Annotated in this window: 49 protein-coding genes (1 of these 49 only partly in view); 18 read left to right on the forward strand and 31 right to left on the reverse strand. The window is 56.0% G+C overall.

Annotation, left to right across the window (positions count from 1 at the left end; genetic code table 11):
- The first annotated feature begins 32 nt into the window (after nt 1-32).
- Complete coding sequence (locus tag AAIE02_RS07110) at nt 33-293, forward strand: hypothetical protein (protein WP_166992454.1); 261 nt, start codon at nt 33-35, stop codon at nt 291-293.
- A gap of 103 nt (nt 294-396) precedes the next feature.
- Here the strand turns inward: AAIE02_RS07110 and AAIE02_RS07115 are convergent, their stop codons facing one another.
- Both AAIE02_RS07115 and AAIE02_RS07120 read right to left on the reverse strand, forming a co-directional pair.
- Complete coding sequence (locus AAIE02_RS07115; protein ID WP_498532248.1) at nt 397-918, reverse strand: phospholipase D family nuclease; 522 nt, start codon at nt 916-918, stop codon at nt 397-399.
- 145 nt (nt 919-1063) lie between these two features.
- Entirely contained in the window at nt 1064-1972 is a 909-nt protein-coding gene (locus AAIE02_RS07120; protein ID WP_498532249.1) for a LysR family transcriptional regulator, read from the reverse strand.
- A 110-nt stretch (nt 1973-2082) separates the two neighbouring features.
- On the opposite strand from AAIE02_RS07120, the gene AAIE02_RS07125 reads away from it, so the two are divergent.
- Nucleotides 2083-3297, forward strand: coding sequence for an MFS transporter (locus tag AAIE02_RS07125; RefSeq protein ID WP_498532250.1), 1215 nt, complete (start codon nt 2083-2085; stop codon nt 3295-3297).
- Between the two features lie 8 nt (nt 3298-3305).
- Here the strand turns inward: AAIE02_RS07125 and AAIE02_RS07130 are convergent, their stop codons facing one another.
- The gene (locus tag AAIE02_RS07130; RefSeq protein ID WP_498532251.1) at nt 3306-3674 is read right to left on the reverse strand and encodes a VOC family protein; all 369 of its coding nucleotides are present in this window, start codon (nt 3672-3674) and stop codon (nt 3306-3308) included.
- A gap of 160 nt (nt 3675-3834) precedes the next feature.
- Between AAIE02_RS07130 and AAIE02_RS07135 the strand changes: the two genes are divergently transcribed.
- The 3 genes from AAIE02_RS07135 to AAIE02_RS07145 all read left to right on the forward strand — a co-directional run bounded on the left by AAIE02_RS07135 (nt 3835) and on the right by AAIE02_RS07145 (nt 6755).
- On the forward strand, nt 3835-4614 hold the full coding sequence (locus tag AAIE02_RS07135) for an alpha/beta fold hydrolase (protein WP_498532252.1): 780 nt from the start codon (nt 3835-3837) through the stop codon (nt 4612-4614).
- 75 nt (nt 4615-4689) lie between these two features.
- A complete protein-coding gene (locus AAIE02_RS07140) occupies nt 4690-5367 on the forward strand; it encodes a heavy metal response regulator transcription factor (RefSeq protein WP_008458900.1) in 678 nt (225 codons plus the stop codon).
- Nucleotides 5364-6755 (forward strand): heavy metal sensor histidine kinase, encoded by a 1392-nt coding sequence (locus AAIE02_RS07145; RefSeq protein ID WP_498532253.1) that lies wholly within the window; start codon nt 5364-5366, stop codon nt 6753-6755. Before AAIE02_RS07140 ends, AAIE02_RS07145 begins: the two co-directional genes overlap by 4 nt.
- A 9-nt stretch (nt 6756-6764) precedes the next feature.
- On the opposite strand, the gene AAIE02_RS07150 is transcribed toward AAIE02_RS07145, so the two are convergent.
- From AAIE02_RS07150 to cscK, 6 genes are all read right to left on the reverse strand, one after another.
- Nucleotides 6765-7373: a GNAT family N-acetyltransferase gene (locus AAIE02_RS07150; RefSeq protein ID WP_336707141.1), complete on the reverse strand. Its 609-nt coding sequence runs from the start codon at nt 7371-7373 to the stop codon at nt 6765-6767.
- A gap of 38 nt (nt 7374-7411) precedes the next feature.
- Complete coding sequence (locus tag AAIE02_RS07155; RefSeq protein ID WP_498532254.1) at nt 7412-8419, reverse strand: LacI family DNA-binding transcriptional regulator; 1008 nt, start codon at nt 8417-8419, stop codon at nt 7412-7414.
- 30 nt (nt 8420-8449) lie between these two features.
- A complete protein-coding gene (locus tag AAIE02_RS07160) occupies nt 8450-9859 on the reverse strand; it encodes a sucrose-6-phosphate hydrolase (protein WP_498532255.1) in 1410 nt (469 codons plus the stop codon).
- A complete protein-coding gene (locus AAIE02_RS07165) occupies nt 9856-11229 on the reverse strand; it encodes a sucrose-specific PTS transporter subunit IIBC (RefSeq protein ID WP_498532256.1) in 1374 nt (457 codons plus the stop codon). The genes AAIE02_RS07160 and AAIE02_RS07165 overlap by 4 nt, the downstream gene beginning before the upstream one ends.
- A 63-nt stretch (nt 11230-11292) precedes the next feature.
- Nucleotides 11293-12810, reverse strand: coding sequence for a carbohydrate porin (locus AAIE02_RS07170; RefSeq protein ID WP_336707148.1), 1518 nt, complete (start codon nt 12808-12810; stop codon nt 11293-11295).
- A 155-nt stretch (nt 12811-12965) separates the two neighbouring features.
- Nucleotides 12966-13889: a fructokinase gene (gene cscK, locus AAIE02_RS07175; protein WP_498532257.1), complete on the reverse strand. Its 924-nt coding sequence runs from the start codon at nt 13887-13889 to the stop codon at nt 12966-12968.
- A gap of 221 nt (nt 13890-14110) precedes the next feature.
- Between cscK and AAIE02_RS07180 the strand changes: the two genes are divergently transcribed.
- A complete protein-coding gene (locus tag AAIE02_RS07180; protein ID WP_166863902.1) occupies nt 14111-15808 on the forward strand; it encodes an NAD-dependent malic enzyme in 1698 nt (565 codons plus the stop codon).
- A gap of 52 nt (nt 15809-15860) precedes the next feature.
- Here the strand turns inward: AAIE02_RS07180 and AAIE02_RS07185 are convergent, their stop codons facing one another.
- Complete coding sequence (locus tag AAIE02_RS07185; RefSeq protein WP_498532258.1) at nt 15861-16748, reverse strand: LysR family transcriptional regulator; 888 nt, start codon at nt 16746-16748, stop codon at nt 15861-15863.
- A 109-nt stretch (nt 16749-16857) separates the two neighbouring features.
- Between AAIE02_RS07185 and AAIE02_RS07190 the strand changes: the two genes are divergently transcribed.
- The gene (locus AAIE02_RS07190; protein WP_498532259.1) at nt 16858-17835 is read left to right on the forward strand and encodes a Rossmann-fold NAD(P)-binding domain-containing protein; all 978 of its coding nucleotides are present in this window, start codon (nt 16858-16860) and stop codon (nt 17833-17835) included.
- Nucleotides 17836-18024: 189 nt separating this feature from the next.
- Complete coding sequence (locus tag AAIE02_RS07195; protein WP_008458880.1) at nt 18025-18477, forward strand: SgcJ/EcaC family oxidoreductase; 453 nt, start codon at nt 18025-18027, stop codon at nt 18475-18477.
- A gap of 97 nt (nt 18478-18574) precedes the next feature.
- Here the strand turns inward: AAIE02_RS07195 and AAIE02_RS07200 are convergent, their stop codons facing one another.
- Nucleotides 18575-19684, reverse strand: coding sequence for an ABC transporter substrate-binding protein (locus AAIE02_RS07200; RefSeq protein WP_498532260.1), 1110 nt, complete (start codon nt 19682-19684; stop codon nt 18575-18577).
- Nucleotides 19685-19930: 246 nt separating this feature from the next.
- Here AAIE02_RS07200 and tyrP point away from each other — a divergent pair, with 246 nt between their 5' ends.
- The 4 genes from tyrP to AAIE02_RS07220 all read left to right on the forward strand — a co-directional run bounded on the left by tyrP (nt 19931) and on the right by AAIE02_RS07220 (nt 25175).
- On the forward strand, nt 19931-21142 hold the full coding sequence (gene tyrP / locus AAIE02_RS07205) for a tyrosine transporter TyrP (protein ID WP_166863892.1): 1212 nt from the start codon (nt 19931-19933) through the stop codon (nt 21140-21142).
- Nucleotides 21143-21333: 191 nt separating this feature from the next.
- The gene (locus AAIE02_RS07210; protein WP_336981201.1) at nt 21334-23475 is read left to right on the forward strand and encodes a TonB-dependent siderophore receptor; all 2142 of its coding nucleotides are present in this window, start codon (nt 21334-21336) and stop codon (nt 23473-23475) included.
- Nucleotide 23476: 1 nt separating this feature from the next.
- Nucleotides 23477-24574 carry an ABC transporter substrate-binding protein gene (locus AAIE02_RS07215; protein WP_336981203.1) on the forward strand — a complete coding sequence of 366 codons (1098 nt, stop codon included), beginning with the start codon at nt 23477-23479 and terminating at the stop codon, nt 24572-24574.
- A 103-nt stretch (nt 24575-24677) separates the two neighbouring features.
- The gene (locus AAIE02_RS07220; RefSeq protein WP_336981206.1) at nt 24678-25175 is read left to right on the forward strand and encodes a P-loop nucleotide/nucleoside kinase family protein; all 498 of its coding nucleotides are present in this window, start codon (nt 24678-24680) and stop codon (nt 25173-25175) included.
- A 27-nt stretch (nt 25176-25202) separates the two neighbouring features.
- On the opposite strand, the gene pptA is transcribed toward AAIE02_RS07220, so the two are convergent.
- The 4 genes from pptA to betI form a co-directional block, all read right to left on the reverse strand.
- The gene (pptA, locus tag AAIE02_RS07225; protein WP_039293536.1) at nt 25203-25433 is read right to left on the reverse strand and encodes a tautomerase PptA; all 231 of its coding nucleotides are present in this window, start codon (nt 25431-25433) and stop codon (nt 25203-25205) included.
- A gap of 102 nt (nt 25434-25535) precedes the next feature.
- Entirely contained in the window at nt 25536-27221 is a 1686-nt protein-coding gene (gene betA / locus AAIE02_RS07230) for a choline dehydrogenase (protein ID WP_498532261.1), read from the reverse strand.
- Between the two features lie 19 nt (nt 27222-27240).
- Nucleotides 27241-28713, reverse strand: coding sequence for a betaine-aldehyde dehydrogenase (betB, locus tag AAIE02_RS07235; RefSeq protein WP_498532262.1), 1473 nt, complete (start codon nt 28711-28713; stop codon nt 27241-27243).
- 17 nt (nt 28714-28730) lie between these two features.
- Entirely contained in the window at nt 28731-29324 is a 594-nt protein-coding gene (gene betI / locus AAIE02_RS07240; RefSeq protein WP_008458862.1) for a transcriptional regulator BetI, read from the reverse strand.
- Between the two features lie 291 nt (nt 29325-29615).
- Here betI and AAIE02_RS07245 point away from each other — a divergent pair, with 291 nt between their 5' ends.
- Nucleotides 29616-31658 (forward strand): choline transporter, encoded by a 2043-nt coding sequence (locus AAIE02_RS07245; RefSeq protein ID WP_008458860.1) that lies wholly within the window; start codon nt 29616-29618, stop codon nt 31656-31658.
- Between the two features lie 3 nt (nt 31659-31661).
- Here AAIE02_RS07245 and AAIE02_RS07250 read toward each other — a convergent pair whose 3' ends face one another.
- Entirely contained in the window at nt 31662-32615 is a 954-nt protein-coding gene (locus tag AAIE02_RS07250) for a GlxA family transcriptional regulator (protein ID WP_498532263.1), read from the reverse strand.
- 113 nt (nt 32616-32728) lie between these two features.
- On the opposite strand from AAIE02_RS07250, the gene AAIE02_RS07255 reads away from it, so the two are divergent.
- On the forward strand, nt 32729-33370 hold the full coding sequence (locus AAIE02_RS07255; RefSeq protein ID WP_166992397.1) for an HD domain-containing protein: 642 nt from the start codon (nt 32729-32731) through the stop codon (nt 33368-33370).
- A 415-nt stretch (nt 33371-33785) separates the two neighbouring features.
- Here AAIE02_RS07255 and AAIE02_RS07260 read toward each other — a convergent pair whose 3' ends face one another.
- Both AAIE02_RS07260 and AAIE02_RS07265 read right to left on the reverse strand, forming a co-directional pair.
- Nucleotides 33786-34598: an arylamine N-acetyltransferase family protein gene (locus tag AAIE02_RS07260; RefSeq protein WP_498532264.1), complete on the reverse strand. Its 813-nt coding sequence runs from the start codon at nt 34596-34598 to the stop codon at nt 33786-33788.
- Between the two features lie 75 nt (nt 34599-34673).
- Nucleotides 34674-35291 (reverse strand): glutathione S-transferase family protein, encoded by a 618-nt coding sequence (locus AAIE02_RS07265; protein ID WP_008458853.1) that lies wholly within the window; start codon nt 35289-35291, stop codon nt 34674-34676.
- Nucleotides 35292-35362: 71 nt separating this feature from the next.
- Here AAIE02_RS07265 and AAIE02_RS07270 point away from each other — a divergent pair, with 71 nt between their 5' ends.
- Together AAIE02_RS07270 and AAIE02_RS07275 are read left to right on the forward strand one after the other, a co-directional pair.
- Nucleotides 35363-36442: a LacI family DNA-binding transcriptional regulator gene (locus AAIE02_RS07270; RefSeq protein WP_498532265.1), complete on the forward strand. Its 1080-nt coding sequence runs from the start codon at nt 35363-35365 to the stop codon at nt 36440-36442.
- 110 nt (nt 36443-36552) lie between these two features.
- Complete coding sequence (locus AAIE02_RS07275; protein WP_498532266.1) at nt 36553-39624, forward strand: beta-galactosidase; 3072 nt, start codon at nt 36553-36555, stop codon at nt 39622-39624.
- Nucleotides 39625-39717: 93 nt separating this feature from the next.
- Here AAIE02_RS07275 and kduD read toward each other — a convergent pair whose 3' ends face one another.
- The 4 genes from kduD to AAIE02_RS07295 form a co-directional block, all read right to left on the reverse strand.
- On the reverse strand, nt 39718-40479 hold the full coding sequence (kduD, locus tag AAIE02_RS07280; protein ID WP_498532267.1) for a 2-dehydro-3-deoxy-D-gluconate 5-dehydrogenase KduD: 762 nt from the start codon (nt 40477-40479) through the stop codon (nt 39718-39720).
- 27 nt (nt 40480-40506) lie between these two features.
- Nucleotides 40507-41343, reverse strand: coding sequence for a 5-dehydro-4-deoxy-D-glucuronate isomerase (kduI, locus tag AAIE02_RS07285; RefSeq protein WP_498532268.1), 837 nt, complete (start codon nt 41341-41343; stop codon nt 40507-40509).
- Between the two features lie 113 nt (nt 41344-41456).
- Nucleotides 41457-42449: a 2-keto-3-deoxygluconate transporter gene (gene kdgT / locus AAIE02_RS07290; RefSeq protein WP_498532269.1), complete on the reverse strand. Its 993-nt coding sequence runs from the start codon at nt 42447-42449 to the stop codon at nt 41457-41459.
- A gap of 112 nt (nt 42450-42561) precedes the next feature.
- A complete protein-coding gene (locus tag AAIE02_RS07295) occupies nt 42562-43359 on the reverse strand; it encodes an IclR family transcriptional regulator (protein ID WP_498532270.1) in 798 nt (265 codons plus the stop codon).
- 307 nt (nt 43360-43666) lie between these two features.
- Here AAIE02_RS07295 and AAIE02_RS07300 point away from each other — a divergent pair, with 307 nt between their 5' ends.
- Nucleotides 43667-44137 (forward strand): NanQ anomerase/TabA/YiaL family protein, encoded by a 471-nt coding sequence (locus AAIE02_RS07300; protein ID WP_498532271.1) that lies wholly within the window; start codon nt 43667-43669, stop codon nt 44135-44137.
- Between the two features lie 45 nt (nt 44138-44182).
- Here AAIE02_RS07300 and AAIE02_RS07305 read toward each other — a convergent pair whose 3' ends face one another.
- The 9 genes from AAIE02_RS07305 to AAIE02_RS07345 all read right to left on the reverse strand — a co-directional run bounded on the left by AAIE02_RS07305 (nt 44183) and on the right by AAIE02_RS07345 (nt 56616).
- Nucleotides 44183-44533: an MmcQ/YjbR family DNA-binding protein gene (locus AAIE02_RS07305; RefSeq protein ID WP_498532272.1), complete on the reverse strand. Its 351-nt coding sequence runs from the start codon at nt 44531-44533 to the stop codon at nt 44183-44185.
- Between the two features lie 84 nt (nt 44534-44617).
- Entirely contained in the window at nt 44618-45520 is a 903-nt protein-coding gene (locus AAIE02_RS07310) for a DMT family transporter (protein WP_166992377.1), read from the reverse strand.
- A 135-nt stretch (nt 45521-45655) separates the two neighbouring features.
- Nucleotides 45656-47026: a macrolide efflux RND transporter outer membrane subunit EtsC gene (gene etsC / locus AAIE02_RS07315; protein ID WP_336981235.1), complete on the reverse strand. Its 1371-nt coding sequence runs from the start codon at nt 47024-47026 to the stop codon at nt 45656-45658.
- 3 nt (nt 47027-47029) lie between these two features.
- Complete coding sequence (locus AAIE02_RS07320; RefSeq protein WP_498532273.1) at nt 47030-48970, reverse strand: MacB family efflux pump subunit; 1941 nt, start codon at nt 48968-48970, stop codon at nt 47030-47032.
- On the reverse strand, nt 48967-50154 hold the full coding sequence (gene etsA / locus AAIE02_RS07325; RefSeq protein ID WP_498532274.1) for a macrolide efflux RND transporter periplasmic adaptor subunit EtsA: 1188 nt from the start codon (nt 50152-50154) through the stop codon (nt 48967-48969). Before etsA ends, AAIE02_RS07320 begins: the two co-directional genes overlap by 4 nt.
- 192 nt (nt 50155-50346) lie before the next feature.
- Complete coding sequence (locus AAIE02_RS07330) at nt 50347-51750, reverse strand: heavy metal sensor histidine kinase (protein ID WP_498532275.1); 1404 nt, start codon at nt 51748-51750, stop codon at nt 50347-50349.
- The gene (locus AAIE02_RS07335; RefSeq protein ID WP_008458831.1) at nt 51747-52433 is read right to left on the reverse strand and encodes a heavy metal response regulator transcription factor; all 687 of its coding nucleotides are present in this window, start codon (nt 52431-52433) and stop codon (nt 51747-51749) included. Before AAIE02_RS07335 ends, AAIE02_RS07330 begins: the two co-directional genes overlap by 4 nt.
- A gap of 2 nt (nt 52434-52435) precedes the next feature.
- The gene (locus tag AAIE02_RS07340; RefSeq protein ID WP_498532276.1) at nt 52436-55492 is read right to left on the reverse strand and encodes an efflux RND transporter permease subunit; all 3057 of its coding nucleotides are present in this window, start codon (nt 55490-55492) and stop codon (nt 52436-52438) included.
- Nucleotides 55489-56616, reverse strand: a complete 1128-nt coding sequence (locus AAIE02_RS07345; protein ID WP_498532277.1) for an efflux RND transporter periplasmic adaptor subunit — start codon at nt 56614-56616, stop codon at nt 55489-55491. The genes AAIE02_RS07340 and AAIE02_RS07345 overlap by 4 nt, the downstream gene beginning before the upstream one ends.
- 210 nt (nt 56617-56826) lie before the next feature.
- Between AAIE02_RS07345 and ansP the strand changes: the two genes are divergently transcribed.
- On the forward strand, nt 56827-57671 hold the 5' portion of the coding sequence (gene ansP / locus AAIE02_RS07350) for an L-asparagine permease (protein WP_008458826.1). The gene runs 604 nt beyond the window's last position; the window shows 845 of its 1449 coding nt (coding positions 1-845); the start codon lies at nt 56827-56829; its stop codon lies off the right edge, out of view.

The following is a 57671-nucleotide window of genomic DNA, read 5'->3' on the forward strand; positions in this document are numbered from 1 at the left end:
GTTAAGCCGCAGGCCATTTCCTGGAGTGTTTTATGCGAACATTGTTATTTCTGCTGAGCGGTTTTTTGCTCGCCAGCGGCTGTTACCTGCTTATCCGCCTGTTTAGCCCGGACTACCCGCCGGCTCAGGCAATTATCGCCCGAGGCTTTGCGGTACTGTGGTGCCTGATTGCGGCGGTAAATATGCTGATCGGCGTAATTAAAGTAGGCTATGGCTGGGGCGAAGAACTGACCATTTTTGTCGTTATTTTCGCCCTGCCGGTGGTGCCGCTTTTGTGGATTGTTGAGCACTAATAGGGGGGCGGCCCATTCCTCGTTAAGCCTATTGCTTAGGCAAAAATTGCCTGGCTGCTTTGAGCGAGATGCTGACGTTAAAGGCTGCTAAAGTGAAGAGTGACTAGCCCTGTGTTTTAAGTTCGAAGGGTTCAGATATTGCCCACCGGGAAGCAAAATGTTCCTGATACTGAGACACGATGTGAAGCATATTTTTAATAACGATGACATTCTCGCTGTTATCGTACTCTGCTGATTTTGCATAATTAAATGAACCTGTTTCTACAGTTGAACCATCAACAATCATCATCTTATCGTGCTGAATATGGTAATGCCCATCAATGCGCAGCTCCACTCCATGGCGAGTAATGTCGCGCATTGCCGCCAGTGATGTACTGCCTCTATTTCGACGTTTATCGATAACGACTTGTACTCTAACGCCTCGCAGTTGGGCTGCATCTAGTGCAGCAGCAATATCGTGGGCCTGAAATGCATATGCAACCATTTCGATAGAGGAGTGCGCTGAATTGATGGTATTTAGCACGAGCTGTTGTGCGCTACCTTCCGGAGAAAATCCCACCTCTATTGAAGGGGCTGCAGAAGCTGAACCAGTAATAATGAGCAGTAAAAAGGCCAATTGTTTCATAGCGGCTGTTCCCAATGAGTCTTCGATAACGTTCAGGAGTCCTCATTACCGGGTCTACTGCTGCAGGAATGAGGACATCGATAATACTCCTGACGTCCGCATTTGGCACGGAGCGGACAGCCTTGCTCGGTTTTGCCTGAGAACGTCAACCCACCAGCCCGCTAACAAAGTCCAGAAATGCCCGGGTTTTCGCCGGCACATGATGCCGGGAGGGGTAATACGCATAGAGCGGGAATCGATGATCTGACCATTCGGGGAACAGCGGCACCAGCCGCCCAGAAGCGATGTATTCCTCACTGCCCAGCTCGAATATTTGCACAACGCCCAGCCCCGCAAGACAGGTACTGAATGCGGTTTCCGCATCATTCACCGTTAACAGGCCGCGCGGCTGGATCATCAGTTTCTTTTTCCCCTGATGAAATTCCCAGCTGAAAGGCTTCCCCGTCAGCGGCTCGCGGAACAATACGCAGCGGTGCGGCTCCTGCTCCAGTTCCTGCGGTGTTTCAGGCCGCCCAAAACGCTGCACGTATTCAGGCGAGGCCATGGCAAATACTCGCGTGTCGAACAGCTTTCTGGCTATCAGCGATGAGGACTGAGGGTGACCAAAGCGCAGCGCCAGATCGAAGCCGTCAGAAATAAGGTCCCCCAGTTCGTCCCGGCTGCGCAGCTCGATTTCAAGCTCAGGGTGCTTATCCATAAACGCGCCGAGGCGTGGCCCTAAAACCTGGCTGGCAAACAGCGGATCAACATTCACCCTCAGTCTGCCGCGAATGCTCTGCCCGTCCCCTGCCGCGCCGCCGGTGACTTCGGCCAGGGCGCCAATCAGCGGCATAACCTGCTCGTAGAACGCCCGCCCCTCATCGGTCAGCCGCACTGAACGCGTGGTGCGGTCAAACACGCGAATACCGAGCCGCTTTTCCAGGCGTGCAATCGCCCGGCTGACACCCGACTGCGACATATCGAGAATTTCGGCGGCAGCGCCAAAGCTTAGCGTATCCACTACCGCCGCCATCACGTCCACACCTTCCAGCAGTTGCGAACTAAATGCTCTCATTATTGATTCTCAGTCATAGGTGATATGCCTTTCATGCTATCGCATTCTGACCTGTACGACGCCACAATTTGCTCGTCATCTCGACCTGTTCACATTTTCAGGATGGTTTTATGCATTCAAGCAGTACAAATATCGCTGCGCCGCAGGGCGCACACGTTTCCCGGGCCCGCAGCATCGCGGCGGTGATGGCGCTGAGCCTGGGCTGTTTCACTTTTGTCAGTACCGAACTGATGCCGGTGGGAGTGTTGCCGGGCATGGCTGCCGGGCTAAACGTTTCCCTCGGCGTGGCAGGTTATCTGGTCACAATCTTTGCCTTCATGGTGGCCCTCACCGCCGCGCCGCTAACCGGGTTACTGGGGCATATTAACCGCAAAACGCTGATGGCTGGGCTGCTGGCGGCCTGCTTTGCCGGCAACCTGATTACCTGGCTGGCGTCTGATTATTTTGTTGTCTTTGTGGGGCGTATTCTGGTGGCCGCGGCTATCGGCGTATTTTGGTCCACGGCGGTGGTGACCGCCGTGCATCTGGTGGCAGCACGTAACGCCGTGCGGGCAACGTCCATTGTTTTTGGGGGCGTTTCGCTGGCAACGGTGCTCGGGGTCCCGGCGGGCACGATGCTGGGCGATTTTTACGGCTGGCGGGCGGTATTTGCCGCTCTGTGCCTCTTGTGCCTGGTGGTTTTCACGCTTATCGCCTGGTCCGTTCCCGCGGTACGAATCGCTAAATCCGCCAGACGCGGCGCTATTTCCGCGGTGTTTAAAAACAGAGCATTGCTGGCTATTCTTGGCATCACCGCGCTGGTGGTGACCGGCAACTTCCTGGCCTATACCTACATTACGCCATTCCTTGAGCAAATGGCCCGCCAGAGCAGCTCGCAAATCAGTATGTTGTTGCTGGTTTACGGTGCGGCAGGCGTTGTCACCAACTTTGCGGTGGGGCCTTTTGCCGCCCGGGCGCCGCGAACCAGTCTGGGCGTGGTGGCCGCGCTGTTTACCGCCAGCCTCGCTTTTCTTAATGCGGCGACCGTCAACCATACCACAATTTTTATCGCTATCGCCCTGTGGGGTGCAGCTTATGGGGCTCTGCCGGTGTTGCTGCAAACCCTGGTGTTCAAAGAGGCATCCACGCTTGAAGGCGGCCCGGATGCGGCAACCTCGGTCAACGTGTCGGTGTTTAACGCGGCAATTGGCTTCGGCTCACTGGTCGGCGGCGTGCTGATAAACCTGACCGGGCCTCGCCCTATTCCCTACGTGGCCGCCGCTTTTGCGCTGGCCGGGCTGTTGGCGGTGATAGTGACCCGTGAAAGCAAATCCCGTGGTGGCTGATGGCCTTTTTACAACACCTGGCCAATCATGATTTTATGGCCTTCTGGCGTCGCGACGAGAAATTCGCGCATCCCGTGTGGACGGCTGGCCGGTGGTTGTAAAATGATGGCACCACGCCGGGTAAACTCGGCGTAGAGTGCATCCACGTCATCAACATGCAGATAGCCGAAATAACTGTGATCCCCAAGGAAAGCTGGGGCCAGCGCCTGCGGGCAATGGCCCAGCATCACCTTCACTGTCCCTCGCACCGCTAATTGCCAGCCGTTCGTGCCAGGCCATTCAAGGGTAAAGCCTAACGTATCGCGGAAATAACCTGCAGTGTCATCAAGGTTGTTTACCGCCAGCACAAAGGCAAAAGGCGTAATATTATTAGTCATTTACAATCTCTTCAGGCTGAAAAATTCAGTGTAGAGCCGTTCATCATGCATCGCAAGAACGCCCTGTTTGTCATTTTTTTGTCATTTGTACGTCAGCACTTTGTTGGCGCCCGGGAACTACATTGGTCCTGACCCCCTTGTTGAATCCTGAGGATAGATCATGAAATTACGCCATCTCTCTGCTCTCGCCACCCTTGTGCTGGCGTCTCTTGGTACCACGGCGGCCTATGCCGACACCGCATCTGCTACACAGGAAGTGAAAAATATCGTGCTGGTGCACGGCCTGTTTGCCGATGGATCGAGCTGGGGCAAAGTTATTCCCCTGCTGCAGGCCAAAGGTCTGCACGTCACGGCGGTACAGAACCCGACGACCTCTTTAGATAACGATGTTGCCGCGGTAAAACGCGCGCTGGCGCAGCAAAACGGCCCGGTGATTCTGGTGGCACACTCCTACGGCGGGATGGTGATTAGCCAGGCGGGCGATGAGCCAGAAGTCAAAGGCCTGGTGTATATCGCCGCCCGCGCCCCGGAAGCGGGTGAAGATTACCCGGCGCTCACCAAAAAATACCCGGCGGCACCGGCTTCCGCTGGCCTTAAATGGAACGACAACGGCTACGGCGCGCTGAGCGAGTCGGCATTTATCCACGATTTCGCCGGCGACCTGCCGGAAAGCGAGGCCAAAGCCTATTACGCGGTGCAGCAGCCAATGGGCAAAGCCATCACCATGGCGAAAACCACGGTTGCCGCCTGGCATGACAAGCCGACCTGGTACGCGGTATCGACCGAAGATCGCACGATCAACCCGGATCTGGAGCGGTTTATGGCGAAGCGCATGCACGCGCAAACCATCGAGCTAAAATCCAGCCACGTTTCGCTGATTTCCCAGCCTGAAGCGGTGGCTAATCTGATCATGAAAGCAGCGCACGTGCCTGGCTACTGAGGTTCACGCCTCTTATAATGACGAGACTGGGGCGGTCTCCACGCCCTTTTCTCTCTTTTCGACGGGATCCGCTGCTTGAAAATCCTCATTATTGAAGACGAAGCGAAAACCGCCGCCTACCTGGTGAGCGGACTGAACGAAGCGGGCTATACCGCAGACTGGGCGGCTAACGGCATTGACGGCCTGCATCTGGCCCGGGAAGAAAATTATGACCTGATTCTGCTGGACGTCATGCTGCCGGAAATGAACGGCTGGACGGTAATGGAGCGTTTACGCGCCCACAGCCAGACGCCGGTGCTGTTTCTGAGCGCGCGCGGCACGCTGGAGGACCGTTTACGCGGGCTTGGCCTGGGGGCCGATGAATACCTCGTCAAGCCTTTCTCCTTTGCCGAACTGTTGGCAAGGATCCGCATTATTTTACGCCGCGGCCAGCCGCAGGCCGAAGCCGAAGAAGTGCTGACGATGGCCGATCTGCTGGTGGATGTCGCCAAGTTTCGCTGCGAGCGCGAAGGCAAGCGCATCACGCTGACCAATAAAGAGTTCAAGCTGCTGGTGTGCTTTCTCCAGCATCCGGGGCAAGTTCTGTCGCGAACGTTTCTGGCTTCCCGCGTGTGGGACATGAATTTCGACAGCGACACTAACGTGGTGGACGTCGCGGTGCGCAGGCTGCGGCAAAAAGTGGACGACCCCTTCCCGGTGCGGCTAATCCATACCGTGCATGGCGTGGGCTACCGCTGCGAGCCAGAGTCATGAAGCGTACTTCGCTAACCTTCCGCCTTGCCGTGTTGCTGGCCGCCTTTTCCTTTGTGGCGTTTACCGTCATGGGCAGCGCGCTCTATTACGCCCTGCGCCAGCAGCTTTCTATCCGTGATGACGCGGCGCTGGTTTCCCGCGTGGACCAGATCAGTACGCTGCTGCGGGATCTGGATGCGCGGCAGTTGATCCGCGAAAAGCCCCATTTGTTTGCCAATATGCTGGGCAATACGGAATCCCTGCTGGTGATCCGCTATGTGGGCGGTGCCACATTGCTGGAAGTTAACCCCATGCAGCGCGCGCTTCCCACCGTGACGCCGGTTGCCGCCAATCAGCGGCTGACGCTTGAGGCCGTACATCACGCCAATAATGCGGACGGCACGCCGATGGTTTACATGGCGGCAATTAGCCCCTCGGCCAATAATTTACCGCCGCTGGAGATTGTGTCGGCGCGGGTGCTGAGCGACAGAACCCATATTCTCGAAGAGTATCGCAACAAGATTATCCTCTTTGCCTCGATGATGGCGGCCATCTCGGTCGTGCTGGCGGTGATCTTTGCCCGACGTGGCATTTCGCCTTTGCGTCGTCTGGCCGATCGCACGGCGACTATTGGCACCCAAACGCTCTCGTCGAGGCTGGATAAGCAGGATGTGCCGATGGAGCTTGATGCGCTGATTGACCAAATCAACGCGATGCTCGAGCGGCTGGAACGCGGGTTCCAGCAGTTAAAACAGGTCAGTGCCGATATGGCCCATGACCTGCGCACGCCGATAACCACCCTGCTCGGCCAGACAGAAGTTGGCCTCGGCGCGGCGAGGGACAACGCCTATTACCAGCGACTGTTGGGCTCAAACTTTGAAGAGCTGCAGCGTATGTCGCGGATGATAGACAACATGCTGTTTCTGGCCCAGGCGGAACAGCCTGACCAGGAGATCCAGCGGCGTGATATTGACATTGTTGAAGAGACTCACCGCCTCGGTGAGTATTTTGAGGATCTGGCCGCCGAGCGTGAGTTGACGATTCAAACGCACGCCAGCGGCACGGTCAATGCGGATGCCCTGTTGCTGCGCCGGGCGCTGGCGAACCTGCTGTCTAACGCGGTGCGCTATGCCGAGCCCGGCAGCGAGATTGAGATTGCTTCCAGGCCTGAAGCGGAAGGTATGTCCATCGTGGTGATGAACCGTGGGGAGACCATTTCTCCGGCGCACCAGGAAAGGCTTTTCGACCGGTTCTACCGGGCCGACCCTTCCCGCAACGACTCGGCGCACTCCAGCGGACTTGGCTTATCCATCGTGCATTCCATCATGCAGTTGCACAAGGGGCGCTGCTGGGTGGAAAGCCAGGCCGGGGTGACCCGCTTTGGTTTATGGTTCCCTGACCGAAACTAGCCAAACGCCTCAGGCTTTTTTGTCTGCGGCCAACAGTCCAAAAAGCGCTGAGTCAGAAATCACGCCGTTGATTTCCCAACGCTGCCGCAGCAGCCCTTCCTGAGCAAAGCCCAGCTTTTGCAGGGCGGCTGCAGAAGCCTGGTTGCCAGGATCAATTTCAGCTTCGATGCGACGCAGATGAAGCACCTTAAAGGCATAGCTAATCAGCGCCTCGGCGGCTTCGTTAACCAGTCCCTTCCCCCAGTGCTCGCGCCCCAGACCAAACCCAATCTCGGCGCGGCGGGAATGAAAGTCAAAGCTGAAAAGCATACATTTTCCCGCCAGCTGGCCCGACTGTTTATCCCGGATGCACAGCGTCAGCGCAGAACGGTCCTGCATCTCTGCCGTTCTGCGGTCGATAAAACGCAGAGCATCGTCAAGGGAGCACCAGGGCGCAGTGTTCCAGTATTTCATCACCTGTGGATCGGAAAAAATGCTGAGCAGTGCCGGGGCATCTTCCGGTGAGGGTGGCGAAAGTATCAGGCGCGGAGTTTCAATCATTACCTTGAACGGCGAGGCGTGTTCAGCCTGCTCTTTATCAGCAAGAAGCGTTCCGGCCGGGTAGCAAAAAGTTTGCATAACGTTATTTCCCTATAGCGATGGTGGCAGGCTGTTTGTTATGAATGCCGACGTAATATTTTGGCCGGAAGATAGCGCTGCATCGGCGTGGGCGACTGCCCGTCAATCAGCTTGCTGATCAGGTCATAGCAATGAAAAGCCAGCTGGCGGTTATCCTGCTGAATGGTGTCGATGCGCACCGACAGCGTGTCATACAGGTAGTGGTCGTCAAAGCTGGCCAGGTGAATGTCGCTCTCCAGCAGGTTGTGCTGGCTCATGTAGCGCAGCACGCCCTCAAGCAGGCCGCAGGCGGCGGTAAACAGCGCTTTGGGCGGACGTCCAAGCTGCGCGCACAGTGCAGCAAAGGACTCATAGCCCGAGCTCGGATGATAGTTGCCGTGAATGATCCACTCCGGGCGCAGCGTGACGCCCGCCTGAGCCAGGCCCTGGGTAAACCCTTCCAGCCGATCCCGCGTGGGGGAAAGCCTCGGCTGGCCGCCTAAAAAGTAGAATTCATCCGCATGCTGGCGGGCAATCGGGGCGATCAGTTCGGCGGTAGGCTGCACGGAGTCGGTGGCAACCAGCGGCAGCGCGGTGTCGTTCATGTGCCGGTCAAACAGCACCACCGGCAGTTGCTCACTCAGTTTGTGGTAATCCACAGCTGTCAGCATGCTGGAGGCGACAATCAGGCCGTCAACCTGGCGCGCAATCATGTTGCTGACCACCATGTTTTCCTGGCCCGGATTTTCGTCGGTGCAGGAGATAAGTAGCTGAACGCCCGCTTCACGGCAGAGCATTTCCAGTTCGTGGGAGAAAACGGCGAACCCGTAGTTGGTGATTTCCGGGACCACAAGCCCAATGGTATGGCTGCGGTCATCCCGCAGCGAGCGAGCGTGAATGCTCGGCTGGTAGTGCTGCTGTTGCGCAATCGTCATGATGCGTTCGCGGGTGGACTGGGCTACCCTCAGCTCTTTGCCCCGGCCATTGAGGACCAGGCTGGCGGTCGCCTTTGAGACGCCCGCCAGTTCGGCAATATCTTTAATCGTGACGCGTTTGGTTTTTTTCACAGCGCAACCGTGGCAATGAGTCGAAAACCCTCATTGTATCATGCAGGAACGCAGCGGCCAGTAGCGCAACGTGACCGCCGACTCGCCGTTGAAAGAGAGCCGCTCCGAAGGATGCGGGAAATAGCGGCTGCTCATCACGCCTTCCCCCTGATTGATGAAGATCTCAACGCTTGAGCTGTCGCAGAGGATCTGCAGCGAGGCAACCGCGCCATGCCAGTAACGGTGAAGCGGCTCGCCCGTCGCCAGGCTCGGACGCTGAAGCGTAATGCCCTGCCCGGTAACGTCCAGCGTCAGGCCGCCGCCAAAGCGGAGACTGAAGCGACCCGTGGCCTCTATCTGGAGTTCCAGGCGCGTTGCATCCAGCGCCGGAGCCAGGCTGGCTGGCCCTTGCCAGCGCTGTTCTTCTTCGCGCAGCAGAGCCAGTTCCGCTATCGGGTTTTGATAAAGCTTGCCGTTGTTAAGCGTAAGCTCCCGCAGGCAGGTCATCTGGTGGATCCAGCCCTGTTCACGGGTTGGCTGCAGCATCTCCTCGCCGTCCGGCACGCCCATCCAGCCGACGAGCAAACGCCGCCCGTCCGGCGCCAGCGCCGTTTGCGGGGCATAGAATTCAAAGCCTGCATCCAGTTCGTTCAAGTCGCCGTGGCTGAATGTCGCCGTGGCGTAATCAAAGTCGCCAACCAGATACGCCGCAGGGTAAACGTTCAGAAAGCGTTCATTTTGACGGGCCAGCCCCTGCGGACAGCAGAGCAGCACATGTTTACCGTCAAGAGGGAAAAGATCGGGGCATTCCCACATATAGCCTGCGTCAGCCAGCCCGTGGACGCCGTTCCCGGCAATTTCGCCTCTGTTTTCCCAGTCGCGCATATTCGGCGAAGAAAACAGCAATACCTTGCCCCGCTTGTGAAGATCCTGCGCGCCCAGCACCATGTACCAGACGCCCTCGTGCTGCCAGACCTTCGGGTCCCGCACATGCCCGGTGTAGCCCGCAGGCAGCGGTAAAACTGGACCCATTTTGTCAAAGCCACCGGCGCTGTTTTCCACCGCAAGGCATTGCCAGGCCGTGCGGCTGCCGTCGTCAAACTTAACGTTGCCGGTGTAGCACAGCGTCAGTCTGCCTTCGAGGTCAACGGCGCTGCCGGAGTAGCAGCCGCTGCGGTCGTATTCTTCATCCGGCATCAGCGCCAGCGGCTCGTGTCGCCACTGCACTAAATCAGCCGAACTCCAGTGGCCCCAGCACTTGTATTTATGGTCCGCCGCCAGCGGGTTCCACTGATAAAACAGGTGCCAGCGCCCGGCAAACCAGGTAAATCCGTTCGGATCGTTCATCAACCCGGTCACCGGGGCGTGATGCCACTGCGGATAGTGTTTATCCTGCAGGGCCCTGGGCTGGCCTGTCATCACGGCCTGCAAAATGGCCGGTAAACGGGAAGCAAGCGTCATGCTTCAGACTCCGCTTTGTATTTCAGTAACAGGGAGAGGATGAACGCCACGCCAAAAGCGATAACCATCCCGATGATGTAGTTCACCAGCGAACTGGCCTGCACAATAGCCATGCCCGGCAGCGCGGTTAAGCCGACCGCCGTCATGTACACATGCACGGAAACCACCCAGGCCCCGCCCGTTGCGCCGCCCACTAGCGCCGCAATAAAGGGTTTAACAAACCTGAGGTTGATCCCGAAAATCGCCGCTTCGGTAATGCCCAGCATGGCAGAAAACGCCGAAGGCAGCGTAATTGCTTTGATTTTCGCATCCCGGGTTTTAAACCATACCGCCAGGCAGGCTCCGCCCTGCGCGACGTTTGCCATTGCCCAGATAGGCAGCAGGAAATTAACGCCGATGGCCGGATTGCCAAGCAGCCCGGCCTCAATAGCGTGGAAGCTGTGGTGAATACCCGTGATCACAATAACGGAATACAGCCCGCCAAAAAGCAGCCCGGCGAGCCAGCCCGCGTGGGCAATAAGCGTGCTGAGCACGAATGAGATGCCGTCCCCCAGCGCGCGCCCGGCCGGGCCGATAATCAGCAGCGCGATAAAGCCGGAAATGATGACCGTCAGGAACGGCGTCAGGATAAGATCCAGCGCATCCGGGAGCACCCGGCGCAGCTGTTTCTCCACCAGACTCATAAACCACACCGCCAGCAGCACAGGGAAAACCGTCCCCTGGTAGCCAATCATCGCTACTTCCAGCCCAAAGAAGTTCATGGTGTGGAACCCGGCCGCCACGCCCCAGGCGTTGGTTAACGCCGGATGGGTTAAAATTCCGCCCAACGTCGCGCCCAGGTAGGGGTTGCCGCCGAACTCACGGGCGGCGGTGAAACCAATCAGGATAGGCAGAATAATAAACGCCGCCGAGCTGCACATATCCAGCATGATATAGAGCGCGTTATCCGGGCTGACCCAGCCGTAGGTTTTCACCATCCCGAGCAGCCCCATCAGCAAACCTGAGGCCACAATGGCAGGAATGATTGGCACAAAGATGTTCGACAGCAGACGGGCAATGCGCTGGAACGGATTCAGCTTTTTAGCCGCAAGATCTGCGGCTTCGGACTTGCTTGACTCTGCAATGCCTGCGGCCTGAATAAAGGCAGCATACACTTTATTCACTACGCCAGTGCCAAAGATGATTTGCATCTGCCCTGCGTTGCGAAAACACCCTTTCACGCCGTCGACTTTGCCAATCGCCTGTTGGTCTGCCAGCGCATCATCCACCAGAACCAACCGCAGCCTCGTTGCGCAGTGGGCCGCGCTGGCGATATTGTCTTTGCCGCCCAGCAGAGGAATCAGCTCTCTGGCAATGTGATTGAAATCCATAGTCACCTCTAAACGCTTTCTTGTTATGTCGTGGCACTCCCGCCGCAGCGGGAGGCCAGTTCGTTAAAACCAGGTTTCCATCTGAACGCCAAAGTTCCATTCCCCACCGGCGTTAAAGCCGCTGCTGCCGAAGGCGTCATTGCTCGCGTATTTGTCCAATTTGCTGCTCCAGTCCATCCAGGTAGCAAACAGGCGCAGTTCCGGGCGGCTGAAGAAGTCGCCGATGCTGCCGGCCTTCAGCGTTGGGGCAAAGGTCAGCTTGTAGAAGCTGCCGTTGACCGCATTACGGTCTTTGTAGCCTTCTGGCCGCAGATCCATGTACTGATAGCTGCCCTCGAACGCCAGAGCAAAGTTCTGGGTGACTTCTTTGATAAGCCGCGCGTTGACCGTGGCCCATTCATAGCTGTCTCCCTTCACGTAGCGATCTTTACTGCTTTGCGCCAGCAGCGCCGGAGCAATATGCCAGCCGCCGCCAATCGGCGTCACGCCAAAGCTGGCAAAGCGCCAGGTATTCGCCTCCGACAGCAGCGCACCGTCCGACCCGATCCCTTTTACTTCGGCGCCAAGACCGTGGCCGTAGAGCAGCGCGGTTTTAGCGCTGCCTTCGCGCAGGCCGTAGAAGCTGTCGTTATGCAGCCCTACCAGAGTATGCACGCCGGTATTGGCGGCTTCTTTTTGAATCAAATCGCCATTGGCATCTTTTCGGTCGTCGTTATCCTTTGCCCGAAGCCCGGTGACCATCAGCTGGAACGGCCCGGCAAAGTGATTCATGGTCAGCATATAGTTCTGGACGGTGTTGCCGGTGTCTTCGAGGTTGCCAAAATTGCGGCCATAGACCGCAAAGTTGCTGCGCAGCCCGTCGTTCCATTTCACGTCATACACGCCGCCGCCGGTGCCGGCGAGAAACACCACGTCGGAGTCCAGCCAGTGAATGTCGAAATTGTCACGATCGAAGCGCTTGCCTGCCCACCAGGTACTGCCTTTCAGCGGGCCCTCAAAGCCGGGGAGATTCCCCAGTTCCGCGAAGGCCTGGCGAATATTCAGGTCGCTGCTGTCCGCCGACCAGTCGTTATAGGTCTTTTGCCCGTCCGCGAGCATAGCTTTAAAGCGGGTGGTGGTGCCATTGTCCAGCGTCTGGCGGTGCTCCAGATTCAGCTCAACGTAGGTATCGGCCTCGTTACCCAGTCGCCCTACTGCCCCCCCGGTTTCCCCGGCGGGCGTTAAGTAAGGGCCGCTTTTACTGCTGGATGCAGAATCATTCATTAACAGGCCGGAACGCGCGTAGCCGTGGAATTCAAAACCAGTTTGCTTATCTGCTTTTGATTCCAGTCGGGCGGTACGGTCGGCCACCGCCTGAGTGGTTGCCTGAGTTTGCTGTTGTTGAGTGGCGAGCAGTTGCGCTTTGCTTTCGGCGGCGCTGGCGCGTTGTTCTGCGGCCTTCGCCCTGCTTTCTGCATCCTGTAAGCGCTGCTCCATCGCGGCAAGGCGTGATTCTATGCTGTTTAAATCCGTGGCGGCCTGCGCGGACGCCGTGCCAATCAGCAAGGCTATCATCACTGCCAGTTTATTTTTCTTATACATGTTCGTCGTATCCCTGAGAGGCTAATGTCATTTGTTTAGCTAAACCGGTTTAGTTGAAAAAGGGTAACCAGGGCGAAATACCGAAGGCAACGAATTTTGCTAAACTGATTTAGTAAATGTGACAGGCACGACAATCAGAATATATTTTTACCGTATTACAGCGATTGCTCGACCTCTTCCCGGTGAGGCAGCGCGGTCATCGCGCCTTTCGCCGTTGTCGCCAGCGCCCCGCAAAGCTGCGCCTGAGCGATAATCCCGGCCAGGGCTTCTTCGCTGTCGGGTAAGCCCTGGGTCGCCAGGCCGCTGAGCAGCCCGGCAACAAAAGCATCGCCTGCCCCGGTGGTATCCACACAGACCACGGGCCGGGCATCAAAGTGGTAGATCTGACCGTGGTAATACACCAGCACGCCTTCCTTGCCCTGAGTGACCAGCAGAAGTCGCAGAGCAAAGCGGCTGACCAGCTTTTTGATGCCCTCATGGAGATGGGTTTTCCCGCTGATAAAAATCAGCTCTTCGACGGAGAGTTTCACCACATCGGCCAGCAGCAGCGCCCTCGTCAGGCAAGCCTGCAGCTCTGCAACGTCATGCCAAAGATCGGGACGGATATTAGGGTCAAAGCTGACCTGGCCCCCGGCTTTTTTTATCTGCTCCATGGCGGAGAACGTCGTGCTCCGGCTGGGTTCCGCGCTTAAGGCTATCGAGCAGACATGCAGCCACTGACCGTGGCTGAAGGACGGAATATCATCGTATTCAAGGAATAAATCCGCACTGGGGCGAACCATAAAGGTGAACGTGCGTTCGCCGTGTTCATCCAGATCTACCACCACCGTGGAGGTTCTCTGGTTGGCATCCAGCCGCATAAATTCGGTGTTTACTCTTTCTTCCTGCAGCGTGCGTCGCATAAAGCGACCAAAGGGATCGTCCCCCACGCGGCCAATAAATCCGCTGCTGCCGCCGAGGCGCGCAATCCCGACGGCAACATTGGCCGGTGCCCCGCCAGGGCATTGCAGTAACCGGCCATTGCCGTCCGGAAGCAGATCGACGACGGCATCGCCCAGAACCCAAACTTGTACGCTCATGGTGTCTCCATTCGTAAGCTAAATATTGCTAAACTGGTTTAGCTATTTAAACACACTCACGGAACGCGCTGAAACAAAATTCCTGCCGATTTGAGGACTTGTGTAACCAAAGTTCTTGGCCTGGCGGTGTCGGATGCAAAATCGCTGTGCCATAATATTGCGCGAAAACTTACCGAATGAGCCTTACTGGCAAGACGTTACGTCGAAAAAAGAGTATGCACATGGACATCAAACCAAAAAAACATCGCTCGCTTTACATCCCTTACGCCGGACCCGTTTTACTTGAATTCCCCCTGTTAAATAAAGGCAGCGCTTTCAGCATCGAAGAGCGCCGCAATTTCAACCTGCTCGGCCTGCTGCCGGAAGTGGTTGAAACCATCGAAGAGCAGGCGGAACGTGCCTGGATTCAGTACCAGGGCTTCAAAACCGAAATCGACAAGCACATCTACCTGCGCAACATCCAGGACACCAACGAAACGCTGTTCTACCGCCTGGTTGAAAATCATCTGGAAGAGATGATGCCGGTGATTTACACCCCCACCGTGGGGGCCGCCTGTGAGCGCTTCTCAGAAATCTACCGCCGCTCTCGCGGGGTGTTCATCAACTACGAAAATCGTCACCACATGGACGATATTCTGCAGAACGTGCCGAACCACAACATCAAAGTGATCGTGGTGACCGACGGCGAACGTATTCTCGGCCTGGGCGACCAGGGCATCGGCGGGATGGGCATTCCTATCGGGAAGCTATCGCTGTACACCGCCTGTGGCGGCATCAGCCCGGCCTACACCCTGCCGGTGGTGCTGGACGTCGGCACCAACAACCAGCAGCTGCTGAACGACCCGCTGTATATGGGCTCTCGCCATCCGCGCATTACCGGCGACGACTACTACGAGTTTGTGGACGAGTTTATCCAGGCCGTGCGCCACCGCTGGCCGGACGTGCTGCTGCAGTTCGAAGACTTCGCGCAGAAAAACGCCATGCCGCTGCTGACCCGTTACCGCGACGAGATCTGCTCGTTTAATGATGATATTCAGGGCACCGCCGCTGTGACCGTCGGGACGCTGATCGCCGCCAGCCGTGCGGCAGGCAGTCAGCTTAACCAGCAGAAAATCGTCTTCCTGGGCGCAGGCTCCGCGGGCTGCGGCATCGCCGAGCAGATCATTGCCCAGATGCAGCGCGAAGGGCTGAGCGAAGAAGCCGCCCGTGGCAACGTGTTCATGGTTGACCGTTTTGGCCTGCTCACCGACAACATGCCTAACCTGCTCTCCTTCCAGACCAAACTGGTGCAGAGCCGCGAAAGCCTGGCGGAGTGGGATCTGGAAAACGAAGCGATTTCCCTGCTGGACGTGGTGCGTAACGCGAAGCCAAACATTCTTATCGGCGTTTCCGGCCAGACCGGCCTGTTCACCGAAGAGATCATTCGCGAAATGCACAAGCACTGCGCTCGCCCAATTGTGATGCCGCTGTCTAACCCGACTTCCCGCGTGGAAGCCACGCCGCAGGACATCATCACCTGGACCGATGGCGCCGCGCTGGTGGCCACCGGCAGTCCGTTTGATCCGGTGACCTGGAAAGATAAAACGTACCCTATCGCCCAGTGCAACAACGCCTATATTTTCCCTGGCATTGGCCTCGGGGTGATTGCCTCCGGCGCGTCGCGCATTACCGACGAAATGCTGATGGCGGCGAGCGAGTCGCTGGCTCAGCATTCTCCGCTGCTGAACAATGGAGAAGGCATGGTGCTGCCAGAGCTGAAGGACATTCAGAAAGTGTCCCGCGCTATCGCCTTTGCCGTGGCAAAGATTGCCCAGCAGCAAGGCGTAGCGGTAGTGACCTCCGCTGAAGCCCTGAAGCAGGCCATCGACGACAACTTCTGGCTGCCGGAATACCGCGACTATCGCCGGACTTCCATCTAACGAAGCCATTGTGGTACATGTTCAAACCCGCCTTTCGGCGGGTTTTTTATTTTCAGTTTCGCGCCTTAAGAAAGTCCAAAAAAGCGCGGAAAGCGGCGGACGGATGCTTGCGATTCGGGAAATAGAGGTGAAAACCCGGCAGCTCCGGCAGCCAGTCATCCAGGACGGAAATCAGTTTCCCGCTCTGAAGGTGTGGTTCGGCCATCTCCCGCAGCACATAGGCCAGGCCCACGCCGTTAAGCGCCATGTCGAGAGCAATATCCAGGTCGTCCACAACCACGGGGCCACTCACAACGACCTCCTCACGGCTTTCAGCTTGTTCAAAATACCAGCCAAAAGCTTTCCCGCTGGGGTAACGGAATTGAATGCATTTGTGTTCAGTTAACCGCTGTGGCTCTGCCGGGATCCCATGCTGAGCAAAATATGCCGGCGTGGCGACAACCGCGTAGCGTACCGGCGGACCGACAGGAATAGCTTTCATATCCTTCTCTATAACCCGGTTCAGCCTCACGCCTGCATCAAGCTGCGCCTTCACGATATCGACCAGCCGGTCATCCATCTGCACTTCAACCTGAATATCAGGATACTGACGGGTAAAGTCGGCAATCAGCGGCGCAAGCTGAAGCCTGCCGCCCTGGCGTACAACATTGAGCCGAATAATGCCCATCGGCGTCTCGCGATAAAGGTTGAGTTCGTCGAGCGTGAGGCTGATGTCATCAAAAGCCGGGGCAACCTTCTCATGCAGTTTTCTTCCCGCCTCGGTGAGCGACACGCTGCGCGTCGTCCGGTTGAACAGCCTGACTTTAAGCCGCTCCTCCAGTTGGCGAATGGAATGGCTTACGGCCGAGGGCGTTAGCCCAACCTCTTCCGCCGCCTGACGAAAACTGCGGTACTTCGCCACGATCACGAAATAGCTGAAATCCACCAGCTTTATGCTCATTAGTGAATATTCCTCACTTCCCCAAGAAAATTCATGATCTTTATTACACATCAGGCGAAAGATAAAGTCTCGCCATCGCACTATTTATCCCTGATAACGAGGTTTTAAGATGAAAAACATTAAATTAGAAAAAGTCTTCATCGCCGGTGGCTACGGCATGATTGGATCAGCTATCGCCCGCCAGATTCGTGAGCATTTTCCTGCGGTTGAACTGGTGATTGCAGGCCGCAATCCGGCCAAAGGCGCGAAGTTAATCGAGCAACTGGGGTTCGCACACCCGGCGTTTATCGATCTCACCGGAACGGAGGTACCTGGGCAGGCCGCCACCGCGCAGCTTATTATTGCCGCCGTGCCGGACCCTAAGAACCTGCTGGCGGAGTTTGCTATCAAAAATAACATCGCCTTCATCAATATTACCCAGGCAACGGGTGACGCCATTTTGCCACTGCTGAATTTAACTCAGCGATATCGGCCGACTCAGCCCGTCGTGCCCCTGGGCTATTACGAAGCGGGCCTGTTTTTACCGTTGGTTAGCCTGCTTGCGGCTGATTTTAGCGTTATTGATAGCGTGCAGCTTTCCGCGCTTCATGACCCGGCGGATCCGTTGGGAGAACTTTCCAGCAGCGAATTAGGCAATGAACCTGCTTCGGCTCTGATTCGGGAGTCAGGAAGCTGGACGCATTCATCCACTCCCCGGGATATCACTCTCCAGAATGGTGAAGTGGTTCAGGGCGTGCCGTTCAGCATACTCGATACCACCGCGGTGGCCGCTATAACCAGCGCGAATTCGGTCAGGCTGGATATCGCGGCGGGTACGTCAATGGGTATGCATCAGCATGGCAAGCCGTCTATTGACCTGTACGTTGATATTGCCGGCACGGATTATGCTGGCGAGCATGTCAGAAAGCGCGTGATTGCCTCTGACCCACACGGTCAGGCGCATATGACCGCTTTTGGCGTACTGACGGTGATTAAGGCGATGCTAGACAGTGAAAAAGGAGGCCTGGTTGCCGCTGAAATGCTGCTGGATATGGCTGCGGCGCTGCAGCAAATGAAAGACGCCGGGATCGCCATTTCCCGCGAATAAGAAAAATATCAATGCAGGGTCCTGCATTATATTCATCACGTTAATGAAGAAAGACTCACCTATAAACGATTCAGGCCGTAGGCATCAATATAAGTAAATATATGTAACTATATACAATGATCATTGTTGCGAACTGGAATTATTGATACTTTCCCGGCAGTTTAACCACACTCAAAAAAGGGAAATGTTATGAGGAAAGTGTCAGCTTTTATCGGTTCATTACTGCTGGTTTCTGGTTCCACATGGGCCGCGCCCGCTAAGGATTGTGTGAAAGTGGACAAAGCCGCGATAGAAGGCTTGTTCGACCGCTGGAATGACTCGCTAAAGACTGGAGATGCTAAAAAAGTCGCTGATACGTATCTTACCGATGCGGTGTTATTGCCTACTGTGTCAAACCAGGTACGTCTGACGGACGCCGAACGTGTGGATTATTTTGAACATTTTCTGGCGAAAAAGCCCGTGGGTAAAATTGACAGCAGAACGGTTAGAATTGGCTGCAATAAAGCGATTGATGTAGGGACCTATACCTTTACCTTTGAGGATAAAACGACGGTTTCTGCACGATACACTTTCACCTACGCCTGGGATGGCAGCGACTGGAAAATCTCTTCACACCACTCTTCCGCGATGCCTGAAGTTTAATTAATAAAGGCGGTGACGTTTGTCACCGCCTTTATTGGCTTGTCTGAATACCAACAGGGCCACTTTAATCGTGCGCGTTTCGTTTCTTGAAAAGCGATTATGGCTTTTTGTAGGCGTAACTCAGCAGAATAGGATCGTCAGGGATCTGCGTGAACTGCGTGATTATCTGGTGGTAGTCCGCCGTAGGGTCAAGATCCTGTAATTTTTGCGGGTACAGGTCTTTGGCCAGGATTTCCATTCCGATAATGTTGTACGGGTGATTATAGAAGTGGTGATACACGCCGTAGATCTTGCCTTCTTTCACCGGCTCGATGTTCTGGAAGGTGTTGCGAGCCAGCAGTTTACTGAAGGTCGCGTTCACTTCCTGCGGCGTGCCGCCGTAGCCAAACGGCAACACGCTCGGGTTCGGGCGTTTAGAGCCGGACATAATATAGACATCAGGCTTCATGGCGATGATCTGCTCCATCGACACAAACCCGGCGCTGCCCGGCAGCAGTTTAGAACCAATGTTCTTCCCGCCTACCGCTTCCACCAGCGCGCCCCAGCCGTTATGCCCGTGGGTAAAGCAGCAGTTCTCGGTGTTACCGGCGATCGGCTCAATAAACACCGTAGGTTTGTTTTTCACCTCGTCAGCAACCTGCTTTATGCGGGCCAGATGCTGCTGGTAATAGTCGGTGTACTCTTTGGCACGTTGTTCCTGATTAAGCACGGTGCCCAGCAGCTTCACGCTGTTGGCGGTGTTCTCCACCGGGTGCAGCTCATAGTCAACAAACACCACCGGAATATTGAGTTTTTTAAGGGACTTAATCACGCCGGTTTGTTCCAGCGCAGGCTTGGCTCGCAGTTGCGCAATCATGATGTCCGGCTGCTGCGCCAGCACGCTCTCAAGGTTGACTTCGCCCTGATCGCTAAAGCCCATATCAATAATTTTGGTGGCTTCGGGCCATTTGCCCTTCAGCACATCCCAGGTTTGGGTGTCCTGTTTTTTCGGCAGGTTATTCCAGGCTACAACGCGTTTGAACGGATCTTCACGGTCAAGCAGCGCAAGCGACAAAATGTCTCGCCCATCCTGCAGGATCACATGCTGAGGTTCTTTTTCGATAGTAATACGCTGGTTATCCATGTCGGTAACCGTGATCGGGTAAGTGGTGGCGCCGCAGCCCGCCGAAGCGAGCAGTAACCCTGTCAGGACCAAATTTGCTTTCATTGATTGATGCTCTCCATGAGAAAGAGATTAGTTATTATTACTATTTATATTAATAAAGCCTTAATTTCCCGCGGTATGGCAAGCACTGATTGGTTTAATTTCATTACGTGACAATGTCACAAAAACTTAAGCAAAATCGTAAATATATCGATACACCTCCCGTAACCCTCATTTGACGCATCTACGCTTTTCCCTTACCCTGCGCGGCATAAATGTATACAGCTCTTCGTAAATTCAGAGGAAAGCGTGAAGAACAGGACTCTTGGCAGTGTTTTTATCGTGGCGGGGACCACCATTGGCGCAGGCATGCTGGCGATGCCGCTGGCGTCTGCTGGCGTAGGGTTTAGCGTCACGCTGCTGATGCTCGTCGGCCTTTGGGGATTAATGTGCTACACCGCACTCCTGCTGGTTGAAGTGTATCAGCACGTTCCGGCGGACACCGGTCTGGGTACCCTCGCCCGGCGCTACCTTGGCCGCCCCGGCCAGTGGTTAACGGGGTTCAGTATGCTGTTCCTGATGTATGCCCTGACGGCGGCCTACATTAGCGGCGCCGGTGAACTGCTGGCGGCAAGCCTTAGCCAGTGGCTGTCCACTTCTATCTCCGCTACCTCCGGCGTGCTGCTCTTTACCGTTGTGGCGGGTGGGATTGTCTGCATCGGTACTCACATGGTCGATATGTTTAACCGCGTGCTGTTCAGCGCCAAAATCATTCTGCTGGTGGTAATGCTCGCCCTGATGATGCCGCATATCCACCACACCAACCTGCTCACGCTGCCGATTGAGAAAGGCCTGGCGCTTTCCGCTATCCCGGTCATCTTTACCTCGTTTGGCTTCCACGGCAGCGTACCGAGCATTGTCAGCTACATGAACGGCAATATTCGCAAGCTGCGCTGGGTGTTTATCGTCGGCAGCGCTATTCCTCTGGTGGCCTATATCTTCTGGCAACTCGCCACCCTCGGCGCCATTGACTCGCCAACCTTTACCGGGCTGATGGCGGAACATTCCGGGCTGAACGGCTTCCTGCAGGTGGTGCGTCAGGTGGTGGCCACCCCTCACGTTGAGCTGGCGATTCATCTGTTCGCCGACTTTGCGCTGGCGACGTCATTCCTCGGGGTTTCGCTGGGTTTATTCGACTACCTGGGCGATCTCTTTGCCCGCAACCGGAAAGCGTCTGGCCGCCTGCAAACCGGGCTGATGACGTTCCTGCCGCCGCTGGTATTTGCCCTGTTCTACCCGCAGGGGTTTGTGATGGCGCTGGGCTATGCGGGCGTTGCGCTGGCGGTGCTTGCCCTGCTGGTACCGTCGATGCTGGTGTGGCAAAGCCGCAAACAGCATGCGGAGGCAACGTGGCGCGTGACGGGCGGTAAGCCGCTGCTGGGGCTGGTCTTTGCCTGCGGGATCGCGGTGATTGTTATTCAGTTCCTGATTACCGTCGGCCTGCTGCCGGAAGTCGGTTAACGCTCTCGATATTCACGCGGGGCATTCGTCCCGCGTTCTTCATTTTTTCTGCTAATTCCCCGCTAAATCATCAGGATTTTGGACATAAAACCAGTAATTATGTAAGCAGAGTTAATATTGTAAATGCTAATTATTGTTATTATCATCTTAATTCCCATTATAAAATCGCTTCAGTTCAGATAAACAACATCATGAATCGCATTCCTTTTGGTTCTACTTTCGTTCGCCAGGCACTTGTTAATTCAAAATTATTAATCATTTCAACCTTCATTGTTGGGGCTCCGGCTTTCGCCGCCGACAAACCGAAGGAAGACACCTTAACCGTGGTCGCTACCGCTAACCCGGACGGCTCACCAACCAGCTATACCCAGGATGACTCCTCCATCGCCTCCCGCAGCAAAACGCCGCGCAGCGAAATCCCGCAGTCCGTTAGCGTGGTCACGCCGCAGGTGATTGACGACTACGCGGTGACCTCGGTCAATGACGCGATGAAGTTCGTCAGCGGCGTCACGCAGAGTAATACTCTCGGCGGCATCGAGGACGGTTTTGTCAAACGCGGGTTCGGCTCGAACAGCGATGGCTCCGTGTTTATTGACGGGGTGCGCAGCAACCAGGGCCTGGCGATGGATTCCAGCATCGACCATGTTGAGGTGCTGAAAGGCTCGGCCTCCCTGCTCTATGGCATCCTGAACCCTGGCGGCGTGATTAACCTCGTCAGCAAGAAACCGCAGTACAGCTGGAACACCCACGTCAGCGGCACCAGCAGCAGCAACGGCGGCGGGTCCGGCATGGTTGACGTCACCGGCCCGCTCGGCAACGGCTTCGCCTTCCGCCTGGTCGCCGAACGCCAGCATGAGGATTACTGGCGGAATTTCGGCACCGACGAACACACGCTGATTGCCCCGTCGCTCAGCTGGTACGGTGACAAAGCCTCTTTCAATATCAGCTACGTAGAATATAAGTTTGATATTCCGTACGACCGCGGCACGGCGTTTATCAACGGCAAACCGCTCAACATTCCTTACGACCGCCGCATTGACGATTACGCCAACCATGCCTGGGGCAAAAACAAACGCCTGACGACCAACTACTCGTACAAGCTGGATGACACCTGGGAAACGAACCTGAACTACGCCTGGATGCAGCGCCGCTACGACAGTAACGAAGTGCGTGCCACGGCGGTCGATTCTAACAGCGGCCTGGTTTCCCGTCGCGCGGATGCTAACCGTGGCTTTAACCACCAGACGGATTACGCGTCCTGGGACATCAGCGGCAGCCCTGAACTGCTGGGCATGACTCACGACATCACGCTGGGCGCGGATTACGAGCAAAACGAAACCTACAAGAAGTATTCGTACCGTGGGAAGGTGACGAAAACCTTCAATATGTATAACCCGGTGTACGGCGTCTCGCCGGTCACCAACGGCAGCACCTATAGCGATTCCAACAGCAACCTGCGCACTAATCTCTACAGCCGCTCCGTGTTTGCGAAAGACAGCATTCATCTGACCGACCAGTGGATTGCCGTATTGGGTGGCCGCCTGCAGCGCTATACCCAGACCTCCAGCGCCGGTTGGGTAAACCCGCAAACCACGCTGGAGGACCGGGGCAATGCCTTCCTGCCGCAGCTGGGCCTGGTGTACAAAATCGTGCCTGACGTGTCGCTGTACGGCAGCTACAGCAAGTCGTTCACCCCTTCCACGCAAACGGACGACAACGGCAACGTAGCGTCCACCGAAAAAGGGACGACATGGGAAGTGGGCGCGAAATGGCAGATGGCACCTCGCCTGACCAGCAGCCTGGCGCTCTACCGCATTGATGAAAAAGACATGTCGGTCTTTATCAACGGCGTGACCCGCAACATCCCGAAAGCGCGTTCTACAGGCGCGGAACTGGAGCTTAACGGCGAAATTGCACAGGACTGGAACCTGACGGCGAACTACAGCTATGACAAAACTGAGATCGTGGAAGATAACGTCAATCCGGTGAACGTCGGCAACCGCCTGGTAAATGCCCCGACGACCATGGGCGGACTTTACCTCAGCCACACCCTGCGTTTCTCCTGGCTGCCGGGTGAATTACGCCTGGGCGGCGGCGGGCGTTACGTCGGCAGCCGCGCGGGTGACCCGGAAAACAGCTTCACCATGCCGGCTTACACCGTGGCTGATGCGTTTGTGGCCTGGGACAGCAAGCTGCTGGGTAAAAATACCGAGCTGAAGCTGAACGTCAAAAACCTGTTCAACCGCGAGTACTATGAATCCAGTGCCGGTAACCTGCGCGTTATCGAAGGTGAACCGCGCACCGCTTATCTCTCCGCCAGCGTGGACTTCTGAGATGAAAAAGTCGCTGTTGCTCGCGGCCCTGCTGGCGCTTAGCGCCGGCAGTCAGGCCAAAACGATAACCGATATTCTGCAGCGTAAAGTTGAGGTGCCGGATAACCCGCAGCGCCTGGTCGTCGGCGAAAGCCGGATGATTTACACCCTCGCTTTGGTGGAGGACGGTAACCCGGCGAAGCGCGTCGTCGGCTGGCCTGCGGATCTGCAGCGTCTGGATCCGCAGACCTGGAACCGCTACACCGAAGCGTTCCCGGCTATCAAAGATATCCCGACTATCGGCAACAATAACTTCTCGCAGATAAGCGTGGAGAAGGTTATCGCCCTGCATCCAGACCTGGTGATTCTGCCGATCTACGCCAAAAAAGAGAGCAATCACGACAGCTTTCTTACCCAGCTGACGCAGGCGCACATTCCGGTGATTTACGTTGATTTCCGCGTCGATCAGCTGAATAACACCGTTCCCAGCCTGCGTATTCTGGGCGAAGCGCTAAACGACCAGCCGAAAACGGAAAAGTTTATCGCCTTCTATCAGCAGCACATGGCGAAAATTGCCCAACGCCTGGCTGAGGCTAAACCCGTGAAGCCGACGGTAATGTTGCAGCTGCATTTAGGGGATAAAAGCGACTGTTGCACCACCGTCGGGCGCGGCAACCTGGCGGATCTGCTGGCCTTTGCCGGTGGGGATAACATTGCCGTGAGCCGCTTCCCCGGCGTGTATGGCAAGATTTCCCCGGAAGCGCTGCTGACGGTGAACCCGGATATTTACATCGCCACCGGCAGCGCCGGGCCGGATCAAACAGACCGGTTGAAATTGGGGTCGGAAGTCACAGCCGTTCAGGCGCAGCAAAGCTTTACGCAGGTGCTTAGCCAGCAGAAAGTGATTTCTAACCTGAACGCTATCCAGAACGACAAAGCCTGGGCGGTCTGGCATAACTTCTACCTCTCGCCGTGGCATTTACTGGACGTTGAGTTCTTTGCCAAAACGTTCCATCCGCAGCTGTTTACGGATATGGACCCGCAGCAAACGCTGGACGAGATGAACCAGCAGTTCCTGGTGGTGAAAGAAACAGGCACTTACTGGACGAAACTGAAGTAATCTGTGTGCGGGTCAGCCGCTCTGGCCCGCCAATTTTACTAGTTGTATCTTTCATCCCTCAGGTAGACAGTAGTGAAAATCTGTTTCTTTCCATGAGGTGTCAATGACAGACTCGTCCCCCGCTCAGCCCACGCTTCATCTTCTCTGCGGCAAAATTGCTGCCGGTAAATCCACCCTGAGCGCAAAGCTGATGGAAACGCCCGATACTATTCTGGTCAGCGAAGACAGCTGGCTCGCGGCGCTTTACGGCGAGCAAATGCAAAGCGTGGCGGATTATGTCGCCTGCTCAGGCAAACTGAAAAAAGCGCTAACGCCGCATCTTGTTTCCCTGCTGAGGAACGGGCTTTCGGTGGTGCTCGATTTCCCGGCGAATACGCTGGCGAACCGCCAGTGGATGAAGTCGATTGCGGATGAAGCCGGGGCAGATAATCGCCTGCACTATCTGGACGTGCCCGATGACGTTTGCCGGGAGAGATTACGCGCCCGCAACAGCAGCGGAACTCATGATTTTGCCGCTACGGACGCGCAGTTTGATTTGATTACCCGCTACTTCGTTGCGCCCGATGAGCGCGAAGGGTTGACGATAATCCGCTACCCATAAGGTGACATTGTCACCTTTTAAAATTGACTAAAGGCTGTAACCCGGTTTTTTCAGCAGCGAATCCATCTCCGGCGCAATCTGCGTATCCCACACTTCGGCTTTCCAGTTCGCCTGATCGATCATTTTCAGCGCCACGGACAGCGACTCGTCCTTCGAGCCGAAGTGCTTTTTCAGCACATCACACATTTCGCTGGCCACGGCCTGTTTTTGCTCTTCGGTCAGCTCACGAGGGAAACATTTGATTTCGATATGCGGCACGGTGATTCTCCTTTTTGTTGTTGAACAGTAGTTTTACTGCTTTACAGGGGGATCGGGCAAGCGGCGAGTAAAAGAAAGGCCAGTTTCACTGGCCTTGAAGGGTTACTGGATTTTTCGCGCCGGCGCTTTTCTGACCGGCGCCTGTTCCGCTTTGTAATAGCTGGCGGTGCTGCGCGGCAGCGGCGCTTTGCCGCGAATCGCATCGGCAATTTTTTCACCGATCATAATGGTGGTGGCGTTCAGGTTGCCGGTAATGATCTGCGGCATGATGGAAGCATCCACCACGCGCAGCCCCTGCAGGCCGTGAACCCGGCCCTGCTCATCCACCACGGCCATGTCGTCGTGCCCCATTTTACAGCTGCCGCACGGGTGAAAAGCGGTTTCCGCATGGTTACGCACAAACTCATCCAGCTGTTCGTCCGTCTGGCAGTCAACGCCGGGGCTGATTTCGCGGCCACGGTATTTATCCAGGGCGGGCTGCTGCATGATCTCACGAGTAATACGAATCGCGTCGCGGAACTCCTGCCAGTCCTGTTCGTGAGACATATAGTTGAACAGAATACTCGGGTGCTCGTGAGGGTCGCGCGATTTCAGCTTCACGCGGCCCCGGCTTGGGGAACGCATAGAGCCGACGTGGCACTGGAAACCGTGCTCTTTCACCGCGTTTGAGCCGTTGTAGTTAATCGCCACCGGCAGGAAGTGATACTGAATATTAGGCCAGCTAAATTCTTCGCGGCTGCGGATAAAGCCCCCCGCTTCAAACTGGTTGCTCGCGCCTACGCCGGTGCCGTTGAACAGCCACTCTGCACCGATTTTTGGCTGGTTGTACCATTGCAGCGCCGGGTAAAGCGACACAGGTTCTTTGCATTCGTATTGCAGGTACATTTCCAGATGATCCTGCAGGTTTTCGCCCACGCCCGGCAGGTCATGAACAACAGGGATCTCAAGGCATGCCAGGAATTCTGCATCGCCCACCCCAGAGCGCTGCAGAATTTGTGGCGAAGCAATCGCGCCAGCGCTCAACAAAACTTCTTTGCGCGCTTTGGCCACGGAATGCACCGGGCTATCGTTCACCAGGTATTCCACGCCTATCGCACGCAAATTATCAAAGATAATGCGGTCAGTGGTTGCATGGGTCACGATGGTCAGGTTTTCCCGGCGCTTTGCTTCATCTAGATAACCACGGGCGGTACTGGCGCGGCGGCCTTTCGGCGTCACGGTACGGTCCATCGGGCCAAAGCCTTCCTGCTGATAGCCGTTCAGATCGTCCGTTCGCGGATAGCCCGCCTCAACGCCCGCTTCGATCATCGCGTGAAACAGCGGGTTGTTGCCCTGCTTCGGCGTCGTAACGGACACCGGGCCTTCGCCGCCGTGATAATCGTTGGGGCCGATATCGCGGGTTTCCGCTTTGCGGTAGTACGGCAGACAGTCCAGATAGCTCCAGTTCTCCAGGCCCGGCATCGATGCCCAGTTGTCGAGATCCATCGCGTTTCCACGAATGTAACACATGCCGTTGATCAGGGATGAGCCGCCGAGCCCTTTGCCTCGCCCGCACTCCATCCGGCGGTTGTTCATATACGGCTCAGGGTCGGTTTCATAGGCCCAGTTGTAGCGCTTGCCCTGCAGCGGGAACGCCAGTGCCGCGGGCATTTGGGTGCGGAAATCAAAGCGGTAGTCCGGGCCGCCTGCCTCAAGCAGCAGGACGGTGGTATCGGGATCTTCCGTTAAACGTGCAGCTAGAACATTACCTGCGGAACCCGCTCCAATAATGATGTAATCAAATTCCATTCATCCTCCTCAGGTGGGGTTAAAAGATTGAGTGATAGGTGCCCATCTCCAGTTGGATTGACTTAACTTGCGTATAGCTTTGCAGCGTCATCAGGCCATTTTCGCGACCAATGCCGGAATGCTTGTAGCCGCCCACCGGCATTTCCGCCGCCGACTCTCCCCAGGTATTAATCCAGCAAATCCCGGCCTCAAGCTGGTGAATTACGCGGTGCGCACGAGTGAGGTCGTTCGTGACTACGCCCGCCGCCAGGCCATAATCCGTGTCGTTAGCGCGGCGAATCACTTCCTCTTCTGATTCGTAGCTAAGGATCGACATTACCGGCCCGAAGATTTCTTCGCGGACGATAGTCATCTCATCCCGGCAGTCGGTGAACACCGTGGGCGCAACCCAGGCACCGTTATCAAACCCATCTCCGCGCAGCTTGTCGCCACCGCACAGCAGCGTCGCGCCTTCTTCACGGCCGGATTCGATGTAGCGCAGGACGTTTTCGCGGTGCGGGAAGCTGACCAGCGGCCCAAAGTTGGTGTGCGGGTCCATTACGTCACCGGCACGAATGCGGCCCACGCGCGCCACAATTTTCTGCTCAAACTCGGCTTTCAGCGCCGCAGGGATGAAAACGCGAGTACCGTTGGTACAGACCTGGCCGGAGCTGTAGAAGTTGGCCATCATCGCGATGTCCGCCGCCAGGTTGAGATCGGCGTCATCAAAGATAACCAGCGGAGATTTACCGCCCAGCTCCATCGTGACCTGTTTTAGCGTGGTACCGGCGGCATTCGCCATCACCTTTTTGCCGCTGGCTACGCCGCCGGTGAAGGAAACTTTGGCAATGCCAGGGTGTTCCGTCAGCAGTTGGCCCGTTTCTGCGCCAACGCCTGGTAGCACGCTAAAGACGCCGTCCGGCAGCCCGGCTTCGGTATAAATTTCTGCCAGCTTAAGTGCGGTAATCGGCGTCACTTCGCTCGGTTTGAAGATCATCGCGTTGCCAGCCGCCAGCGCAGGGGCAGACTTCCAAAGCGCAATCTGAATCGGATAATTCCATGCGCCGATCCCGGCCACAACGCCCAACGGCTCCCGGCGGGTGTAGACGAATGAGGTATCCCGCAGCGGGATCTGCTGGCCTTCCAAGGTAGTTGTCAGCCCGGCATAATATTCCAGCACGTCTGCACCAGTGACGATATCGACGGCGGAGGTTTCGCTGAAGGCTTTGCCAGTGTCTAGCGTTTCCAGCTCGGCCAGCTCATCGTTACGCTCGCGCAGAATGTCGACCGCGCGGCGCAAAATGCGTGCACGCTCAACGGGTGTTTTTGCTGCCCATATTTTCTGCCCTTTCTTCGCCGCAGCCACGGCGCGGTCAACGTCTTCCCGGCCAGCGGCCTGAACGACCGCCAGCACTTCGCCGTTAGCCGGGTTGATGGTTTCGAAAGTTTTACCGCTGAGCGCATTCACGTAAGCGCCGTCGATATAGAGCTTTTGTTCACCCAATCGGGACATGATTTCTCCTCGCTAAATTAGCTTTTCACCGCAATAAGATGCTGGTTGATGAATTGCGTGGTCAGTACGCTCGCCGCTTTGCGGTCAAACGGTTTGCCGCTTAGGGCCGCCCGCAGCCAAAGGCCGTCTATCAGCGCCGCGAGCCCATAGCCCGCCAGCCGGGCTTCCTCCTGCGGCAGCTCGCGCCTGAATTCGGCGGTGAGCGTGGATAACAGGCGGCGGCTGCTCACCTGCTGTAACCGGTAGAGCATCGGCTGGTGCATGCTGCTGGCCCAAAATGCCAGCCAGGCTTTCATCGCCGCGCTGTGCGTTTGTGTCTCGTCAAAATTTCCGTCCACGATGGCGCACAGCCGCCGTTCGGCAGAAGCGCCAGGTAAAGCTTTCAGTCGCCCCACCACCGCATCGCGGAGCTGGGCGGTGACGTCCCGCATGGTGGCCTCCAGCAGGCCGTTTTTATCCTGGAAGTAGTGGCTGATGATGCCGGTCGAGACCCCGGCCCGGCGGGCAATTTGCGCCACCGTGGCATCATGCATGCCGACCTCATTTATGGCGTTTAATGTGGCGTCGATGAGCTGTCTTCGCCTTATCGGCTGCATACCTTTTTTTGGCATCGCCCTGCTCCATTCATCAATAATTGTTATCTATTTAAGCGTTTATTGATTGAACGTTCAATATAAAATGTGTATTAATTGTTACGCAATGGCGTGAAAACAGAGAAACACTCGCGTTCCAGACAATAAGACAGAGGATTTTATTTGAATAAATTCAATGAATTAAATTTAATCATCAATGTAAGACCATAAATTGATTATGGAATTGTTAAAAAGCAATCTCACCTGCATTCACAAGAAAAACTTAACTGCTCATCTGAGTAGTCACCGTTACTTAACCTGAGGTAATCGATGACGAGTCCCGTTACTGCTCCTGCTACCAGTGAAAAAGACAAAATCAACCCGGTGGTGTTCTACACGTCCGCCGGGCTGATTTTGTGCTTTTCCCTGATGACCATTTTTTATAGCGATTTCTCCGCGAATCTGATTAGCCACACGCTAAGCTGGGTCTCCTCCCGCTTCGGCTGGTACTACCTGCTTGCCGCCACGCTCTACATCGTGTTTGTGGTGTTTATCGCCTGCTCGCGCTTCGGTTCTATAAAGCTCGGGCCGGAACAGTCCAAGCCCGAATTCAGCGTGCTGAGCTGGGCGGCGATGCTGTTTGCCGCCGGGATAGGCATCGACCTGATGTTCTTCTCCGTTGCAGAGCCGGTGACGCAATATATGCAGCCGCCGGAAGGTGCCGGACAAACCATTGAGGCGGCGCGCCAGGCGATGGTCTGGACGCTGTTCCACTACGGCCTGACCGGCTGGTCGATGTATGCGCTGATGGGCATCGCGCTGGGCTATTTCAGCTACCGCTATAATCTGCCGCTGACGATTCGCTCGGCGCTGTACCCGATCTTCGGCAAGAAAATTAATGGCCCGATTGGGCACACGGTGGATATCGCGGCAGTGATCGGCACGATTTTCGGTATTGCCACCACGCTGGGGATCGGCGTTGTGCAGCTGAACTACGGGCTGAGCGTGCTGTTTGACATCCCGGACAGCCTGGGGGCTAAAGCGGCATTGATCGTTCTGTCGGTGATTATCGCCACTATTTCGGTCACCTCCGGCGTGGATAAAGGTATTCGCGTGCTTTCCGAACTGAACGTGGCGCTGGCGCTGGGCCTGATCCTGTTCGTGCTGTTTATGGGCAATACCGAATTTCTGCTCAACGCGCTGGTGCTGAACGTGGGCGATTACATCAATCGCTTTATGGGCATGACGCTAAACAGCTTTGCGTTCGACCGCCCGGTGGAATGGATGAACAACTGGACCCTGTTCTTCTGGGCCTGGTGGGTGGCGTGGTCGCCGTTTGTCGGCCTGTTCCTGGCGCGTATTTCACGTGGCCGTACCATTCGTGAGTTCGTGTTAGGCACGCTGATTATTCCGTTTACCTTTACGCTGCTGTGGCTTTCGGTGTTCGGCAACAGCGCGCTGTACGAAATCATTCACGGCGACGGCACCTTTGCCCAGGAAGCGATGGCGCACCCGGAGCGCGGCTTCTACAGCCTGCTGGCGCAGTATCCAGGCTTCACCTTTAGCGCTTCGGTGGCGACGATCACCGGCCTGTTGTTCTACGTCACCTCGGCGGATTCCGGCGCGCTGGTGCTGGGGAACTTCACCTCTAAGCTGAAGGACATTAACAGCGATGCGCCCAACTGGCTGCGTATCTTCTGGTCCATTGCGATTGGCCTGCTGACAATGGGGATGCTGATGACTAACGGCATTTCCGCGCTGCAGAACATGACGGTGATTATGGGCCTGCCCTTCAGCTTCGTGATCTTCTTCGTGATGGCTGGGCTGTATAAATCGCTAAAAATTGAAGATTACCGCCGCGTTAGCGCCAGTCGCGACACCGCGCCGTATATGATGACCGCGCAGGATCGTCTTGGCTGGAAAAAACGCCTCTCCCGGCTGATGAACTACCCCGGCACGCGTTATACGCAGAAGATGATGGATACCGTTTGCTACCCGGCGATGGAAGAGGTTTCTCAGGAACTGGAACTGCGCGGCGCGAAGGTCGAACTTTCCGTTGAGCCACCGCTGCCGGATGAGAAGCTGGGGCACCTTGAACTGCGGGTGCATATGGGCGACGAACAAAACTTTGTCTACCAGATTTGGCCGCAGAAGTATTCGGTGCCGGGCTTTACCTACCGCGCCCGCAGCGGGAAGTCGACCTATTACCGGCTGGAAACTTTCCTGCTGGAAGGCAGCCAGGGCAATGACCTGATGGACTACAGCAAAGAACAGGTGATCATCGACATTCTCGATCAGTACGAACGCCACCTGAACTTTATCCACCTGCACCGCGAGGCGCCGGGGAACAGTATCACGTTCCCGAACGTGTAGGGGTTAGCACATCTTCTTATACGCGGCGGGCGTGATGCCCATTCGGCGCACAAACGCCCGCCGCAGCGTATCCACTCCGGAAAACCCGCTGGCGGCGGGTATCGCTTTTACCGGCAGCTCGCCGGACTCCAGCAGCTGCCTCGCCTTTGCCACTTTTTCGGCCTCCAGCCACTCGCCCGGCGTGATCTGTATTTCCTGATGAAACAGGCGCGTTAAATGCCGCACGCTGAGGTGAATATGTGCCGCCATCTGCTGGACCGTGGTCACCTCCGCTATGTTGGCGAGGGTCCAGCGCTGGAGATCCTGCAGCGCGCTGCGGCCGCTGAGCGAGGTCTTTTGCTCGCGGATGAAGTGGTTCTGGTTTACTGGCCGCTTGAAGAACATCACCAGATTAGCCGCTACGTCCTGCGCGACTTCCCGGCCCAGATCCTCTTCCACCAGCCTTAACGCGAGATCCAGCCCGGATGTCACGCCTGCCGCCGTGCGTAACGCCCCATCCATGATGTACAGCGCGTCGGCGCTGACTTCCGTTTCGGGGTAACGGGCGGCTAAAAGCGATGCAGCTGACCAGTGGGTAGTGACTTTCCTGCCTTTTAATAAGCCCGTTTGTGCCAATAAAAGTGCGCCGGTACAGACGGAGCCAAAGCGGCGGCTCTGGGTACAAAGCGCGATCATTTTTTTGCCCTGTTCGGCGCTAAGCGTTCTGCCTGCCGCATCCGGCGCACCGGCGACCAGAAATGTGGTTTCCCGCCCGCCCGCCGCGCTTTCCAGCACATCGTCAGCCAGCAGTTTAACCCCGGATGAAGCGACAATTGTCGGGGCTTCCAGCGCAACAATTCGTGAGTGATAAACCTCGCGGCACAGCACGCGGTTTGCTTCGGCAAACACGTCCAGCGGCCCGGAAACATCCAACAGTTGAACGCCCGGCACCGCCAGGATCAGGATTTGATGCGCCATTGTCTTCTCCACGTCGCGAACTGCGGCATAAGTCTTAAATCGTCGTTATGCGACTATTCAAGACATTTCAACGGAGGCCTATGCTACTCCAACACCAACATGAGGAGAAAGAGATGAGCTTAAAAATTAACGGCATCGCCATGCCTGACACCAAAATGGCGCGGGAAGCTACCCAACTGGTCCGCGACACCGAATCAGATTTACTTTTCCACCACTCCAGCCGGGTTTACTACTGGGCGGCGCTGGCCGGGCAGCGACGTGAACTTAAGGTTGATCATGAGCTGCTGTACATCGGCTGTATGTTCCACGATATGGGGCTGACCCACGAACACTGCAGCTGCGACAGGCGCTTCGAAGTGGACGGCGCGTTTGCCGCACAGGATTTTATGCGTCAGTACGGCGTTAGCCAGGCGGATATCGACAAAGTGTGGACGGCGATTGCCCTGCACACGACACCGGGTATTCCTGAGTTTATGGCGCCGGAAATTGCGCTGGTCACGGCTGGCGTGGAAATGGATGTGCTTGGGATTGATTACGACAAATTCAGCGCGGAACATCGCGAGCAGGTGGTGAAACTACATCCTCGCCCTGCGGCATTCAAGGAAGAAATTATTCAGGCATTTTACGACGGGATTAAAAACAAACCAGCCACCACGTTTGGTAACGTGAAGGCCGATGTCATTCGGGATAAAGAGCCTGCGTTCGAGCCGCTGAACTTCTGCAGTATTATTCGCGCTTCCCGCTGGGCGGGTTAAGCAACGTCAGGCGGGTGGCTTAGGGGTCACCTGCCCTGCACGGCGGCAAGCGAATCAAGCCCGGTGCCAGGCTGCGGATCGTGAGCAAAAGCGCCAATAACCATAAGAGAAAGGATAATTGCCAGAAAGATGTTTTTCATAACCTGTATTAACCGCTGAGCCGCCTGATGAGAACCGCCGATATGCTAAAAGAAAAAGGCTCAAATTGATAAAGGAAATTTTCAAAGTAACGTCAATTTTTGAATATTCCTCATATTATTCGGCCTTTTACCCTTGCATTGGTTTTGAAACAAGATATATCCGCTATCTACGCGCGTACCGTTGCTATTTTATTTCGAGTTTTGGGGTGTAACTTTACGATCCAGGCGGATCGCCGCAGCGCGCTGGCACGAACTGCGGCGTCAAAGTGGACAGGTCAGGCTGGTTTTATCACGCCAATCCGTACCAGCATCGCCGAAAACTCTTCGAGACTGATGCCATGGCGCGGATGGTCGAAACGCAAATTGAAGTTTTTCTGGAGCAGATCATAAACGTCTTGTGCACGGGTAAAGACCGGTGCGTTTTCCCCGGCGCTGTAGAGCGTATTTTTTTCGCCATTGGCCTTGTACAAACTCAGCGTCAGGCAGTGACGGAAGTGCGACTGCGGCCACGTTGCCACGTAGTGGTTCCCGGCTTCGTAATCAGAGTCGTACTGCGGTTCGAGGCTAAAACGATACAGGTTAATCACCTTGTCGGCGTCATGGAATTTCAGCAGCCAGTCGTGGTCAACACGTTCGAAACTGTACACGCCATGCGTCGTCTGCTGCATTTCACCGGCCACCAGACGAACCGGTTCAGGCAGCGTTTTACCGCCGAAGCCGACGTCAGCGATCCAGTCCTGGCCGTCGACGGTCACTTTCGTGAGGCGATGCGTCCTCGCGGGCATCTGCGGCGGGTTGGCCAGCAGCACGCGGGCCGCTAAGTTCTCCACCTCAAAGCCAAGCTCGGCGAGAACATTGCGAAACAGGCCATTTTGCTCAAAACACCAGCCGCCGCGCCCGGCCACGACCAGCTTTTCAAAGACGCTTTCGTCGTCGATATGGAGCGTTCTGCCGAGCAAAACGTCCAGATTCTCAAACGGAATAGTGCAGGCGTGCGCCAGATGCAGCGCACGTAACGTTTCTACGGTGGCGCTGCGCGGCCCGTGATAGTTAATACGGTCGAAATAAAGCCCCAAATCTACTGCCATTTTGCTGATTCCCTGCTGCGAATGAATGGCCTCACTATAAATGCGGAGGCCGGCAGGCAGATGATCGTTCGTGCTTTAAAGCATGCCGTTTCTGCCCAACACTTTATTGAGCTGCGGCAGCGCACGAACCTGATTCGCCACGGCGGCGAGCTTAGGCGTGTGTTGGTCAAACCAGGCCTGCCGGGGCCGCCAGCGGGTCATCGCCGGCAGATACAAATCCAGCAGCGTCAGCCGTTCGCCAAAAATATAGGGGCCAGCACCGAGCTGCGTTTCAAACCACAGCCACAGCGACTCGCGGTAGCGGTAAAGGTTTTCGGTGAGGACCGTGGCCTCTTCTTCTACCCAGCGTTCACCGTAATCGCCGTAGGTGAAGGTGGGATAAACGTTGGCCACAATCCAGATAAGCAGGCGGTAAAACTGCTGCCGCTCAGGCGTGCCAATGGGCGGGGCATACTGCGGGTGACGATCGAGGATCCAGAGCGCGATGGCCGCGCTTTCGGTCAGCACCTCTCCGTTTTCCAGCACAAGGGTTGGCACCTGCGCCAGCGGATTAATCTCCAGCAGCCGATCCCGCATTGGCCCCGCTGTATCAAACCCATCAACGTCGATGAATTTGTAAGGTTCCTCAACCAGCGTTAGCATCAATTCAGTAATGGCCGACCCAAAACTCGACACGCCATACAGTTTGTACATAAGTTTCTCCCGGCTTTCGCGTTATGTGTAGAATAGCCGCCCTACCAGCGTCTGCGAGAAGGAAGCCTGCAATGAAAGCGAAATCTGTGACACTGTACGATGTTGCCGAGCTGGCAGGCGTGTCGTATCAAACCGTTTCGCGAGTGATCAACCAGGCTTCGCACGTTTCGGCGAAAACGCGGCAAAAAGTTGAAGCCGCGATGAAAGCGCTGAACTATGTCCCTAATCGCGTGGCGCAGCAGCTGGCGGGGAAACTCAGCCAGACGCTTGGCCTGGCGACCACCACCCTTTCCCTGCATGCCCCTTCGCAGATTGCGGCGGCGATAAAATCCAAAGCCGGTGAGCTGCAGTTCAACGTAATGATTTCGATGGTTGAACAGCCCGGTGTGGACGCGGCCTGCGCCGCCGTGAATAGCCTGCTTGCCCAGCGCGTTGACGGGCTGATTGTGAACATTCCGCTGGAAGCGGCGGAGGTGGCAGCCGTGCAGGCGGCCTGCGGCGATGTTCCCGTGTTGTTCCTTGATGTTTCGCCGGAGGTTTCGGCTAATCATATTGTTACCGACGCCGCTTCAGGCGCCGATCTTGCTGTGGAACATCTGGTCACACTGGGGCATCGCCATATTGCCTTGCTTGCTGGCCCTGAAAACTCGGTCTCAGCCCGGCTGCGGCTTGAAGGCTGGCAGCGAACGCTAGCGGAGCATCAGCTTGCGCCTGCGGCCTTTCTGCGTGGGGACTGGAGTTCTCTGTCAGGCTACCAGCAGGTTAGCCAGCTTTTACGCGACGGGCAGAAGCCGACGGCAATTCTTGTGGCTAACGATCAAATGGCGCTGGGCACCCTGCGTGCCATTCGCGAAGCCGGGTTCGTGGTGCCGCAGGACATTTCCGTTATTGGTTTTGATGACACCGAAGATAGCGCCTGTTTTCTTCCCCCGTTGACGACCATCCGGCAGGACTTCCGGCTGCTAGGCGAAGCCAGCGTGAACGGCATGGTGGCGCTTATTCATCAGGGCGGTGAATTAGCGGCGCTGCAGCCTGTCAGCCTCGTAGAACGCAAAACGACAGCCGCACCGGGTAGCCTGATCCAGCCCACGGCGGCACAGCTGGCCGATGAGCTTTCCCGCCTCGCGCAGCAGATTTCGCGCCTGAAATAAAACCGGGGTTCTTTGTGAGGCCCATCACCGAATACGGCGTGATGGCTTTACTCCTGAATAACTCACGCTAAATTGTGAGCGAATAACAATCACCTCATAGGTGCATCACTATGACCAATATTTCACCTTCGCTCCATGCCACGCTGGCCCGCCGCGACTGGGAATCCCTCGGCGTGACCCAGCTTAACTCGCTGGCAGCTCATCCCCCGTTTTCCAGCTGGCGTTCGCTGGAAGATGCCAGGGATGATAAGTGCTCACCGTCGAGGCGATCCCTTAACGGTGAATGGGCGTTTAGCTATTTCCCTCGCCCCGAAGCGGTGCCGGAGGGCTGGCTCAGCGAAGACCTTCCTGAAGCCGACGCTATTCTCGTCCCGTCGAACTGGCAAATGCTGGGCTACGATGCGCCTGTTTATACCAACATCACCTACCCGATTCCGGTCAACCCGCCTTTTGTACCGCAAGACAATCCCACCGGTTGTTACTCGCTCACATTTGAAGTCGATGAAACCTGGCTGACGAGCGGGCAAACGAGGATTATTTTTGATGGCGTAAACTCCTCCTTTCATCTGTGGTGCAACGGCGTGTGGATCGGCTACGCCCAGGACAGCCGTCTGCCCTCCGAATTTGATCTCAGCGCCGGGCTAAAACCCGGCTGCAACCGTATTGCGGTGATGGTGCTTCGCTGGAGCGACGGCACGTATCTGGAAGATCAGGATATGTGGCGCATGAGCGGTATTTTCCGCGATGTTTCGCTGCTGCATAAGCCGGAAACTCGCCTTGCCGACGTGCAGTTGCAGACCGATATTAACGAAGATTTTTCACGCGGCGAGCTGCGGGCGTTAGTCAAACTTGAAGGTCAGAACATCAGCGCCTGCGAAGTGCTGGTACAGCTCTGGCGCGGCGAGACATTGCTGGCGGCGAAACAGCAGGCTATCGGCAGTGAGATTATTGACGAACGCGGGGCTTATCACGACCGCACTACCCTGCATCTGCCGGTTGAACAGCCGCTGTTGTGGAGCGCGGAAGTGCCGAATCTCTATCGCGCCGTGGTTGTCCTGCAGCAAGACAATGCGCTTATCGAAGCCGAAAGCTATGACGTTGGCTTCCGTAAAGTGGAGATTACCGGCGGGCTGCTGAAGCTCAACGGCAAACCGCTGCTTTTGCGCGGCACTAACCGGCACGAGCATCACCCGGTCAACGGCCAGGTGATGGAGGAAGAAACAATGCGGCGCGATATCCTGCTGATGAAGCAGAATAACTTCAACGCCGTGCGCTGCTCGCATTATCCCAATCACCCGCTGTGGTACAGGCTGTGCGACTTTTACGGCCTTTATGTTGTGGATGAAGCCAATATTGAAACCCACGGCATGGTGCCGATGAACCGCCTGAGCGACGATCCGACGTGGCTGCCAGCAATGGTCGAGCGCGTGACGCGCATGGTGCAGCGCGATCGCAATCATCCGTCCATTATCATTTGGTCGCTCGGCAACGAGTCCGGGCATGGCAGCAATCACGATGCCCTCTACCGCTGGATAAAATCCAACGATCCCACGCGGCCAGTGCAGTATGAAGGCGGCGGCGCGGACACGGCGGCCACCGACATTATCTGCCCGATGTATGCCCGGGTGGATCAGGATCAGCCCTTCCCGCAGGTGCCAAAGTGGTCGATAAAGAAATGGCTGGGGCTGCCTGAAGAAAGCCGCCCGCTGATTCTGTGCGAATACGCCCACGCGATGGGCAACAGCCTGGGCGGGTTCAGTAAATACTGGGAGGCATTTCGCCAGCATCCACGGCTGCAGGGAGGTTTTGTCTGGGACTGGGTCGATCAGTCGCTGATGAAACATGATGAAAGCGGCCAGCCCTGGGCCGCCTACGGCGGTGATTTTGGCGACACGCCAAACGATCGGCAGTTCTGCATGAACGGCCTGGTCTTCGCCGACCGCACGCCGCATCCGGCGCTGCATGAAGCGAAACATGCGCAGCAGTTCTTCCAGTTCCGCCTGTTGGCGGACAACGGACTGGAAGTTACCAGCGAGTACCTGTTCCGCCATAGTGATAACGAACGGCTGGTCTGGACGCTGAAACTCGAGGGTGAAGTGCTCGCCAGCGGTGAACTGGCGCTGGACCTGGCCCCAGAACAAACCCGCGTGCTTCAGCTTCCGCTGCCGGAGATTACGCGCCCCGGTGCTGTCTGGCTCAATGTCGACGTACGGCAGGTACAAGCCACCTCATGGAGTGAGGCCGGGCATTGTTGCGCTCGTGTTCAGTGGCAGTTGCCGTCCACGTTAGTCCGGCCCACAACTCTCCCCGGCGGTTCAGCGCCGTTGCTGCAAATGGACGACAGGCACGCCGATGTGTTCCACGGCGATCAGCACTGGCGCTTTGAGCGTAGAAGCGGCCTGCTTTGCCAGTGGTTTAGCCATCAGCAGCCTACGCTTCTCCGGCCGCTACAGGATAATTTCACACGGGCACCGCTGGATAATGACATCGGCATCAGCGAGGCCGCACATATCGATCCTAATGCCTGGGTGGAGCGCTGGAAGGCCGCAGGCATGTACGACCTGACGCCGGAACTGCTGAGTTTCGACGTTGACTGGCTGGGCAACGCGGTGCTGGTTCGCACCGTCCACAGCTGGCAGGGTAACGGTAAAACGCTGTTTATCAGCCGCAAAAGCTATCTCATCGACAGCGAGGGCGTGCTGCATATTACGGTGGATGTGGACATTGCCTTCGGCACGCCAGCCCCGGCGCGCATTGGCCTTTGCTGTCAGCTCGCGGATATTGAATCTGAGGTGAACTGGTTTGGCCGCGGCCCGCACGAGAACTATCCCGACCGCAAAAGCTCAGCGCTGATGGACCGTTGGACGCTGCCGCTGGCGGACATGTACACGCCCTACGTTTTCCCGAGTGAAAATGGTCTGCGCTGCGATACCTCGTCGCTTGAATACGGCAGCCACCGCTGGCGTGGGGCGTTTCACTTCAATCTCAGCCGCTACGGCCAGAAACAGCTGCAGGAAGCCACGCACCGGCATTTATTGAAAGAAGAAGAAGGCAGTTGGCTGAATATAGACGGCTATCATATGGGCGTGGGCGGGGACGATTCCTGGAGCCCGAGCGTCTCGCCGGAGTTTCTGCTCTCCGGGTCGCATTATCACTACGCGGTTAGCTGGCAGAAAAAGTAGTCGAAAAGGCCGCCTGTTGTGCAGGCGGTCTTTACGCGTTCACATAACCACGAAGAGGGAAAAACCACGCTTTTCCCCTCTTCGTCAGCAACGTTAACGTGCCAGCCAGCCGCCGTCGACGGCAATGGTGTAGCCGTTCACGTAGTCTGACGCCGGTGACGCCAGGAACACAACCGGCCCCATCAGATCCGATGGGAGCCCCCAGCGCCCGGCCGGGATGCGATCCAGAATCTCACTACTGCGATCCGCATCCGCTCTTAACTGCGCGGTGTTGTTGGTGGACATATAGCCCGGCGCAATCGCATTGACGTTGATATTGTGTTTCGCCCATTCGTTCGCCATCAGGCGGGTGACGCCCATGACGCCGCTTTTGGACGCGGTATAAGAAGGCACGCGGATCCCGCCCTGGAAAGAGAGCATCGACGCAATATTGATGATTTTCCCCCCGCTTTTCTGCTTAATAAACTGCTTCGCCACCGTCTGAGAAAGGAAGAAAACCGTTTTGAGGTTCACGTTCATCACGTCGTCCCAGTCCTGCTCCGAAAACGCAAGGGCATCCTGGCGGCGAATAATCCCGGCATTGTTCACCAGAATATCTATCCGCCCAAAAACGGCGGCGGCGTCATCGGCCACGTTTTGCAGATTCTCATAGCGGCTCAGGTCGGCGGAGATATTCACAAAACGCCGTCCCAGCGCTTCAATTTGCTGGCGGGTTTCCGCCGGTTCTGCAATGTTAACGCCAATAATATCGCAGCCCGCCTGCGCCAGGCCAACCGCCATGCCCTGCCCCAGCCCGGTATTACAGCCGGTCACCAGCGCCACTTTTCCTGTTAATGCAAACTGTTCTAAAACCATTGTGTTCTCCTTGTGAGCGCTAGCGATTCAGCGGATATCTTTCATGGCAATGTGATCCATGTCGTCGAAGGTTAAATTTTCGCCGATCATGCCCCAAATAAAGGTGTAGCGTTTGGTTCCGACGCCCGAGTGAATGGACCAGCTCGGCGAGATCACCGCCTGCTCGTTGTGCAGGACGACGTGTCGAGTTTCCTGAGGTTTGCCCATCATGTGGAAGATGATGGTGTCTTCGTCCATGTCGAAGTAGAAGTAGACTTCCATGCGGCGTTCATGGGTGTGGGTGGGCATTGAATTCCAGTTACTGCCCTCTTCAAGCCGGGTCATGCCCATGCTGAGCTGGCAGGTGTCGAGTATCTCCGGCACCAGATACTTGCGAATGGTGCGCTTATTGCAGCTTTCCAGGCTGCCTAACGGCGCGGCCACCGTATCTGCGGCGGTAATGGTTCTTGTTGGATACGCGTGGTGGGCTGGCGCGCTGTTGTAGTAGAGTTTGGCGGGTGTTGCGCTGTCGACGCTTGCGAACGCCACATGCCTGGCGCCTTTCCCGATATACATCGCTTCTTCTTTTTCTACGCGGTATTCGGTGCCATCGACGGTAATCACGGCGGCCCCGCCTATATTAATCAGCCCCAGCTCACGGCGTTCGAGGAAATAGTTCACGCCGAACTGCTTACCGACTTCTTCGCCAATTGAAACGCTTTTATTTACCGGCATAATGCCGCCAATCACGATGCGATCAATATGGCTGTAGACCATCGTGTATTTATCGGCTTCGAAAATCTTTTCAACTAAAAACTCTTTTCTAATCCCGGCGGTGTCCAGCGTTTTAGCGTGATCGCTGTGAATACTTTGTCTGATATCCATACATGACTCCTTAGTCTATATTTAATTTAACGCGAGTAAGTCCCTGGCGGGTATATGCCATAAAGGGAATAAGTTATTTAATCTGAATCTCAGGTATATATTTAGCTAAACAATTAAGGTGCGGGTTGTCTGGTGACAACAACCTCCTGGTTGGTCTTGCCTTTTTTAGCCTGCTTTGCCCAAAGCGCGGTCAGAATCGGGACCAGGAGAGAAGTGACAATCACGCTGGTGGCCACCAGGGCGGTAGCTGCCGGTGCCGCTGGCGCAAATTCTGGCACCATCTGAGCAATTAATACCGGCGTAGCCACGGCGGCACCCGCCGTACTTGAGGCCGCTATGCCTGCCGTGCCATCGCCGCCGCCGATGAATTTATCCGCAAGAATCAGTGGGATCCCGGTGACCACAATAACCACGAGACCCAGCAGGATCCCGGCAAGGCCGGTTTCGAAAATGACCTGCAGCTTAATGGTATTGCCGAGCGCAAAGGCGAAGAACGGAATCAGCGTTTGTACCGCGCCACCGAACATTTTACGCAGATCGGGATCAAGGTTACCCAGCACAAATCCTACCAGGAAAGGCAGCACGGCCCCGACAAACAGCTGCGGCTCGAAGGAGGCAATCCCGGCGGTGCCCAGTATCACCATTGTCATCAGCGGCCCGGACTCCAGCGACATCAGGACAAAGGCTCCGGCCTCTTCTTTGGAGCCGTACTGATTCATCAGCGCGGCATATAGCCCGCCGTTGGTCATGTCCATCGCCGCCACCAGCGCCAGGGTGGAGATACCTGCAAAGAGGCCGGCTTCAACGCCGCTCAGCGGCAGAAACGACCCGACGGCCATGGCGACAACCCAGGCGGTAGCAATCTTGGTCACCACCAGTACGCCGGATTTTTTCAGCATCGTCCCCGTGGCTTTGAGCTCAATCGACGCCCCCATACAAAAGAACCAAACGGCAAGGATCGGCACCGTGCCGGTAATCAACCCGTTGGTAAATGAGCCAAGGTATTTGCCGGTGCCCGGAGCAAAGGTGTTACACAGGGCACCTAAAAATAGCGGCACCAGCATTAATCCCCCGGGGATTTTATCTATTGCCTTCTTAATTTGCATATCTGTTTCCTCGATGAAAGAGTTAATCAATGGATTTTTTATTGCAAAACCCCAGACGTAAACCTCCGAGAATAATCCTCGGATAATTTATGACCTGGTTAATACAGGTTTACTATTTAATTATGGGGCTGGACTTCAGGCCAAAGTTTAATGCATTTGATATTCTCTCAGTGGTTGCCAGCAAATGGCTTAAATACTCTTCTTTTTTACCATTGGTGAATTGTGAAACCATGCCCGTTAACCCGATGGCGCAAAGTACATTGCCTTTGACGTCAAATACCGGGGCGGAAATACAGCGAATTTCATTGATATTCTCGCCATCGTCGTAGGCCCAGCCCTGCTGTTTCACCAGGGCGAGATGCGCTATAAAGTGCGCCTTGTCGGTGATGGTAGACTCTGTTTTCTTCACGAAAGTGGCCTTCGCCAGAATCTGTTCAACCTGCTCGATGGGCCGCCAGGCCAGCAGGATTTTCCCCAATGTGGTACTGTGCAGCCGAATGCGCTTCCCTTCCCAGGAGGTTAAAATAATCGCCTGTGGCGACTGAATTTTGCTAAGGAAAAAGGCTTCATCACCTTCCATAATGCCCTGGTGGCAGGTCAGCCCGGTGAGTTCGACCAGCTCATGCAGGTAAGGAATGGCCTCGAGACGAATATCCAGCCCGCTTGCCGCCAGGCCCCCCAGCTCAAACAGATGCAGCCCGAGAGCGTAACGCCCGTCAACGCGCAGACGGAGCAGGTGCGTGGCGGACAGCACCTCCAGCAAATGGTGGGTGCTGCTTTTCGGGATAGCCAGTTGGGTACTGATTTCGCTAAAACTGGCGCTGCCTTTTTCCGCAATAAAATCAAGAATAGCCACCAGTCTGACGGCTGCCGGCGCTTTACTCTCTTTTAAATTCTCGGGAATATGCATATTTATTTCCATTTAGCGATTCGTTTTATATATAGAACGCTTTTTGTTTTATATATCGAACCTATTTCATAACGTGTTTTACGCTGCTTTTGTTTCATATATAGAACCTAGAGATTCATATGTGAAACGATATACAAAAATTAGCCTAAAAAACGTTATGTGATGCAACTTATTATTCTTGCCTGTTATTTATAACTTAAATGCGTGAAGCGGATCACAGTTCGCTATTTTACTGATATCTTTGTCTCCCGAGGGTGGCTATTTAATAAAAAAGACGTTCCCTCCCGCATTGAATAAAGGATGTTATATGATTGTTGGAAATATTAATGAATTAGGTTTGAATCCGTGGCTGCCGCCGAAAATAACCGAGGCATTGGATTATGTTTTGCAGAACATCAACGCTGAGTCTCATGCAGGGAAATACAATGTTGCGGGAGAGAACGTGTGGGTGATGGTCATGGAAGGGAATACCCGGTTAGCCGCTGAAGCCCTCCCGGAATATCATGAGAAATACCTTGACGTGCAAATTGTTTTGGCCGGACAGGAAGGTATGGCGTTTAGCCTCAAACCGCCGCATACGGAAGTCATGGAAGATAAACTGGTGGGGAGTGATATTGCTTTTATTAGAACACCGGATGATGAAACTATGATTACTATGAATGCCGGGGACTTTATTATTTTCTATCCCGGCGAAGTACACAAGCCACTCTGCATGCTTAATGGCAATGCCGCTGCAGTCAAAAAAGCGGTCATTAAAATAGCGAAAAATTATTTGTAATATGCCCCGGACATTCTGTCCCATGCAATGTCCGGGGGAATGAAATTAACGCGTCAGGCTAAAGCTTTCGTCAATAAGGGCCAGGATTAATTCATCTGGTACCTTGTCAATTAATACCGTGACCCAATGCTCTTTGTTCATGTGATATGCCGGTAAAATTCCCGGCTGCATTCTCAGCGAGCCCACGGCGCCAGGCATCACTTTGACGTTGAGAATATCGACGACTTCATCGCTTTCCAGCCCCAGCTTTGCGGCGGAAATACTCAGCACCACGCCAAACCATTTCCGCTTGTAGCGATGGCGCAGCACGGCGTAGTCCTTAAACTTGTCCCACGGGTAGTCGGGCTCAACCTGATACCGGTCAAATACCACAGTGAACAGCGCTTCTTGTTGCATTGTTTTTCCTTCACGGCGTAGCCCGGAAACCTTATCCGGGCTCGCGGCTAGTATAACCACAATTATTCGCAGCCGGTGCCAGGGTTAACTTTTTGCGGTGAGCGTTTTCTTGTCCGGGCTTATCACCAGCCAGACGGAGAAACAAACAATGACAGCCCCGATGATAAACGCTTCGCTAATGGTTTCATGCAAAATGAGGTAGCCCCACAACACGCCGAACGGGGGAATGAGAAAAGTCACCGTGAGGCTGCGTAACGGCCCGATATCGGCAATTAAGCGGAAGTAAAAAATATAGGCCACGGCGGTACAGAGGATCCCCAGACCCAGCACGCTGAGCCAGACATCGCCCTGCAGCCAGTTTATTGCCGGACCGGTCGCCACGCTCCAGGTAAAGAACGGTAACAGGAAAAGCGTGGCCCCGATTTGGCTGCCGAAGGCGACGATTTTAGGGTCAAGCCCGCCTTTATTGGAGATCCAGCGGCGGGTTAAAAAGCCTGCCACACCGTAGCAACTCGTGGCCACCAGGCAGGCGATAATTCCGGCGATCTTCTCCCCGCTGGAATGCGCATCCCCGACCGATGTAATCACCATTATCCCTGCCAGGCCCAGCACTACGCCCAGCCATTTTCGCGCCGTTAATTTCTCACTAAAGAAGGAGAAGCCAATAATGGCGCCCATAAGCGGCGTGGTGGCGTTTAAAATGGCGGAGTATCCGGCAGGTAACCATTTTGCGGCGAGACAATACATAAAAAAGGGCAGCCCGGAGTTAATTGCGCCCAGAATAAGCGCCGAACGGAATTTCCCCTCAAAGCGGAAGGATGATCTCAGGGTGAAAAGAATCACCGCCAGCCCTGTACAGCCAAAAAACACCCTTAAAAAGGCCGTATTTACCGCCCCGAACTCTGGTGCCGCTATTTTCATAAAAAGGAAGCTGGCTCCCCACACCGCGGCAAGAAATAACAGCCGGATATAATCTGACACACGCATGCCTTCACCCTTCCCCATAAAATAAACGGTTGTTTATTATTTTGCTGGCTGAAACCCATTCAGCCAGCAAAACTTTAAACGAGCATCCGCGAAAGAAAAACCGTTTTCTGTTTGGGGAGAATTAGTTAGCAAGATTTAGGGGAAAGCAGACGACCCGCCAAACTCGAGATAAATTTTTGCCAGATTCTGGAGCTGGTTGAAGCGGTTTTCATCCAGCAATAGCTCTGCCTGGCGGCGTTTCTCTTGGGCATCTAGCCAGAATGAGATACGCGCGGCGCCCTGGCGGTAACGTACCTCATTCAAGCGCTCAGACTTACGCGCAAGATCCAGCCCCTCCCGGAGTCTTATCTCCTGAGCCAGAAGCTGATCGCGCAGGGAGAGTTCGTCTTCAAGGCTGCTCATCGCCTTATAAAGCGACTGTTTAAACGCCAGCACCCGCTGTTCGTAATCGTTACGGGCAATTTTCACCTCCACGCCCCGCTGCCGCCATTCCAGGAACGGCAGCGTCAGACTTGCGCCAACGGAAGCGATGGGATTATGCAGCACGTTTAGCAGCGAGCTACTGCCGGAACCAAGCGATCCCGTCAGGGTGAATGCGGGATAGTATTCGGTGCGCCGTATATCAACATTGGCCAGGGCTTCACGCACCCGCCACTCTTGCGCGCTGATATCGGGCCGATGCATCAGTACGCTGGCAGGAATGTTCGCGTTAACCTGCGGCAGAGGGCCGTCGGGCAGTTTTGTAGGCTCAACCACTGAGCTGCCCGGAGCGGTACCCAGCAAAACGGCCTGCTGATTCAGAACCTGCAGGCGCTCTCGCTGCAATCCAGTGAGCCGATTTTCCTGCGCGAGTAAACTTTGCTGCGCGTCCACAACATCCAGCGCGGAAGCACCTCCTGCACGATAACGAGCCCCGGCGAGGCGAAGCGTTTCTTTTGCATAGCCGATGCTCTGCAGGAGGACATTGATTTGTTGGTTCACAAAGCCAATGCGCCAGTAATTATTGCTGGCCTCTGAAAGCAGCGTCAGGCGTGCGGCGCGTAAATCTTCTTCGCTGGCATGAGTTGCCCACTCCGCCGCATCGCGCTGGCGGGCTATTTTGCCCCAGAGATCAAGCTCATAGCTGGTACTGAGACTCGCGGCGCTGCTTTTTGTCCAGCCTGACGAGTTATTGAGCTGATTTTTCCCGTCTACGCCCAGTGAACCTCTGAGCCCGGGATCGTTGGTGATACCGACTCTTTCCGCATCGAGTCTCGCCCGATACACCCGCAGTACGGCAATCGCGACATCGTTATTGCTGGCCATAACCTGGCGCAGCCAGTTATCCAGGTGGGGATCGTTAAACGCCTGCCAGTCAAACGGGGCCAGGTCGCGGGTAGCATCGCTCTTGTCCCAGCTGGCGGGATAGCGTACTTCCGGAGCGTGATAGTCGCTTTTAAGCGTATTTGCGCAGCCTGCGCTCAGCGCGGCAGCCAGGCACAAAGCCAAAGGTGATAAAAATTTCATAGGTTACTCGCTGGCCAGTGAAACGACCGGGTCCATCCTTGCCGCCTTGCGGGCGGGGAGATAACCGAAGATCATGCCGATTAATGTTGAACAGAAAAACGCGGCGGCGGCGGCCTGCCACGAATAAATAGCCGTGAACATCCCGCCGGCCAGGGCGGTAAATAGCGCTCCGGCGGCATACGACAGCGCAATACCTAACGCGCCGCCAATCAGGCAGACCAATACGGCCTCAATCATAAACTGCTGCATGATGTCGCTCCGCCGGGCGCCTACCGCCATTCGTACGCCGATTTCATGGGTTCGTTCGGTGACCGACACCAGCATGATGTTCATCACGCCGATGCTGCCGATCATCAGCGAGATGCAGGCAACCATCAGAATTAAAATGCTGAAGGTCATCGAGGTACGCTCGATAGATTTTCTGATCTGTTCGAAGTTATAGAGCTGGAAATCTTTTACGCCGTGGCGCTGAGTAAGCAGCTGGGAGATAGCGCTCACCGCCGCTTCGTTTGCCACATTGTCTTTCAGTCGGACGCTGATGCTGGTCAGCACCGGCTTGCCTACCATGCGGTACATCACCGTGCTGTAGGGCATCCACACGGTAATGCGGTTTGGCGCGTAGCTCCGGTTATTGCTTTGGGCAATGCCCACCACCCGTGCCGGCACGGAACCAAGAAAAACAATTTGCCCCAGCGCCTGCAATCCGGCGGCGTCGAACAGCGCTTTGCGGGCATTTTCATCAATAATGACCTCCTGCAGGGCGGTACGGTCGTCCCTGAAGGTGGTTCCTTCCAGAAGCTGAATGCCATTAACGCGGAAGTGATCTCGCCCGACGCCGTTGATAGACGCGGTTGCAGACTTACCCAGAAAACGAATGTTGTCTGAGGCACTTACCTCCGGGCTGACGCTATCGACAAATCCCTGCTTTGCCAGCGCCTCCGCGTCAGCCGGCACCAGAGTACGAATGCCCTCAATACTGTCATCAAAGAAGTCTCGCCCGGGATAGATACTCACCACGTTGGTGCCCAGATCTTTAATATTCTCCAGCGTCTTTTGCTTCGCGCCCTCGCCCAGTGCCACGACGGTCACAACGGCGGCAATACCGAAAATGATCCCGGTCATGGTGAGCGAGGTGCGTAAACGATGCGCATTCATCGCTTTGAGCGCCATTTGCAGCGATTCACGCGTGCGGTCGAGCATACTTTGCCAGCGGCTTTGGCGGGTACGGTTAGGCGGCGGCAAAGTTTGCGTGGCGGTGACCTTACTGCCGCTATCGGCGATAATTTCACCGTCTCGCAGTTCGATAATGCGCTGAGCGTGCTGGGCCACCTTCATGTCGTGGGTCACCATCACGACCGTATGACCGCGCTGGTTAAGTTCGCTCAGGATGGCTAAGACCTCCTGGCCTGACTGAGAATCCAGCGCGCCGGTTGGCTCATCGGCCAGAATAATTTCCCCGCCATTGATCAACGAACGGGCAATACTGACGCGCTGCTGCTGGCCGCCAGAAAGCTCGCCGGGTTTATGATGCTCACGGCCTTCCAGGCCCAGTCTGCCAAGCAGTGCGGCGGCGCGCAGCCGGCGCTTGTCACGCTCGGTGTTGGCATAAATAGCGGGGATCTCAACGTTGCCCAGTGCGCTAAGGTCGGGCATCAGATGGTAGCGCTGGAAGATAAAGCCGATATGCTCCCGCCGAACCCGGGCCAGTTCATCCGGCGAAAGCTGGGCGGCATTTTGCCCGCCAATGTAATAATCGCCGCTGTCGGGCACGTCGAGACAGCCCATGATATTCATCAGGGTCGACTTACCCGATCCTGATGCACCGATGATCGCCACCATTTCCCCGGCGGCGATGGTCAAATTGATATTTTTCAGCACGGTCAGCGCCTGACCGCCGTTACCGTAGGTCCGGCTAATGCCCTTCAGCTCGATGATGTTACTCACAGCACAAACCCTTCCCCAGGCGCTTTCTCACCCGGCTGTGACAGCACGACATTTTCCCCGACGTTTAGCCCTTCGAGGATCTGAATATCGACGCTGTTGGTGATCCCGGTTTTCACTTCTCGGGCTTCCAGCCTGCCGTCAGCCAGCAGCACCTGCACCTCCTGCTTATTCCCTTCAGCTTTATGCACGGCCTGAATCGGGACCAGCAGCGCATCTTTGGCTTCACCGGCCAGCAGCGTGACCTGTGCCGTCATCGCGATACGCAGGCGATTGTCTGGGTTAGGCACGTCGAGCAGCGCGTTGTAGTAAACGGAAGCATTTGAGGTGCCAGACCCTGATGCCGAACTGCTCCCGGCAAGAGAGTCATCTTTCATTACCGATTCTGGCGCCAGCTCAACGATGCGCAGCGTCGCGTCATAGTGCTTGTCCGGCTCAGAGAAAATCGTGAAACGGGCCTTTTGTCCCGGAGAAATACGGGTGATATCGGCCTCAGAGATCTGTGCTTTGATGGTCATCACATCGAGACGAGCCAGCTTGATAATCGTCGGCGCACTCTGGCTGGAGTTCACCGTCTGCCCCTGCTGCGTGACCACGGCAATAACTACGCCGTCCATTGGCGCAACGACTCGGGTATAACCCAGATCGACGGTTTTCTTATCTACTTCGATTTGCGCCTGGACAAGCCTGGCATTCAGTGAGAGTAATTCCGCCCGTGTAGTGGCGAGCGTAGCCTCCGCAGACTCAAAATCCTCGCGCGAACTGGCGTCCTCGCTCAGCATTTGCCGCTGGCGTTTGAACCGCAATTCAGACTGTTTCAGGAGCGCTTGCTTAGCCTGCAGTTCGGCTTTGACCACATTGAGTGCGGCTTCGGCGTTACGCAGGTCGTTACGCTGGGGCACATCATCAATGTCGGCAATGGACTGCCCTTTGGTGACATGGTCGCCCAGCTTCACTTTGAGCGACTTGACCTGGCCTGAAACCTGTGCCCCGACGTTAACGCGTTCGATAGCATCGATTCGCCCGGTTGCCAGGACAGAGTTTTCGATATCGCCCTTGCGTACAGGAGCCGTGACATAATCAGGCGTATCGGGGCTTCTGAGGAAGAAGAACAGAGCAATGGTGAGGGCAATTATCAGCGCCACGGCCACGGCAATGGCACGGCGAGAAAAGTGTTTCAATAGCATTGGGCAGGTTTTCCATAACAATAAAAGCGATGATCCCAGAAACTCATAGTGAACGCCCCAGTCTCTACTGGAGCTAAACACGTTTCATCTGTTTGGATTTTATTCAGGTCGGCACAAAAGGCTACCTGTTTACCTCACTGAGACTCATTCCGCTTAGTATTGTTCCTGCGAACAGAGATTATTCTGCGGTATTTAAACCGTTTCATGCCGCGGCAAAGATAATGTGAAGGTACTACCTCGCCCAGGCTCACTGACCACGCTGATTTTGCCGCCGTGCAGTTCCGCAATGGTTTTCACAATCGCCAACCCCAGTCCGGTGTTTTCCGTGGCGCTGCGGGAGGCTTCTCCCCGGAAAAAGCGATCAAAAATCAGCGGCAGATGTTCGGGTTTGATGCCTTCGCCATTATCACTCACGCTCAATACCACCCGTTCATCGGCAATTTTTGCACTGAGCGTGATATGTCCCTTTTCTGGCGTGTGGCGCAGCGCATTAGAGAGCAGGTTGGAAAGCGCGCGCTGGATAAGCTGCGGGTCAGCATAGAATGAAACGTCTCCCCGGCTTTCGAGGGTGATCTGTTTTTCTTCTGCCAGAATGTCGTAGAAACCAATCAGTTTTTCGAATTCATGGGCGCTGCTGAGCCATTCGGCATTCAGCACTTCGCGGCTGTTGTCCGCCCTGGCAAGGAACAGCATAGAGGAGATCATGCGCGACAGACGTTCGCCCTCTTCAATGATTGCCGCCAGCGTGTCCTGATACTCTTCGGCGCTGCGATCCTTTGTCTGAATGACGCTGGCGGCCGAGATCAGGTTATTTATCGGCCCGCGCAGCTCGTGGGCAATGTCCGAGGAAAAGCGATTTAACTGATGGAACGAGGCTTCAAGGCGCATCATCATGCGGTCAAACGACGCCGCCAGCGCGTTCAGCTCCGGCGGCCAGCGCTGATCCAGGATCCGGGTATGCAGATCGTTGGCGTGAATTTTCTCAATTTCAGTGGTGATCGTGCGCAGCGGCGCTAATCCCCTTCGGGCAAGCCACCAGCCAAAGGCGGCAAACAGCAGAATCGCCAACGCGGCGAAAAACTGCATTCGCTTGTAATAGGTGTTGATAATTTCGTTGTTGCCGGAGACGTTGAGCGCCGCCTGCACCAGCCATTTCTGGTTATTTTTGAGGGTGAACAGCGTGGAGGTAATTAAGTATTTTTGCCGGATATTCTCTGCGCGATAATGCCATTCCCGGTAGCTAAACCCGGGGCCCGGCAGCGGAAAGTCCTGCTCCGGGATAACCATATTGTTGGATTGCGCGTACACCTTACCTTCCGGGCTGAAGATGCGCAGCGACAGGCGCTCCTGCCGCACCACGGACTCCAGCAGCTCGGTTTGCCACTCTTCCCCGTTGTCCTGGCGCTCGCCAATTGCCGTGGCAATTTCCTGCTGGAACTGGATAGAACTTTGCAGCTCCAGCTCATCTTTATGGTTGAGCTGCTGGCGCATGGTCGAATAAAGCACGCCGGAAACGCTGTAGAGCACGATGGCCATCGTGACGGAGAAGTAGAGCGTCAGGCGCGCCGTGATCGACAAATGCGACAGTTTTATCATCCGCGTAATTCCAGCACGTACCCCGCGCCGCGCAGGGTGTGGAGTAATTTATCCTCAAAACCGTCGTCAATTTTGTTGCGCAAACGGCGGATGGCGACGTCTATGACGTTCGTTTCCGGATCAAAATTCATGTCCCACACCTGCTCGGCAATCACCGTGCGGGAGAGCACTTCACCCGAGCGGCGCATCAGCAGGCTTAGCAGCAAAAATTCTTTTTGCGTCAGCTCTATTCGCACCCCGGCGCGGGACACTTTGTGCCGCAGAAAATCGAGCTTCAGATCGCCCACCTGCAGCAGATTTTCTTCAAGAATGGCGGTGGGTGGCGCGGAGCGGCGCAGAATCACCCGCGCACGCGCCAATAGCTCGCTAAAGGAAAAGGGCTTGATCAGATAATCTTCCGCGCCCAGTTCGAGGCCATGGACTCTGTCCTCCACATCATCCCGCGCGGTCAGAAACATGATGGGCGTCTGTTTTCCGGCCTGCCGCGCCATTTCAATGATCTTCCAGCCGTCAATACCGGGCAGCATCACGTCGAGGATCGCCAGGTCATAGTCAGTGGTCAGGAGATAATGCAGGCCGTCGATACCGTTCCCGGCGACGTCGACCACGAAATCGTTCTCGCGCAGCCCTTTGGCAATGTACTCCGAGGCCATTTTCTGATCTTCCACCAGCAGAATTTTCATCGTCACTCCTTCGTTCCTTGTGGGTTGCCGTCAAACAGCAGGAACAGAACCGGCGTAATAAACAAGGTGATCAGCTGCGAGAACAGCAGCCCCCCGACAATCGCCACGCCCATCGGCTGGCGCAGCTCGGCCCCGGCCCCCAGGCCAAGCGCAATGGGGATCGCCCCCATGATAGCGCAAAGCGTGGTCATCATAATCGGGCGGAACCGCTGCAAGCAGGCCTGCATAATGGCATCATGCGGCGTCATGCCGTGTTCACGCTGCGCCACTAACGCGAAATCTATCATCATGATAGCGTTCTTTTTGACAATACCTATCAGCAGCAGAATACCAATCATCGCGATAAACGTAAGATCGAGATTAAACAGCCTGAGCGCCAGCAGCGCGCCTACCGCCGCCGACGGCAGGCCAAGCAGAATGGTCAACGGGTGGATCCAGCTTTCATACAGCACGCCGAGAATCACGTAAATCACCGCCAGCGCCAGCACAATCAGCCAGATCTGGCTGCTCTGGGACTGCTGGAACAGCGCCGCCTGACCGGCGTAGGTGCCAAACACCGAAGACGGCAGATGAATCGCCTGCTGGGCCTGGGCAATGGCCGCCGTCGCATCCGACAGCGATTTCCCCGGCGCAAGGTCGAACGAAAGCGTAATCGCCGGCAACTGCCCCTGGTGGTTGACCGCCGTCACACCCTGGGTGCGCGAAATCGTTGTAAAGGTGGTGATGGGCAGTAGCGCCCCACTTGATGACCGGACATAGATTTTCGACAAATCACTTTCGTCCTGTCGGAACGGCTCCTGCACTTCCATGATCACTTCATAGCTGTCTTCCGGGGCATAAATTGTCGACACCTGGTAAGTCCCGAAGGCGTCATACAGCGTGTCGCGAATCTGCTGAATATCCACGCCCATCAGCGAAGCTTTGTTTCTGTCGATGACCAACTGCGCCTGTAGCCCGTTGAGCTGGGCGTCGGTATTCAGGCCGACAAACACCCCGCTTTTTTGCATCTCTGCCATCAGCCGGTTGGCCCAGTCGTTGAGGCTGGTATCGCCGCTGCTGACCGCCTGCAGCGTGTACTGGTAGCTGCTTTTCGCACTGCGGCCGCCCACGCGCAGGTTTTGCACCGGGCTAAAGTAAACTTTAATGCCCGGCAAATAGCCGGTTTCCGAACGCAATTGTTTCAGCACCGCGTCCAACGGCGGGCGCTGGCCTTGATCTTTTAGCGTCAGGCTTAGCTGCGTGGTGTCGTGGTCAACGCGGGTCAGTACGTCGCTGACGCTCGGATCTTTCATCAGCGTTTTGCCCAACTGCTGCGCCACGCCCAGCCGACCGAGATAGGACATATCCTGCGGCGCATCAATGCTGGCGGTGATCTGCCCGATATCTTCCTGCGGGAAGAAGCCTTTCGGTGAAAACCAGTACAGGCCGATGGTCAGCGCAATCGTGCTGAGCGCGACGCCGATCATAATCACGCGATGAGACACGGCCCATTCCAGCCCGTTCCCGTACTGGCGGCGCAGCGTTTCGAACCCACGCTCAAAGACCAGGCTCCAGCGCGGTTCAGGTTTGTCTTCCGGCGTGTGCTCGCGAATAAGTTTAGGCACCAACAAAGGAATAATGGTCAACGATGCCGCAGCCGAAACCAGAATCGTCAGCGACACCACATAGGCAAACTCGTGGAACAGCAGGCCAATCGTCCCCGGCATAAAGAAGATCGGAATAAACACCGCCACCAGGGAAAGCGAAATGGAGATAACAGTGAATGCTACCTCTTTCACCCCTTTCAGCGCGGCGCGATACGGCGTTTCCCCTTCTTCCATGTAGCGCATGATGTTCTCCAGCACCACAATCGCGTCGTCCACCACCAGGCCTACGGCAATGGTCAACCCCATCAGCGAGATATTGTCCAGGCTCAGGCCAAAGGCGTACATCAGGCCGAAGGCGCCGAGCAGAGAAATGGGCAGGCTGAGCGCAGGAATGATCGTCGCCCGAATATGGCGCAGGAACATCAGGATCACCATCACCACCAGGGCGATGGTCAACAGCAGAGTTAACGTCACGTCATGAATCGCCGCGCGGATCGACAGCGAACGGTCGTTCAGAAACTTCACGCTCACCGACGACGGCATCTGCGCCTGCAGTTTAGGCATCAGTTGGCGAATGGCATCGATGGTGGAAACAATGTTCGCGCCGGGCTGACGCTGCACGCTGAGTACAATCGCGCGGTTACCGTTCACAGCGCTGTAGCTCAGCGTATTTTCAATGCTGTCCTGCACGGTGGCCACATCTGATAGCCTGACCGGCTGGCCGTTTCGCGTGGCGACAATGACTTTGGCGAAGTCTGCAGCGTTGCGCAAATCGCCGCTGGTTTGCAGCATCACCATCTGGCGTTTACCGTCCAGTTCGCCTATCGGTGAGTTGTCGTTGGCGGCCGCGAGCGCGGTATGTACATCTTCCAGCGTAAGATTTGTCGCCGCCAGCTTGTCCGGGTTGACCTCCACGCGCACGGCATAGCGTTTCTGCCCCAGCACCGTCACCTGCGCCACGCCGTTCAGGGTGGAAAGCGCCGGTGAGATCAGGTCATCCGAGAAGCGGTTCAGGTCAGACAGCGCCATCGACGGGGAATCGATGCCAATTTGAATGATCGGCGCATCCGCCGGGTTAATTTTGCGGAATGACGGCGGCGTGGTCATCTGCGACGGCAGCTGTTTTAACGCCTGGTACAGCGCGGACTGCACGTCCACCGCCGCCGAATCAATATCCCGGGACGGATCGAACTCAATGACGATAGTCGTGGCACCCTCGAGGCTGTTGGAGGTCATGTTCACCACGCCGGGAATGGTCGACAGCTTTTTCTCCAGCGGCGTCGCCACCGACGAAGCCATGGTTTCGGGGCTGGCGCCGGAAAGCGAAGCGCTGACCTGAATCGTCGGCGTGTCGTAGTTGGGCAGCGCGGCAATGGGCAGTTTAAACCAGCACACCGCGCCGGCGACCATCACCGCCAGCCACAGCAGCATCACGGCAATCGGCCGTTTCAGGCATTGTTCGGCAAATGTCATGATGCAGACCCCGCTGGCGCGTTAACCACCTTCACGGCCATTCCCGGACGCAGGGCGTTGGCCCCTTCCAGCACCACTTTCATGCCGGGCTGAATGCCGCTCACCACCGCCATTTGCTGCTGGATGCGCAACAATGTGACCGGTTGCGTTGTGGCGTGCATTTGGGCATCGATAACGTAGACAAAATGCCCGTCGGGGCCGTCCTGCACGGCCTGAGGCGGTAAAACAACGACATTCGGCGTGCTGCCCGCGCTGACCGTAATGTTCTGATAGGCCCCCGGCCAGAGCTGGTTTTCACCGTTCGCAAAGCGGGCTTTAAAGTTCACCGTGCCGCTGTCCTGGCTGACGGTGTTATCAATGAAACTGAGCGTGCCGATCACCGGTTTTCCGCTGGCGTCGGTCACTTGCACCTCCACCGGCCCCTGATGCTGCGCGGCGACCACCGCGTTGAGATCCTGCTCCGGCAGGGTAAATTCTGCGCCAATCGGGTCAAACTGATTAATACTGACCATCGGTAACGTGCTGCCCGGCTGCGCAAGGCTGCCGATATGCACGTTCAATGCGCCTGTTTTGCCGCTAACAGGCGCGTAAATGCGGGTATAGGCGAGCTGCGCCTGGGCGGTGTGTATATCATCCTGGGCGGACTTGTACTGCGCCGCCGCCTGCTGTTGCGCGCTGACCAGCGCATCCCAGTCTGAAGACGAAATGTAGTGGGTTTTCAGCAGCGGCTGGCCACGGCTGAGGTCGCGAGCGGCTTTATCCAGCTCGGCTTTAATGACCCCCAACTGGGCCTGGGCGTGACCCAGCGCGGCCTGCTCTTCGGCATCATCCAGCACAAACAACAGCTGCCCTTGCTTAACAAAATCCCCTTCGTGGAAGGCAACCTGGCTTACCGGGCTGGTGATTTGCGCGCGAATATCCACCTCATTGAACGACACGAGATGCCCCTGGGTGGAGAACGTTAGCGGCAGCGTTTGGCTGGCCGCGGCTATCAGGCTAACTTTCGGCAGCGCCGTTTTCTTTTGCGTTGCCGGCGATGAAGCCTGGGAGTACAGCCAAAGTCCTGCCACCCCTGCCAGCACGCAGGCCATCGCCAGCCCTTTTTTTGACCATTTTATGTTCATGATGCAGCGCTTCTCTGAGTCCCGGTATAGCAGGAATGTTACGCCCGTCACACCAACAGAACGCCGCCACTAAAATGACAAGTTTGTAATTTTGCTTCTCATTCAATTTTCTGCCAGGATTCCTCGCCCTCTTTTTCACGGCCTCCGCAGCCAGAATTAACGGGCGGAAAAGGACGGCGCTTTTTAACTCAAAGGCAGACAGGAATCTCAATGAAAACAAAGACTGAAGCGGAACACCGCGCCGCCAAACGGCGCTGGTTGAATTCTCAGGACTCGGGGTATCACCAGGCGATGGGCAATCGCCACGTGCAGATGATTGCTATCGGCGGTGCCATCGGTACCGGCCTGTTCCTCGGCGCAGGTGCGCGCCTGCAGGCAGCAGGGCCCGCGCTGGCGTTAATTTATCTGGTTTGCGGCATTTTCTCTTTCTTCATCCTCCGCGCTTTGGGCGAGCTGGTTATCCATCGCCCGTCCAGCGGCAGTTTCGTCTCCTACACCCGTGAATTCCTAGGTGAAAAAGCCGCCTACGTTTGCGGCTGGATGTATTTCGTCAACTGGGCGATGACCGGTATCGTGGATATAACCGCCGTGGCGCTCTACATGCATTACTGGGGTGCGTTCGGTGATGTGCCGCAGTGGGTCTTCGCCCTCGGCGCGCTCGCCGTGGTTGCGGCGATGAACATGATTGGCGTGAAATGGTTCGCCGAGATGGAGTTCTGGTTTGCGCTGGTCAAAGTGTTGGCTATCGTCGCCTTCCTGATCGTCGGCACCATTTTCCTCGGCACCGGGAAACCAATTGACGGTAACAGCACCGGGTTCCATCTGATAACCGATAACGGCGGTCTCTTCCCCCACGGTCTGCTGCCTGCGCTGGTACTGATTCAGGGCGTAGTGTTCGCCTTCGCCTCTATCGAATTAGTGGGTACCGCCGCCGGGGAATGTAAAGACCCGAAAACCATGGTGCCGAAAGCCATTAACAGCGTTATCTGGCGTATCGGCCTGTTCTATGTTGGCTCCGTGGTGCTGCTGGTTCTGCTGCTGCCGTGGAACGCCTA

The organism is Cedecea sp. Ae19-4 (assembly GCF_059801165.1).

Bases quoted from the DNA above. Each gene is read 5' to 3' on its own strand.
- AAIE02_RS07110 (WP_166992454.1), top strand. From the start codon at position 33: ATGCGAACATTGTTATTTCTGCTGAGCGGTTTTTTGCTCGCCAGCGGC.
- AAIE02_RS07115 (WP_498532248.1), bottom strand. From the start codon at position 918: ATGAAACAATTGGCCTTTTTACTGCTCATTATTACTGGTTCAGCTTCT.
- AAIE02_RS07120 (WP_498532249.1), bottom strand. From the start codon at position 1,972: ATGAGAGCATTTAGTTCGCAACTGCTGGAAGGTGTGGACGTGATGGCG.
- AAIE02_RS07125 (WP_498532250.1), top strand. From the start codon at position 2,083: ATGCATTCAAGCAGTACAAATATCGCTGCGCCGCAGGGCGCACACGTT.
- AAIE02_RS07130 (WP_498532251.1), bottom strand. From the start codon at position 3,674: ATGACTAATAATATTACGCCTTTTGCCTTTGTGCTGGCGGTAAACAAC.
- AAIE02_RS07135 (WP_498532252.1), top strand. From the start codon at position 3,835: ATGAAATTACGCCATCTCTCTGCTCTCGCCACCCTTGTGCTGGCGTCT.
- AAIE02_RS07145 (WP_498532253.1), top strand. From the start codon at position 5,364: ATGAAGCGTACTTCGCTAACCTTCCGCCTTGCCGTGTTGCTGGCCGCC.
- AAIE02_RS07150 (WP_336707141.1), bottom strand. From the start codon at position 7,373: ATGCAAACTTTTTGCTACCCGGCCGGAACGCTTCTTGCTGATAAAGAG.
- AAIE02_RS07160 (WP_498532255.1), bottom strand. From the start codon at position 9,859: ATGACGCTTGCTTCCCGTTTACCGGCCATTTTGCAGGCCGTGATGACA.
- AAIE02_RS07165 (WP_498532256.1), bottom strand. From the start codon at position 11,229: ATGGATTTCAATCACATTGCCAGAGAGCTGATTCCTCTGCTGGGCGGC.
- AAIE02_RS07170 (WP_336707148.1), bottom strand. From the start codon at position 12,810: ATGTATAAGAAAAATAAACTGGCAGTGATGATAGCCTTGCTGATTGGC.
- cscK (WP_498532257.1), bottom strand. From the start codon at position 13,889: ATGAGCGTACAAGTTTGGGTTCTGGGCGATGCCGTCGTCGATCTGCTT.
- AAIE02_RS07180 (WP_166863902.1), top strand. From the start codon at position 14,111: ATGGACATCAAACCAAAAAAACATCGCTCGCTTTACATCCCTTACGCC.
- AAIE02_RS07185 (WP_498532258.1), bottom strand. From the start codon at position 16,748: ATGAGCATAAAGCTGGTGGATTTCAGCTATTTCGTGATCGTGGCGAAG.
- AAIE02_RS07190 (WP_498532259.1), top strand. From the start codon at position 16,858: ATGAAAAACATTAAATTAGAAAAAGTCTTCATCGCCGGTGGCTACGGC.
- AAIE02_RS07195 (WP_008458880.1), top strand. From the start codon at position 18,025: ATGAGGAAAGTGTCAGCTTTTATCGGTTCATTACTGCTGGTTTCTGGT.
- AAIE02_RS07200 (WP_498532260.1), bottom strand. From the start codon at position 19,684: ATGAAAGCAAATTTGGTCCTGACAGGGTTACTGCTCGCTTCGGCGGGC.
- AAIE02_RS07210 (WP_336981201.1), top strand. From the start codon at position 21,334: ATGAATCGCATTCCTTTTGGTTCTACTTTCGTTCGCCAGGCACTTGTT.
- AAIE02_RS07215 (WP_336981203.1), top strand. From the start codon at position 23,477: ATGAAAAAGTCGCTGTTGCTCGCGGCCCTGCTGGCGCTTAGCGCCGGC.
- AAIE02_RS07220 (WP_336981206.1), top strand. From the start codon at position 24,678: ATGACAGACTCGTCCCCCGCTCAGCCCACGCTTCATCTTCTCTGCGGC.
- betA (WP_498532261.1), bottom strand. From the start codon at position 27,221: ATGGAATTTGATTACATCATTATTGGAGCGGGTTCCGCAGGTAATGTT.
- betB (WP_498532262.1), bottom strand. From the start codon at position 28,713: ATGTCCCGATTGGGTGAACAAAAGCTCTATATCGACGGCGCTTACGTG.
- betI (WP_008458862.1), bottom strand. From the start codon at position 29,324: ATGCCAAAAAAAGGTATGCAGCCGATAAGGCGAAGACAGCTCATCGAC.
- AAIE02_RS07245 (WP_008458860.1), top strand. From the start codon at position 29,616: ATGACGAGTCCCGTTACTGCTCCTGCTACCAGTGAAAAAGACAAAATC.
- AAIE02_RS07250 (WP_498532263.1), bottom strand. From the start codon at position 32,615: ATGGCGCATCAAATCCTGATCCTGGCGGTGCCGGGCGTTCAACTGTTG.
- AAIE02_RS07255 (WP_166992397.1), top strand. From the start codon at position 32,729: ATGAGCTTAAAAATTAACGGCATCGCCATGCCTGACACCAAAATGGCG.
- AAIE02_RS07260 (WP_498532264.1), bottom strand. From the start codon at position 34,598: ATGGCAGTAGATTTGGGGCTTTATTTCGACCGTATTAACTATCACGGG.
- AAIE02_RS07265 (WP_008458853.1), bottom strand. From the start codon at position 35,291: ATGTACAAACTGTATGGCGTGTCGAGTTTTGGGTCGGCCATTACTGAA.
- AAIE02_RS07270 (WP_498532265.1), top strand. From the start codon at position 35,363: ATGAAAGCGAAATCTGTGACACTGTACGATGTTGCCGAGCTGGCAGGC.
- AAIE02_RS07275 (WP_498532266.1), top strand. From the start codon at position 36,553: ATGACCAATATTTCACCTTCGCTCCATGCCACGCTGGCCCGCCGCGAC.
- kduD (WP_498532267.1), bottom strand. From the start codon at position 40,479: ATGGTTTTAGAACAGTTTGCATTAACAGGAAAAGTGGCGCTGGTGACC.
- kduI (WP_498532268.1), bottom strand. From the start codon at position 41,343: ATGGATATCAGACAAAGTATTCACAGCGATCACGCTAAAACGCTGGAC.
- kdgT (WP_498532269.1), bottom strand. From the start codon at position 42,449: ATGCAAATTAAGAAGGCAATAGATAAAATCCCCGGGGGATTAATGCTG.
- AAIE02_RS07295 (WP_498532270.1), bottom strand. From the start codon at position 43,359: ATGCATATTCCCGAGAATTTAAAAGAGAGTAAAGCGCCGGCAGCCGTC.
- AAIE02_RS07300 (WP_498532271.1), top strand. From the start codon at position 43,667: ATGATTGTTGGAAATATTAATGAATTAGGTTTGAATCCGTGGCTGCCG.
- AAIE02_RS07305 (WP_498532272.1), bottom strand. From the start codon at position 44,533: ATGCAACAAGAAGCGCTGTTCACTGTGGTATTTGACCGGTATCAGGTT.
- AAIE02_RS07310 (WP_166992377.1), bottom strand. From the start codon at position 45,520: ATGCGTGTGTCAGATTATATCCGGCTGTTATTTCTTGCCGCGGTGTGG.
- etsC (WP_336981235.1), bottom strand. From the start codon at position 47,026: ATGAAATTTTTATCACCTTTGGCTTTGTGCCTGGCTGCCGCGCTGAGC.
- etsA (WP_498532274.1), bottom strand. From the start codon at position 50,154: ATGCTATTGAAACACTTTTCTCGCCGTGCCATTGCCGTGGCCGTGGCG.
- AAIE02_RS07330 (WP_498532275.1), bottom strand. From the start codon at position 51,750: ATGATAAAACTGTCGCATTTGTCGATCACGGCGCGCCTGACGCTCTAC.
- AAIE02_RS07335 (WP_008458831.1), bottom strand. From the start codon at position 52,433: ATGAAAATTCTGCTGGTGGAAGATCAGAAAATGGCCTCGGAGTACATT.
- AAIE02_RS07340 (WP_498532276.1), bottom strand. From the start codon at position 55,492: ATGACATTTGCCGAACAATGCCTGAAACGGCCGATTGCCGTGATGCTG.
- AAIE02_RS07345 (WP_498532277.1), bottom strand. From the start codon at position 56,616: ATGAACATAAAATGGTCAAAAAAAGGGCTGGCGATGGCCTGCGTGCTG.